This is a genomic window from Burkholderia sp. MSh2 (genome assembly GCF_000731655.1).
Classification (GTDB): Bacteria; Pseudomonadota; Gammaproteobacteria; order Burkholderiales; family Burkholderiaceae; genus Burkholderia; species Burkholderia paludis.
Genome location: NZ_JPGM01000016.1, coordinates 1 through 53,930, shown reverse-complemented (window position 1 = coordinate 53,930; position 53,930 = coordinate 1). Strand labels below are relative to the sequence as shown.

The following is a 53,930-nucleotide window of genomic DNA, read 5'->3' as shown; positions in this document are numbered from 1 at the left end:
CGGACATGTTTCAACGATGAGAAATTCGTCAATAAAGGATTGAAAATGTTGCCTGCGTGAATCGTGTGTCGCGCGATTTCTCGTGTGAAAGCCGGGGTCAATGAAAGTGAAAAATTGATGTGAACGACCGTGGCTGGATGATGCGTTTTCATTTGTTTTGATTGTTACGCGCGTAATCCGGATTTCTTCTTTTTAGCCGGTTTCGCTGTTCGATCGACATCTGATCGCGTCGGCATTTTCACGAATGAATCAAAATCGTTTGGGCCGTCGATGCGAACGCGTGCCGGTGGCGTATCGGCGGCGGTCGCGCCCGGTTCGCGCGGCCCGGCGGCGAGCGAATCGATTCTCATTCGTCGTGGCGGGACGGCGGGCCGCTTGCGCGGCGACCCGCGGTTCGCGGGCGGCCGGGCGCGCGCCGCCCGGCCTGCGAGACGGCGTCCATCTCAAGTTTGAAACACGCGTTCACGTGGCCGCCCGCGGCGTGCCCGCGCACCGGATTCGTCCGTCTAATCCGGCGCTTGCATTGCGGCGTGCGTGGATCGCAGCGGGCGTCGAAGCGTGAATGCGATACATTCCTGAAACAAAAAATGCCGTTCCCGACGGCGGGTGCCGGTGTAGCGGCCGTTTGCCGCGCGCAATCGGCGGTGGAATAACGCGTGGCACGCTGCTTGCGGTACTGGACGCACCGGCGAGCGGTCGACACGGCGTAACGAACAAGTGGACGACCAACTCGTCAATAAGCAGTCGGGGAAACGGCGATGAAGACTATAAGCAGTAGCTTGATCGGCGCATATTTTGCGCCCCCGTGGGGTAGTCGGAAACATCGGGGTATTGCTCGCGACGCGGTGCCTGCTTCGCGGGTCGCTCCGTACCGGTTTCTTGCCCGCCGCGCGCTTCGCGTGCTGGCGCGGCTGCCGCGCCTTGCGACAGGCGGGCGACAGCGGTACTCGCATTCATTCAGCTCACCCGGACGGATCGGGCTGTTCGTGCCAGACAGCCTGATGCCGCTTCCCCTTCGTCCGTACCGGACCGTCTCGGTCGCGCCCGGCCAATACCGGCGCCGGCCGGACTAGATCGATCTCCAGTCGGCCGGATCATCCGGAAGACCTTTCGTCGACAGCTCAGGGAGAAAACATGCCACCTGGCTGCAATGCGGGGCCGTCGCCGCGCCGATAAAGGGCGCATTTTGAGCGGCGCTGCATTTTGCGGTGGTCGATGTATTCGCGCATTTCGATTCCGGAACGGGAGGCCGTATATCGGCATGCCGTCCGGCGGGGTATCGGGTGTCGCGATCCGGATGGATGGGGGAATCTTTCCGGCTTGAATGCAAATAGTGTTTTCTGTTAAAGACCTAATCGTCTTAAAAATAATAGAAAACACTTACTAGAAAAATTTGGATTACTTAAAAATGCGAGCCTAAACTTCGGCTGGTCAAAATAACAAAAGAATGCAATTGAAATGGATGCAGGTTTCTTGTAATTGGATAGTGATCCTTATTTTTGAGGATTGCTCAAATCGGGAAGGTTGATGGCGTGCGATCTTCCTGATTCATTCTGTCCACGCCGTTATGGAGTCGACCATGAAGAAGCTTCTGATTGCAGCAGCAGTTCTGGCGGTTTCGGGTGCAGCGTTCGCAGGTAGCGGCACGGTGTCGAGCAGCAGTGCGTCGAGCGGCGGTTCGACGGCAGCTGGCGTTGTCGGGTTCGGCACGTTCGCCGCAACCGATTCGGGCGCGGCACTCGGCGCCGCAGGCGCAGTTGCCGGCGGTCCGGGGAGCGGCTCGATCTCGTACACGAGCCACACCCAATCGTCGTCGGTTGGCGGCTTCGGCTTCGGTGGCGCGCAAGCAGGCGGCACCAGCGGCGCGAATGCCGGCTCGATCGGCTGGACGACGCACCACTAAGCCGCGACGCGTAGCGTTCGTCATTGGCTGGCGGTACGGATGCCGGGTGTCGCCCGATGGGGGGCAAGCCCGGCTCCGCCACCGCCGAACTTCCTCACAGCAAGGAATTGCTATGAAAGCCAAAGTCATATTAGCGACAGCGCTTACCGTCTTATCGTCGGTTGCAATGGCAGCAGGTTCGTCCACGACCAACCAGACGCAATCCGTTGCGGCTGGTGTATCCGGGTCGGTGCTGGTCGGTTCCGGCAGCTATACCAGCAACTCGACGTCGACGGCAGGTGCAAGCGCAGGCAGTACCGTGACACCCGCTGGTTCCGCCGGCACGGCATCCGCTTATCACGACTCGACCTCGACGGCCAGCGGTTCAGGCACGAACGGGGGCGCATTCGCGGCAGGCGGCGGTATCGGTGCCGCAGGCTCGTACGGTGGAAACAGCAGCACGAGCGAAAACGCGAACGCGTTGTCGGGAGGAGTGAGCGCCACGATCGTACTCGGCGCGAACAAGTACACGGCCACCAGCGCGAACGACCAGGGTAATGCCAACGCGGGCGCCGCCGGGGTAACCGGTAGCGGTGGGTCTGGTTCGATCGCAGGCGCGGATCACACCAACTCGTCGACCGTGTGGAGTACCGGTTCGGCCGGCTCGCCGTCCGCATCGGGCGGAAGCCAGGCCAGTTCGAGTGCGACCGGCAGCAGTCATTAGTCAGGTGTGGGGGGACCAGTTTCCCTGCGACGCTGGTCTCTTTTCCCACATTGTTGTCACGTAAGGAGTTGGCATGAAGCAGAAACTGATTGCCGCCGCTCTGATGCTCGCGTCTCTGACGGCGTATGGCGTCGACCGTATTGCCGACGACGTGCAATCGAATTTGCAGACGTCAAACAGCCCTGACCAGACAACCAAACCGTCAGAACAACAAACGCTTTCTTCGGGCAGTGCCATCGGTGAACCGAACGCCCAGCAGTGGCAGGGCATGTCGGCGGCCTCGTGGTCTCAGCTGGGCAACGGCTGGAAGCAGTTCGGGGAAGCACGCAAAGCTGAAGGGATTCAGGGGAATTAATACGGTTGCCTGGGTGGGAGGTCAAACCTCGTCCGGAGAGTGAAATGAACAGCAACAGGATCAAGGTGGCATGTGCGGCGATGTTCGCGATGACCACGATCGGGGCTCAAGCGCAAACCGCCGATTCGACTTCGAATGCGCAGTCATCGACGTCGTCGACGGCGGTCAGCCAGGGCGGCGGTTCGAGCATGAGCTCGAACACGAACACGAACACCACGAGTTCGCGCGGCGGCAACGCCAACAGCTCCAGCGGGGTGCGCAGCAGCGGGAATTCGAGCGTGAACGTGAACGTGACGGTGCCTTCCAGCACGAGCGGCGGCTCGAACCTGACGCCACAGAGCGCGAGTTCGCTGCAGTCGGCCGGCGCGCCCGGCACCAGCGCATACAACACCCAGTCGGCGGAAAACGTCAACTATTCGGGCACCCAAACGATCAAGACGAACCCCGCGATCCAGGCGCCGGGCCTCACGACCACGCTGTCCGACACCTGCATGGGATCGGTGAGCGTCGGCGTGTCGTTCCCGGGGTTCGGCGCGACGGGCGGCACGACGCTGGTCGATCAGGCCTGCGTGCGTCGTCTCGATGCGCGTGAATTCCGTGCGATGGGCCTGACCGACGTCGCGCTGGCGCTGCTTTGCCAGAGCGACGCGAACCGGCGCGCGGTGGAAGCGACCGGGCATCTGTGCCCGGGCACGACCGCGCCGCTCGCCCGTTCGAACGTGGCGCCGAGCGCGGACGCGACGGTTGCGGACGATCTGAAGTACCGCGATCCGATCGTGCGCGACCGCATGGGATTGCCGCCGCTCGGTTCCGCCGCGCCGGCGCCCGCGCAGACCCGCCCGGTGGCGACGACCGCAGTGCAGGCGGCACCCGTGTCGGTGCCGGTGCCGGTACCTGTGCCGTCGATGGCGCCGGTTGCCGTGGCCCCGGCAGCGGCAGCGCCGGCTGTCGCCGCAGCCGCGCCGGCAGTCGCGGCGCCCGCGGTTGCCGCCGCAGCGCCGGCAGTGGCCGCAGCCGCACCGGCGGTGGCCGCGCCCACAGTGGCCGCCGCAGCGCCGGCCGCAGCCGCACCGGCCGTGGCAGCACCGGCAGTGGCTGCCGCAGCGCCTGCGGTTGCCGCACCCGCGCCCGCCGTGGCCGCAGCCGCACCGGCGGTCGCCGCTGCGCCCGCGGTGGTCGCCGCGCCTGCGGCTTCGGTCGCGCCGGAGGCCGCGATGGCCGCCGTGCCGGCTGCCGCCGTGATCGCCGCTCCGGTTGTCGCCGACAAGGCGTCGCAAGCGCCTGCCGCACCGGTCGCCGACACGAAGGCATCCGAGCCCGTGCAGCCTGTTGCCGACCAGACGCCCGCACCCGCGCCGGCGGTTGCCGATCAGGCGCCGCAACCCGCGCCGGCTGTCGTCGATGCGGGACCCGCGCCCGTTCAGCCCGTTGCCGACAAGGCGCCGGAACCGATGCCGGCCGCGTCCGACAACGCAGCGCAGGCCGCTGCCGCGCCGGCTGCCGACATGGCTCCGGCCGCGGCTGCCGTCGACGCGGCGCCTGCCGCCGACGCGAAGGCCGCGATGCCCGAACCGGCGGCCGATGCGAAGGCTGTCGAGCCGGCTCCGGTCGCCGCCGAAGCGCCCGCGCCGGAAGCCGTGCCGCCTGCCGCAGCCGCGGCGCCGGCCGACATGCCGGCCGATATGCCGGCGGCCGACGCGAAGGTGCCGGACGAGCCCGCGGCGCAGCCCGCCGAGATGCCGGCGCTGTCCGATCCGGCGCAGGGACTGCCGGCGGCCCCGGTCGACCAGCAAGCCGCTCCGGCTGCCCCGGTCGCACCGGCTCCGGCCGTCATGTCGACGAGCACGTCGTCGTAAGCACGCGGGTCGGTGCTCCCCCGTGCGGCCGCATGCCGGCCGCACGGGAGCCGCCCGAACCCGCTGCCCGACGGTCGTTTCCTGTTTGACGGGTGTTGGTCCCATCCCCGAGGTCAACACCTCTTTTTGCCTGACGAGGATGCAAGGAGGCCTCAATCATGAGGATCTTTTTGGTCGCTCTGCTGCTGTACAGCGCACAAGCCGCTGCGCAGGCGGTGTTTCAGAACCCTGCGGTGTTCGTCATCCTGGGCGAGCAGACCGCCGCGACGGCCGCGAGCCTCGACCAGGCGCTGACGACGCTCGGTCGTGCGGACAACACGGCATGTGCGCCGATGGTGATGATCGGCGATCCGCAGATGATCTACATGATGCCGGAGGAGGGCCACGCGCCATCGTGGCGATCGCCGGTGTACGGCCGCGGCGTGCCGTTCGAGGCGCAGAACGGGCCGGCGCCGACCGGCAAGACGATCGGCGCGATGCAGCATGCCGAGGACATGCAGTCGATGCCCTGGAGCGACGGCAGCGCGATCACGCAGAAGATCGCCGGCGAATCCAGCCTGACGGCGGCGGATCGGGTGAGCGGGTGGCAGCACAACGAGCTCAACACGATCGAGACCGCCCGCGCGGCGGAAGTGACGGTGAACGGCAAGACCTACCGGGCCTTTCGCGACGAGCTCGACCGATCCGCGAAGCCGGTCGTCGAGCCGCAGATCTACACGCAGCGCGTCGTTTTCTGCCGATAGCGGGACGTCGGTCCGGGGACGGCCCGGCGCCGCGCCGCGGGACCGCGAAGCCCCGCGATGCGCGATCCGGCCACGGCCGTTTCGACAATCAACCTACACGACGAGGCCATCGTGAACCATTGCTGCCAGATCAGGGTGTCGGGCCCGCAGGATCTCGAACGCGAGGCGGGCGCGGCGCCGTTCGTCGCCGTCCGGCGCAACCATGTCGTGCCGGCGCGGCCGCTCGTCTATCTGTCGCAGCAGCACGATGCCGCGCTCGTCGACTGTCTCGCGTCGCGCGGCTGGGACGTGTGGCGCGCGAAAACCGTTGCGGACGCACTGAATCTCGTCAGGGCGAACCGCCCGCATGCGGGCGTCGTCGATTTTGCCAGCTTCGGGTCGCCCGACGTCGCGTCGTTCGAGGCGCTGCTGCGCGACCCGCGCGTCGGCTGGGTCGCGCTCGCGGACGACGAGCGGCTGCGCGACCTCGCGATCGCGCGCCTGATCCGTCATTGCTGTTTCGACTTCGTGCGCAATGCGACGGCCTACACCACGATCGGCTATCTGGTCGGCCATGCCTACGGGATGCTGAAGCTGGCCGACGGCGCCCCGGCCGCCGATGCGGCGCCGCCCGGCGGCGCGATGATCGGCTCGTGCGAGGCGATGCGCCGGCTGTTCGCGACGATCCGCAAGGTCGCGAACACGGATGCCACCGTGTTCATCGCCGGCGAATCCGGCACCGGCAAGGAGCTGACGGCGGCGGCGATCCACCAGCAGTCGATGCGCGCCGAGGCGCCGTTCGTCGCGGTGAATTGCGCGGCCATTCCGTCGACGCTGCTGCAGGCGGAGCTGTTCGGCCACGAGCGCGGCGCGTTCACGGGCGCGCACCAGCGCAAGATCGGCCGGATCGAGGCCGCGCACGGCGGCACGCTGTTTCTCGACGAGATCGGCGACATGCCGTTCGAGAGCCAGGCGAGCCTGCTGCGTTTCCTGCAGGAAGGCCGGATCGAGCGGCTCGGCGGGCATGCGTCGATTCCGGTGGATGTGCGCATCGTGTCCGCGACCCACGTCGATCTCGAAGCCGCGATGCAGGCGGGGCGGTTCCGCGCCGACCTGTACTACCGCCTGTGCGTGCTGCGCATCGACGAGCCGCCGCTGCGCGTGCGCGGCCGCGACATCATGCTGCTCGCCGACCATGTGCTGCGGCGCTATCGCGGCGACAGCTCGCACCGGATTCGCGGCTTCCTGCCGTGCGCGGTCGAGGCGATCCACAACTATTCGTGGCCCGGCAACGTGCGCGAGCTGATCAACCGGATCCGCTTCGCGGTCGTGATGACGAACGGCCCGATGATCTCGGCCGCCGATCTCGAACTGCACCAGTACACGTCGGGGCAGCCGCCGACGCTCGCGGAAGCGCGCCGGCAGGCCGAGCGGCACGCGATCGAGGAAACGCTGCTGCGCCACCGCCACCAGCATGCGGATGTCGCGGCCGAGCTGGGCATCTCGCGCGCGACGCTGTATCGGCTGATGACCGCGCACGGGCTGCACGGCTGACCGGCCCGCGCCGCCGCTCAAGACCGCGCGGCGGCCGCCGTTAAGACAGGAAACGGCCCGTCCGGACCGCCGGCGCGATGCGACGCGACGCGCGCGGCCGGCACGCGGCGCATCCCGCTTATCCGAGGTTACCGTGGCAGAGTGCAGTCACTGCGGCAGGACGTTCCTGGCCGGCGGGCGGACGATCGACGGCCGCCGCTATTGCCGTCCGGCGTGCGCGCACGCGCATCCGATCGTCGTCGAGGCCGAGCGCGTGCCCGACGCGAAGGTCTGGGAATACGTGCACGACTGGCGTTACGGGCCGTGCCCGATCTGCCGTCGCGACGACCTCCCGGTCGATGTCCATGCGTCGCATCGCGTCGTGTCGCTGCTGTTCGTCACGCGCTGGGCGACGCAGCGCCACGTGTGCTGCCGGCGCTGCGGCCGCAGGAAGCAGGCGGTCGCGCTGCTGGCGTCGGCCGCGTTCGGCTGGTGGGGGCTGCCGTGGGGCGTCGTGCTGACGCCGATCCAGCTCGTGCGCAACGCGCTCGGGCTGGCCGCGCGCGACCCGGAGGTCGCGACGCGGCAGTTCGAGCAGCTCGTGCGGCGCAAGCTGGCGGCGCGCCGGTTGCGGCACGCGCGGCCGGGCGCCGGCGCCTGATCGGGCGGCCCGGCGCGCCGCGCGGCGGGCTCAGTCGGCCGGCCGCTCGAACCCCGATGCGACCCAGCGCCCGGCGCTGGCCTTGTTCAGCCTGAAGCCGGCCGACACCTTCGCGTCGGCCAGCGGCTCGCCGTACGGATCGAAGGCCTTGAGCTGCGCATACGGCTCGAACTCGTCCGGCACGATGTCGAGCGTCACCGACACATCCTGCCCGTTCTCGTCCTGGACGGTCACTTCCTTGTGCAGCATCGCGCGCCGCTGCTGCTCGTGCCGCATCAGCACCTCGGTCGCGGTCTTCACGAGCGTGCGGAACGCGTTCGCGTCCATCGGCTTCGGGTTCTTCTTGTCGCGGCCCATGGTCCACGGCCCGACGAGCGCGGGCTCGGCCTCGCCGTCCTTGATCATCTCGACGGCCCAGCCGTCGTCGTCTTCGTTCTTGATGATGCGGGCCGTCCAGCCGTTGTCGCGCCAGAGGCCGCTTTCGTGGATGGAGGTGTCGTCGGATTGCAGGTCGGATTCGGTCATGGGGAAAGCGCGGAGTACGGGCAGCCGGTGAACGGGCGGCGTGCGCGCGGCATCGGCGCGGCGTCGCCGCCGGCGAGCCCGGCGTGGCATGCAAAGGATGCGATTTTACCTGCTGGCCGGCCGCGTGGCCCGTGCCGCGCGCAACGCCGGCCATTCGGCCGATGGCGGCCGACGCCGGCCGCCCACCGCGTGAACCGGCGCAAATATCAAACTCGTATTACGTCCCCGACGCCCGATCCAGATGCCGTCCGATATCCCGCGTGCGCGTGGCTTCCTAGAATCGACCTTCGGGCTAAAAATATCCCGAACGTCCTTTCAACGCCAAGCCGGCCGCGCGCGCTCCGCGTCGCGCGGCCGGTGAACCACCTGGAACTGCGCATGAGGAAATTCAATGTTCGCATCGTCTTCGCGTACGACTGGCCGCTGACGCTGGCCGGCATCGAGCAGGTCGCGGGCGGCACCTGCGCGATCGAGCTCGTCGCGGTCTACCGCACCACGGCCGAACTCGTCGCGACGTTCGGCGGCGTCGATTGCGATGTCGTGCTGATCGACTACGCGATCCCCGGCGAGGGGCACATGGACGGCCTCGCGCTGCTCGACTGGCTGCGGCGCACACGTCCGGAAGTCGGGATCGTCGCGCTGGTCGCGAACGAGAATCCGCTGATCTTCCGGTCGATCCTCGCGCTCGGCGGCGTGAACGTGGTCAGCAAGTTCGACGAAGTCGGCCATATCGTCACGGCCATCCACGCGAGCTACAGCGGCGGGCGCTACCTGTCGCCGCGCGTGAGGCGCACGGTCGATGCATTCGACGAGCGCCGCGAGGCGCCGGTCAAGCTGTCGGCGCGCGAGATCGAGGTGATTCGCCTGTATCTGTCGGGCGTGCCGATCAAGACGATCGCGCAGCGCCTGAGCAAGGGCAAGCAGACGGTCAGCGCGCAGAAGATCAGCGCGATGAAGAAGCTCGGCGCGAACAACGACGTCGAGCTGATCCAGCGGGCGGCCGGGCTGGGGCTGGGGGGCGGGGCGGCCGCGCCGTCGTCCGGCGCGGCGGTGTGAGTCCGCGCGCGCCGCGCGGGTGCGATCAGGCCGGCAGCGCGAACCGCGTGACCGCGTCGCGCAGCGCTTCGGCCTGATCGCGCAGCGAATGCGCGGCGGCCGCGGCCTCTTCGACGAGCGCCGCGTTCTGCTGCGTGACCTGGTCCATCTCGCCCACCGCGCGATTGACCTGCTCGATTCCCGCGCTTTGCTCGCGCGACGCATGGCTGATCTCGTCGAGGATCTCGTTCACGCGCCGCACCGACTGCACGATCTCGGCCATCGTCTCGCCCGCGCGCGTGACGAGCGTCGCGCCGTGTCCGACCGTTTCGTTCGACGATTCGATCAGCGACTTGATCTCCTTCGCGGCCGTCGCCGAGCGCTGCGCGAGCGAGCGCACCTCGGCCGCGACCACCGCGAAGCCGCGGCCCTGTTCGCCCGCGCGCGCCGCCTCGACGGCGGCGTTCAGCGCGAGGATGTTGGTCTGGAACGCGATCCCGTCGATCACGCCGATGATGTCGCCGATCTTGTGCGAGCGGTCGGTGATTTCGTGCATCGTGCGCACGACGTCGTCGACCACCGCGCTGCCGCGCGTCGCGACCTGGGCGGCCTGGTCGGCGAGCGAGGCGGCCTGCGCCGCGCTGTCCGCGTTCTGCTTCACGTTCGCCGTCATCTGGTCCATGCTCGATGCGGTCTGCACGAGCGCGGCCGCCTGTTGCTCGGTGCGCTGCGACAGGTCCGTGTTGCCGGACGCGATCTCGCTCGCGCCGACGTTGATGTTCTCGGTGCCCGTCCGCACCCGCGACACCATGTCGATCAGCCCGCCCTGCATCGTGTGCAGCGCATGCAGCAGGCTGCCGTGATCGTCGTGCTTCACGGTCATGCGCGCGGTCAGGTCGCCCTGCGCGATGCGCTGCGCGGCGTCGAGCGCGGTCTCGAGCTCGCCGCCGAGGTTCGCGCGCACGCTTTTCAGCACCAGCACCATCACGGCGGTCGCGATCCCGCCGAGCACGGTGGTCATCGCGAGCCAGCGGCCGACGCTCGCGAGCACCGCCGAGTGCACGTCGTCCATGTACATGCCCGTCACGATGTACCAGTCCCACGGCGCGAAGCGCTGCACGGCGCTGGTTTTCTCCTGCGGCTTGTCGGCGCCCGGCTTCGGCCACAGATACTCGACGAAACCCTTGCCGCCTTCCTCGTTGCCGGCCTTCACGATCTCGACGAACAGGTGCTTGCCGTTCGGATCGGTGAAATTCGACACGTCCTTGCCGTTGAGTTCGCTCTTGATCGGATGCATCACGATCACGGGCTTCGAATCGTTGATGGAGATGTAGCCGTCGGCGCCGTGGCGCATCGCGGCGATCGCCTCGAGCGCCTTCTGCTTCGCATCGGCCTCCGGCAGCGCGTTCTGCTGCGACAGCTTGTAGTAGTGGTCGGTCACGCTTGCGGCCTGCGCGACCAGCGACGCGAGCTGGTCGCGGCGGTCCGAGATCATCGAGGTGCGGGTTTGCCATGCGCCGAGCCCGGCGATCACGAGCAGGCCGAGCCACAGGATGACGATCATCGAGGCGAGTTTCTGATTCAGGGAAAGGTTGCGCATGGTGTGTGGTCGGTCAGTCGAGGGATGCTCGCCGGGGCGGCGTGACGGGATAAGTGTCTTGACGGCGCGAAAGTTATCCCGCCGTAGGCGGGTTATCCCTAGGAACCGGTCCCTCGCAATGCCTTCGACGCCGACGCGGGTATCTATGCATATGCATAAAAAGGGTCGCTATACTGTCGCGTCGAATGTGCGCGCGCCGGATGCCGTGGGCGGCGGCGCGCCGCCGAATGAAACCGAAAGGAGGCAGCGATGCGGATTCTGGTGGTAGGGGCCGGTGCGGTTGGCGGGTACTTCGGCGGCCGGCTGGCCGCGGCGGGGCGCGACGTGACGTTTCTGGTGCGAGACGGCCGCGCGGCCGCGCTGGCGCGCGACGGGCTGCTGATCCGCAGCCCGCACGGCGACCTGACGCTCGCGAACGTGCAGACGGTGCGCGCCGGCGATGCGGGCGCCGGGGTGGCGCCGTTCGACCTCGTGCTGCTGAGCTGCAAGGCGTACAGCCTCGACGACGCGATTGCGTCGTTCGCGCCGTTCGTCGGGCCGCAGACGCTGATCCTGCCGATGCTCAACGGGATGCGCCATCTCGACGTGCTGCGCGAGCGGTTCGGCGCCACGCAGGTGCTGGGCGGGCTGTGCGTGATCGCGGCCACGCTCGATCGCGAGCAGCGCATCGTGCACCTGAACGACACGCACGGCGTGTCGTTCGGCGAGCTTGCGGGCGGCGAGTCGCCGCGCGTGCGCGCGGTGGCCGAGGCGCTTGGCGGCGCGGGCTTCGACACGACGCTCAGCGACGACATCGCCGCGCGGATGTGGGAGAAGTGGGTGTTCCTCGCGACGCTCGCCGCGAGCACGTCGCTGTTCCGCGGCTCGGTCGGCGACATCCTCGCCGCGCCGGACGGCCGCCGTCTGCTCGAAACGATGCTCGGCGAATGCAGCGCGATTGCCGAACACAACGGCCACCGGCCCGACCCGACGGCGATCGAGCGGATGCAGCGGATGGTGCTGACGCCGTCGCCGCTGACCGCATCGATGCTGCGCGACGTCGAGAACCATGCGCGCGTCGAAGCCGATCACGTGATCGGCGACCTGCTCGCGCGCCGCGATCCGCAGGCGGCCGATGCGCTGTCGCTGCTGCGGATTGCGTACAACCACCTGAAGGCGTACGAGGCGCGTACGGCGCGCGAGCACGCGGCCGCTTGAGCGCCGGTGCGGCCGCCCGGGCGGCGTGCGTGGCGCCCGGGAGCGCGCCGGTGCCGTTGGCGGCCGGCGCGCGCGAAGGGTGGCGGAACCGGGTGAACGTACCGCTAGACCGGGTCCTTGCTCGGCGGCCCGTCGGGCTGCTGCGGGTTGTCGTGATGATGGCCCGGCGACGGCGGCGATAGCGGATCGTTTTCCGGATCGCGGTTCGGGTCGGCCGGTGGTTCGGGCGTCGAGGGCGTGTGATCGGTCATGGGGCGCTCGCGGATTGCATGACGGCGGCGGCGCGGCAGGCGCGCCTCGTCTCCGTTATAGGCAATCGGGCATGCGTTTGCAGCCGGATTCTCGTGTTGGGCGCCGATCGTCGGTGAAATTCGCGGATTGATGCGGGCCAGGAGCCTCGGCATGCGATACGACGCCGGCCCGACCCGACCCGGTACGCTTGCGGTCAGCGCAAATCCGCCGGCGTATCGATGTCGCGCAGGATGCCGGGATCGTCCACGTCGAGCAGCCTGACCGGTGCGCCGGCGAACAGCGCACGGGCGCCCGTGTCGCCGTCGAGGGCGGCGAGCGCGTCGAAGTGGTGCGCGGCGAAGCCGACCGGATGGCCGCGCACGCCGCGATGGGCTGGCGCGATGATCGACGCGTCGGCGCCGTCGAGCGCGCGTGTGACGGCTTCGTAGGTGGAGGCCGCGATCCACGGCATATCGCCGAGTGCGACGAGCCAGCCGTTTGCTTCGGGTGTCGCGCGCACGCCGGCCGCGAGACTCGCGCCCATGCCGCGCAGGGCGTCGGGCGCATAGACCACGTGACAGCCGGCGTCGTTCAGCAGCATCGCGAGTTTCTCGGCGCCGGGACGCACGACGGCGATCACGCTGGCCGTGGCGGCCGCGAGATGGCGGGCGGCCGCGACCGCAACCGGGGTGCCGTCGGGAAGCAACGCGAGCAGCTTGCTGTGCACGCCGCTCGGGTCGAAGCGTTGGCCAAGGCCGCCGGCGAGCAGGACGCCGGTGGTGAGTGATGCGTAGGACATCGGCGCGGGGGGAGTGAGGCGATTGCCGGAATTGTGCGAGAGCGAGCGGGGATCGGCAAGTGCGGATGATACCGATGCGCGCCTGTCGGGCCGGCGTTGCGCCTATCGCGCACCTTCGTCGAGCATGCTTTCTTCCACCGCGCCGTAAATTGCGTGCGATTCATTCTGAATGACGGCCCAATAGCGGTCGCCGAACGACCAGTGCCACCATTCCGACGGGTAATTCGTGAAGCCGGCGCCCGTCAGCGCGGCGATCAGCGTGTGACGATGGCGCGCGGCCTTCCGGCTGATGAATGCGTTGTGCGTGTAGCACGCGCCGGACGATTCCCGATCGGTGGCGTCGAGCACGCAGCCCATGTCGAGTTCGGCGCCGTCGGCCGACATCAACGTCAGGTCGACGGCCGCGCCGGTCGGGTGGCCCGCGACGTCGGGCGGCGCGACGTAGTGGCTCGCCAGTTCGTACAGCGTATCGTCGGACGGCGGCGGGTGCAGCGTCGCGCGCAAATGCGCGAGATGGCCGGTGAAGTATTGGCGCTGAAGCGCGGGCGGGCGATAGCCTTCCTTGACGTACAGGCGCAGGCCCGAGGGCAGCGTGTGCGCGGCGGCGACCAGCCGTTCGGCGACGCCGCGCCGCACCTTCCGGAAATGCGGGCTCGCGTTTGCGGCGGCATCGGGCGTGAGGTCCACGGCGATGCGTTCGTCGAATGCGGCGAGATCGACGAACCCTTCATGCGACTCCATCACGGCGATTGACCGGACGGCTGGATCGGAGAGCGGTATCACGATGACGGGGACGCGTGGCAAGACGACGGGGTGACGGGCCACGTGCCGATGCTGCCGCGAGGCGGGGCGGCCGTGGTCGTTTGGTCAGACGAATCGCCACTGTGCCACGGTCCGGCGGAGGACGCGTGGCGGCCGGAGCGGCGGCGCTTACCAGAGCGTCTTGACGTGCGCGTATGCGCGGATTTTCTCGTCTCGCGTGACGAGCGACGCACCCAGCCGCCGCGCGGTGGCGACGATCATGCGGTCGGCCGGATCCTTGTGGAACGTGCCGGGCAGTGCGGTGGACTGCGTGGCGATGTCGGCGTCGACGGGCACGAAGCGCATGCCGTCGATTCGTGCGACGGTGGCGAGCCATGCGTCGACATCCATCGTCAGGGCGAGGCGCTCGTGCCGCACCAGCATCGCGATTTCCCACGCGGAGATCGCGGACGCGGCCAGTGCGCCTTCGCTCCGCGCGCGCTCGATCGCGCTTCGCGCCTTCTTGCTGAGCGAAGGGTCGCCCGCCACCCACCACACCAATGCATGAGTATCCAGCACGATCACCGCGACGCCTCCCAGTCATCTTCCGCAATCGGATCGAGAGGATTGTCGTAGCGCATGACCGAGCCGCGCAATATGTCCAACGGCTGAGCTTCGCGGGCGCGATAGGGGCGGATTTCGAGCGTCGGCTTGCCGTGATCGGTGACGATCAGGCTTTCGCCCGACGCCTCGACGAGCCGGAAGTATTCGAGTGCGCGAGCCTTGAATTCGGATTTCGAGACGGGAGCGTGCGGCATCATGATATGAGCATGGTCATTTGACGATGGTCATTTTAGGCACGGATTCCGACGTGGTGCAAGCGTCGGGAGGGATGGGCGACTGCGCGGCGAGTGTGGCCGCGATGCGCTACGCGTCCGCCCACTTCCTCAACAGGTTGTGATAAATCCCCGTCAACGAAATGACCATCGGGTCCTTCGCGCCTTTCTCGGCGGACAGCGCCTGAATCTGCGTATCGAGCTGGAACAGCAGCGTGCGATCGCCGTCGTCGCGCACCATGCTCTGGATCCAGAAGAACGACGCGACGCGTTCGCCGCGCGTGACGGGCGTCACGTGATGCAGGCTCGACGCCGGATAGAGCACGAGGTCGCCCGCCGGCAGCTTCGCGCGATGCATGCCGTACGTATCCTCGACACACAGTTCGCCGCCGTCGTACGCATCGGGTTCCTCGAGAAACAGCGTTGCCGACAGATCGCTGCGCACGCGGAAATCCGTGCCGCGCAGCAGCCGGATCGCGTTGTCGACGTGCGTGCCGAACGTCTCGCCGCCTTCGTAGCGGTTGAACAGCGGCGGAAACACCTTGAGCGGCAGCGCCGCCGAGAAGAACAGCGGATGGCGCGCGAGCGCGTCCTGGATCGCGTCGCCGACCGCGCGCGCGACGGGCGAGCCTTCCGGCAATTGCCGGTTGCGTTTCGCGAGCGCCGACTGCGCGCCGGACGTCGCATTGCCGTCGACCCATGCGGCCGCATCGAGCCGTTCGCGGCATTGCGCGACCTGCGCTTTCGTCAGTACGCCCGGGATATGAAGCATCATGATGCGGATTCCATGCCGTGCGGCTGCAGTTGCAGCGCCGCCGCACGCAATGCGTCGATCGGCGACGACGCGAGATACGCGTGCATCTTCGCGACGAACGCGGGGGTTGCGGTGGCCGGCACGCGTGCGAGCCAGGCCAGTGCTTCGTCGATGCGGCCGCGCTCGGCGAGCAGCCGCGCCAGGTTGAACTGGCCGCGGAAGTCGCCGGCAACGGCCGCGCGGCGATAGTGGTCGTACGCGGCGTCGCGGTCGACCGGCACGACCCAGCCGTCCTCGTAGAAGCCGCCGATCAGGTTGATCGATTTCGCATGGCCGAGCGCGGCCGCGCGGCGGAACCAGTCGAGCGCGTCCGGGCGGTTCTCGGCGACGCCGTTGCCGAGCGCGAGCGCCGTCGCATAGTTGTACATGCCCCAGTCGAGCCCGGCCTGCGCGGCGAGCCGGTACCAGTACACGGCGACCGGCGCGCACGCGGCCGTGCCCCAGCCGAACTCGTAGCAGCGGCCGAGCATGTTCATCGCCATCGGGTGGCCGGCCCGCGCCGCGTGCCGGAACCAGTTGAACGCGGCGGCCGGATCGCGCGCGACGCCGCGGCCGTCGAGCAGGTACTGCCCGTAGACGGCCTGCGCCTCGACGATGCCGTTGTCGGCGGCCGCCGCGACCCACGCGGCGGCACGCTCGGGCGGCCCGGCCAGGATGTCGGCGAACTCGCGCGGCGATACCTGCGCGAGCGCCTTCAGCGACACGGCCTCCATCGATCAGTAGCGCGCGTTCAGCGTGACGAACGCCGAGCGGCCCGGTGCGATCGACGCGTAGTGCGCCGGATACGCCTGGTCGAAGTAGGTGCGGTTGAACAGGTTGTTCACGTTCAGCTGCAGGTCGAGCTTCTTGTTGATCCGGTACTGCGCCATTGCATCGAAGCGCCAATAGGACGGCACCGCGTGCTGGTTCGCGGTGTCGCCGAACACCTGCGACATGTAGAACGCGCCGCCGCCGACGGTGAACTTCGGCGTCACGTCGTAGTTCGACCACATCGTGAAGCTGTGCTTCGGCGTGTTCGGGAACTGCTTGCCGTTGTTCGCGACGTCCTTGCCGTTGTCGCGCAGTTCGCTCTTCATGTACGTGTAGCCGCCGAACACTTGCCACTGCTTCGTGAGCTGGCCCGCGACGCCGAGCTCGAGACCCTGCACGCGCTTGTTGCCGACCATCGCGTACTGGTTGTTCGGCAGGGTCACGCGCGCGTTCGTCGTATCGATCTGGAACAGCGCGGCGGTGAGCGACAGCTTGTCGTTCAACACGTTCCACTTCGTGCCGACCTCGATGCTGCGGTTTTTCTCGGGCGACAACTGATCGGCGTTCGAACCGACGCCGCCGCGGCCCGGCGTGAGCGATTGCGTTTCGCTGCCTTCGCCGAGCAGCATGCCGGCCGGCGTCGACGACGTCGCGTACGACGCGTAGATGCTGCCGTTCTGCGCGGGCTTGAACACGAGGCCGGCCTGCCAGTTCACGAGCGTGTCGTCGCGCGTGGTGGTCTTGCCGCCGTTGGCCCGGGTGTCGGTGAAGCGGGTCGAGTAGTCGTCGACGCGTACGCCGCCGTTGACCTGCCAGCGCGGCGTGAGCTCGATCGTGTCGAAGCCGTAGATCGACTTCGTCACGGTGCGGGCATGCGAGTAATCGTTGTTGCGCTTGACCGAGCCGGCCCACGGGTCGCTGGGGTTCGGCGACCACAGGCTCGTGCAGTTGTAGCCTGACGCCGCGCCGATACCGTTCTGGCAGATCTTGCCGTTGCCCGCGGCGACGTTGTACGTGTCGCGTTTGCCCCATTCGCGCGACAGCTCGATGCCGGTCGTGAAATTGTGCTTGAGCGGGCCGGTGCGGAATTCGCCGAACAGCTCGGTCTGGTTCGCGATGCTGTTGATCGCGCTGTTGCGGGTGTTCGCGCGCCGCCAGACCTTGCCGTTGACCACGTTGCCCTGGCTGTCGTCGGGCTGCGTCCAGATGTAGTCCTGGGTGGATTCCGTGTAGCGCGTGGTGTTGCGGACCGTCAGCGACGGCGTGATGTCGTGCTCGATCCGGAGCGTGCTGATGTCCGACGTCGTCTTGCGGAAGTCGCGGTCGATCAGGCCGTAGAAGTTGTGACGGTCGACGGGCGCCGGGCCGTCGGTGGCGACGCCCTTCGGGAGATTGAAGCCGTAAAGGTACGGAATGCCGCCGTCAGGCAGGTCGTCCGTCGACAGGTGGTAGTAGCTCGCGGTCACGCGCGTCGGCGTGCCGAGGCCGAACGCGATCGACGGCGCGACGCCCCAGCGCTCGTTGTTGACCGCATCGCGGCCGGCCACGTCGTTGTTGTGGCTCATCAGGTTCAGGCGGAACGCGGCGTGTTCGGCGAACTGCCAGTTGCCGTCGGCCGTGAAGCGGCGATAGCGGTCGGTGCCGAGGCCCGCGCTCGCGGCGGCCGTGGTGCCGAGGTGCGGCGCCTTCGTGATCAGGTTGATGCTGCCGCCGGCGCCGCCGCGGCCGCCGAACGCGCCGTCGGAGCCCTTGGTGATCTCGACGCGCTCGGTGTTGAAGATTTCGCGCGTCGTGGCGCCCGTGTCGCGCATGCCGTCGATGAACATGCTGCCCTGCGTGTCGTAGCCGCGGATGAACGGGCGATCGCCGAGCGGGTTGCCGCCTTCGCCGGCGCCGAACGTGATGCCGGGCACGGTGCGCAGCGCCTCGGTCAGCGTCGACGCGCCGCTGTTCCGGATCAGTTCCTGCGGGATCACGGTGACGGATTTCGGAGTGTCGACGAGCGGCGCCGTGAATTTCGCGGAAGCGGAAAAGTCGGCCTTGTAGCTGTGCTCGCCCTTGCCCTGGACCTCGATCGGCGCGAGATGGCCTTCGGTGCCGGCCGGTGCCGGAGGCGGCGCGCCGTCGGCGAACGCGGGGCTCGCGGCGAGCACGCTGCACAGGGTGGTGAGTTTGCCGAGCTTCAGCTCGTCGGAACGGGACTTCATGTTGTGCTTCAACCTCGTGGTGTGGCCCCGGGGCGGTGTGTTGCCGAAATGTGCACGGCGCCGGGAATTATTACGATTTGTTTTCAGGCGGCATTCTATGTAATTTCAAGTTAAATGAGAAGCGTTCTTGTTTATATTTGTAAGGAAATTGTTGACGAAGGTGGTGGGCAGGGCGGAAGGGGCGAGCTGAATGGCCGAAGGCGACGCGCATTCCGGCCGGCGAGCGTGACGTGTTCGGGCGGGCTATCCTGCCTGGCGGTTGGCTTTGGCCGGGAACCCTCGGCGGAGGCCGGGCGAGAGGCCGGAGACGTCGATTTCGACGTCCGGCGCGACAGGATGTCCGCCGATTCGACGCACTTCGAATGACCCTTGCCGCACGAACGTCATTGCCGAACCGCTGCGGCGCGAGCCGAGGGCGGCCGTGATCGAGTGGCCCGATGCGTCGAACGTCGAAACGTCAAACATTGTTTCTGTCCACGACCGGTTCCGCGGAAACATGATCGGGCGTGGCGGTATCGCCTGGCGGATGTCGGCGAGAGCGGCTGCGGCGGGGTGTCGAGCGGCGTGTCGTGCGGTGCAGCCGATTCGATGGCGGATGCCGTCGACGGCGCTGCGGGAAATGCGTATCCGCGCTTTCGTGCGCGCGTCCAAGCTGCGGGCTTCGACGGTCTTATCGTCGGCGCGGCCCACGCGAACGGCCTGAGCGCCGCCGAACGACGGCGCGCGATTCGATGCGAGGGGGCGTCACGCGCCCGATCCGTGGCCGCGATGGCGCCCGGTTGCGACGCGCGTCGGTCACGCCGAAATTGAAAAACGCGCCGTGCAAGGCGGCGCGTTGCGTGTGTTTCGTGTCGGGCAGGTTCGCCCGCCGGGGCCGACGCGATGGCGGGCGGGCGCGGGCGATTCGATGCGACTCAGTCGACGCCGTGAAACACCGCATCCTCCGGCCCGAGGTACGCCGGCGGGCGCCACGTCGCGTCGCGCATCGAATGCTGGACGAGGTTCTCGACGCCGAGCAGCACCGCGAAGATCGCCATGCGCACCGGGATGCCGTTGTCGGTCTGCCGGAAGATCGCGAGGCGCGGGTCGCGGTTCAGGTCGACCGACAGGTCGTTCGCGCCGGGGCGGCTGTCGCGCGGCAGCGGGTGCATGATCAGCGTGTCGGGCTTGCAGACCGAGTCGACCAGCGCCTGGTTGATCTGGAAATCCGGCGTGTAGCCTTCGAACGATTCGTCGGTGAAGCGCTCCTTCTGGATCCGCGTCGCGTAGACGACGTCCGCGCCGCGCAGCCCGGCCGCGAGGTCGGTCGTCTGTTCGACCACGTGGCCGTTCGTCGCGATCTGGTCGACGATGTAGGCCGGCATTTCGAGTGTCGGCGGCGACACGAGCGTGAACTTCAGCCCGCGGTACAGCGCGAGCAGCTTGACGAGCGAGTGCACGGTGCGGCCGTACTTGAGATCGCCGACCAGCGCGATGTGCGCGCCGTCGACGATCTTGCCGAGCCGCGAGAACTCGCGCTGGATCGTATAGAGATCCAGCAGCGCCTGGCTTGGGTGCTCGCCGGGGCCGTCGCCGCCGTTGATCACGGGCAGGTTGGTCGCGCGCGCGAACTCGGCCACCGAGCCTTTCTCCGGGTGACGGATCACGAGTGCGTCGACGTAGCCGGCCATCACGCGGCTCGTGTCGTAGATCGATTCCCCTTTGGCCATCGACGAGAACGTGAAGCCCGTCGTGTCGCACACCGAGCCGCCGAGCCGGCAGAAGGCCGCGCCGAACGACACGCGGGTGCGCGTGCTGGCCTCGAAGAACAGGTTGCCGAGCACCGCGCCCTCCAGCACGCGCGAAATCTTGTGGCGCCGCGCGATCGGCTGCATCACGTCGGCCACGCGGAACAGCGCCTCGACCGATTCCCGCGAGAACTGGTCGACCGACAGCAGTTGCGGCTTGCCTTCGAACAGGAACTGCTTCGCGAGCCCCTGATTGTCTACGCTTTGCGTATAGATGCCGCCATCCGGTTCCGAGCGCTCGACGATTTCCGATACGAAGCGCTCGACGATCTCGGGCATCCCGCGCGATTCCTGCGAATCGTCGGGCAGCAGCCACGTATCCAGTGCTCGGCGGCTGACGCCGATGCGATTGGCGAACGCTTCGCGGGTCATGTTGAGGCGGCGCATGGCGTCGCGGAGGAAGGCTTGCTGGGGAACGGTCATTGGCGGCTCCTGGCAGAAAATATACGCGGTGCGTATATTAGTTCGTGCCACACTGAAGTCAAGGAAAATCTGCGCGAGCGCGCCATGCGGTGTCGCTGACACTCGGCGGCTGCGTACTGGCGCGCGGCGTTCGTCTCCGTATAATCAGGTCAGGCCCCGTGCCCTGCATCGCACGGGCGCCACGCCGCAAACGCTTCGCCCGTCGGGCTTGTCGATTCGAAGGAGAGTGAGAATGACGCGTACGATTGCTGCAATGCTGCTGGTGGTGACCGCCGCACTCGCCGGTTGCAATACGGTCGCCGGCATGGGGCAGGACATTTCGAAGGGTGGTCAGGCGATCAGCGATACGGCTGAAAAGGCCAAGTAAGCCGACCGGTTCCGGAATGCGAAAGACGCCGGGCCGTCCCGCGATCGCGGGGCGGCCCGGCGTCTTTTTTTGTCGGCCGGCGGCGCTACGCGTGTTCCACGAATGCGTAGCGGCCCGCGACCTTGCGCGGCGTGAACCAGCCGTAGTCGGGAAACATCCGGTTGCGCACGAACCAGACATAGCCCACCAGCAGGACCGTGACGACGAGGCTCGGCAGCGCGCTCGACGGATCGCGTCCGAGCGCGGCGACGGTCCTCGGCAGTTGCAGCAGCGCCAGCAGGATGAACGCGTGATAGGCGCCGACGCGATGGGTCGCGAAGCCCCAGATGAACAGCAGCGACAGCATCACGGTCAGCGTGAGCAACAGCACGGCGAGGCCGGCGCCGAGCGCGCCGGATACGCCGATGCCGTCGGCGGCCGTCGCATAGTCGTACGCGAGCATCAGGCTGTTCGCGAGCTGGACGATGCCGATCGCGACCAGGATCCGGACGTGCACCTTGTTCTTGCGGCAGCGTTCGGGATCGGGGCGAGACGCAATCAGGCCGGCGAGCACGCGCTCCTTGAGCCCCTGCCCGGACAGGTCGGCCAGCACGTCGGCCTTCCTCGTTCCCGCCGACATCAGCACCGCGATTCTCGTTCTGGCTTCTTTCCTGTTCATTGCGTGGCGTATGGTCGTCCGATGGGCGTCGAAGGTCCCGATCACGCGAATATTGCATCTCGCCGGGTGGCGTGCAACGGTTTTGCGGCGCGCGGACACATTCCTACAATGGCCGGCGCGGCTGCGGGATCGACGGGCCTCGCGGCGGGACGCCACGGCCGTCGTGGCAGCGATGGCGCGACGGGCGCGGGTCAGTCGGTAACGGTCGGCGCCGGGCGGGCCGGCGGTAGCGGCCGCGCGTCGTGTGCCGGGGCGGGTGGCCCGCGCCGCCGCGTCGCGCCGACCAGCATGCCCGCGACGACGAGCGCGATGCCGGCGACCCGCGTGCCGTTGAGCGTTTCACCGAACAGCGCGACGGCGAACAGGACGGCCGACACCGGCGCGACGGCCGTGAACAGCGCGGCCTCGGTGCCGCTCGTGCGCGCCGATCCCGCATACCAGCACAGGTAGCCGAGCACGGTCGGCACCAGCGCGTAGTAGACGATCGCCGACACGGCGCCGACGGTCCAGCCGGCCGCCACCGCGCGCCATTCGAGCGCGGCCGGCACGATGGCGAGCACGAAGCCGAGGCCCGACATCGCGGTGGACAGCGCAAGCGGCGGCAACGGCGCGGCCAGCCGCCGGTTGAGCAGGATGAAGACGGCTTCGCACGCGACGGCGGCCAGCACCAGCGCGTCCCCGGCAAGCGTCCGGAGCGACGGCATCGCCTGGCCGGGCGCGAACGTGACGAACAGTACGCCGGCCGTGGCGAGCGCGGCGGCTGCCCAGTCGCGCGGCGTCTGCCGTTCGCGCAGCACGACGGCCGCGATCAGCGTCGACATCGCGGGCAGCGTGCCGAGCATCACGCCCGCGTCGAGCGGCGACGACAGCTTCGTGCCGCTGATCAGCAGCACCGTATAGCCGACGCCGCCTGCCGCCGCCTGGACGACGAGCAGCGCCGCGTCGCGTCCGGACAGGCGCGGCCAGCGCATGCGCTGCATCCGCATCAGCGCGAGCAGCAGCGGTGTCGCGATCAGGAAACGCAGCGCCGTGGCCGTGAACGGCGGCAGGCCGCCGGCCGCGAGACGGCTCGCGATCACGGTGCTGCCGACGCCCGCCATCGCGGCGGCGAGATAGAGATAGCCGATCAGTCGTGTCTTCATGCGCCGCATCGTCGCGTACGGCGGCGGCGCGCGTCTTGAACGAAATTGCAGCGCGCGCGGGCGAGCGCGACAGGATGCGCGAGGGGCGGCATGCCGGCGCCGCGGGTATCGGCGGCCGCCGCTGCCGCCGAGATCCCGGCCGCGCGGGAAAGCTTGACGCCCGCCGGAATCGCGCGAAGCGGCGGCCGCGTCAAACGGCCTGCATGAACCGCCCCGGCGTGATCCCGAACTGGCGCGCGAATGCGCGCGTCAGGTGGCTCTGGTCGGCAAAGCCGGCTTCGGCCGCGGCATCGGCGATCGGCAGGCCGCCTGCGAGCAGCGCGCGCGCCAGCCGTGTGCGCGACTGGATCAGGTACGCGTGCGGCGTGATGCCGAGTTCGCGCGCAAATCCGCGCAGCAGCTGGAAGCGGCTCACGCCGCTCAGGCCGGCCAGCTCGGCGAGCGAAACGGGGGCGGCCGGCGCCGCGTCGAGCCGCTCGCGCGCGACGCGGATCGCCGGTGCGACGCCCGCCGGCGGCGGCGCGCGGTTCGCGTGTCGGGCGAGCAGCGCGGCGACGAGCATCACGAGCGCCTCGTCGCGGGCGAGCGGCAGGGCCTCCCCGGCGACGATCCGCGCATGCAGCCGGCCGACGGCGGCCGCGAGCCGCGCGTCGCGCACCGCCGGATGGGCAAGCTCGACGCCGCCGAGGCCTTCCTCCGCCGCGACGCCCGCGACCAGCGCGGGCGCGAGATACAGCATCCGCCAGCGCCGGCCCGTGCCGGCCTCGATCGGCGAGCCGTCGTGCATCTCGCCGGGGTTGACCATGATTGCGTCGCCGGCCAGCGCGTCGACCCGGCCGCGGCCACTCCAGGACCGGTGCGCGCCGCTGACGATCACGCCGACCCCGAATTCGTCATGCGCGTGGCGCGGAAACGCGCGGTCGGATTCGAGGCTGATCGCCTCGACGCCTTCGCCGGTCCGTCGGTAGTGGGTGACACGATGCATGTGCGCTCCTCGCGCCGGGCGCGGCGCGGATGACGTGCACTGTAGCGCGTTCCGGCGGCGCACGCCCTTCATCCTTTTGGCCGATACCGCGCGGCGCGCGCAGCCCGCACCATGTGCACATGAGCAGCGTACACGGCCCGCCGGGCCTGAAGCTGCGCGGGAGACGGCAGGTGGAACGACAGGATCCGGTATTCATTCAGGTGGGTGCGCTCGCGGACGGCTTCGCGCCGGAAGCGAACATCCTCACGTCCGTCGACGCGCTCGCCGGGCGCACGCTGGCGCTCGACGACGCATCGGGCGCGTGGCGCGTCTATACGTTCGGGCCGGGCGCGCTGCAGTGGCGCGATGCGGCGAGCGACGCGGGCGGCCGCGAGCCGTGCCGCGTGACGCGGCTGCGCGACGGGCTGTACTTCGTCGACTACATCGACACGGCGGCCCGTGCCACGTCGGTCAGCCTCGTGATCGACCTCGATCAAGGCACCTGGACGTCGGTCGTCGGCACGCTGCCGACCGAAGCCGACACGCGCATCGACGCATTCACGCGCGTCGCGCGCGGGCTGCCGCTGACGGCCGTCGACGCGGCGTTCCGGCACGGCACGCTCGGCGGCCACGGGGGGCCGGGGCCGTTGCACGCGCCGACGCGCGAGCTGATCGGCAAACGCACGATGTACCGCTACAGCCCGACCGAGTGTTACGAACACATCTACCTGAACGAGAATTTCTACGCGTGGCAGTGCCTGCAAGGCGTCGAAGGCGGGCTGGCCGACGTCGACCGCTGCCATTACTTCAGGATTGCAGAGGAGCTGTATCTGTTCGTGTGGCGTGAAAAAGTCGTGCCGACGCTCGGGGTCGTGCTGATCGACCTCGCACAGCGCAAGACCGACGGCAAGATCTTCGGCTATCAGGGCGGCGATTTCGGCACGCTGTCGAACTTTCCGATCGGCGCCCACGCTCAGGTACTGAACCAGACCGTGCACCCGCTCGGCGGCGAGGCGCAGCAATGAACACCGTGCTCGGCAGCGGCCGGCTGCGCGCGGATTTCAGCGGGCGCGTCGTGCTCGTCACGGGGGCCGCACAGGGAATCGGCGCGGCGATCGCGCGCCGTTTCGCGGAGTCCGACGCGTGCGTCGCGCTTGCCGACCTGAACGGCGAGGCCGCCGCCGCGCAGGCCGATGCGCTCGTCAGCGCGGGCGGCGAGGCGCGCGCGTACCGGGTGGATGCCGCCAGTCGCGACGAGCTGGCCGCGCTGGTCGAGGCGGTCGAGCGCGACGGCGGCCGGCTCGATGTCGTCGTCCACAATGCCGCGTATTTCCCGCTCACGCCGTTCGCGCAGATCGACGCGCCGACGCTCGAGCGGACGCTGTCGGTCAACCTGTCGGCGCTGTTCTGGCTCGCGCAGGCCGCATTGCCGGCTTTCGAGCGTGCGGGGGCCGGGCGGCTGCTCGTCACGTCGTCGGTGACGGGGCCGCGTGTCGCCTATCCGGGGCTCGCGCATTACGCGGCGTCGAAGGCCGGCGTGAACGGCTTCATTCGCGCGGCGGCGCTGGAGCTCGCGCGCCGCAACGTGACCGTCAACGGCGTCGAGCCGGGGATGATCCGCACGCCGGCGGCCGGCAATCTCGGCGACGCGTCGGTCGCGGCGCAGATCGCCCGCGACATTCCGCTCGCGCGGATGGGCGAGCCGGAGGACATCGCGAACGCGATGCTGTTCCTCGCGTCGGCCGATGCCGCCTACATCACGGGTCAGACGATCGTCGTCGATGGCGGCGCGACGTTGCCGGAGAGCGGGGTGGTACTGGGTGCGTAGATGAACACGGCGGCCGGCGCGCAGCAGGACGGCAGCGCGCATGCACGGAACCGGCCCGCCGTGTGCCGCGCGTTGCTCGACGCCGCCTGCACGGCGTCGCCGGGCGCGCTGCGTACGAAGACAACGGCCGGCATCGGTTGGCCCGTGGCCGTTTGCTGTCCGCCGCTTCAGCGGACGCGGCGTTCGCACGCCGGCCTCCCAAGAATGCCGGCCATTGGCACACCGGTTCGATCCGGAGGGCCCGCCGACGATGGGCACTCGCGTACGCGTCAGTCCGGCATGCCGTCGTGATCCCCGAGCGGCCGGTCGGGCCAGTCCACCCAGCGGTCCGCGCGGGTGAGCTCGTACGCCTCGTTGAGCGGGTAGCGAATGCGGTTGTCGTCGCGCGGGCGTTCGCCGATCACCATCAGCCTGACTTCGTCCTGCGTGTTGTTGATGAAGGTGTGACAGATGCCGGTGCCGGCCGGAAACGCGACCGATTCCCCTTCGGCAACCGGGTGCAGCACGCCGTCGATCCACACGTCGGGCTTGCCCTCCAGCACGTACACAAACTCCTGCTCGGTGCTTTCCGCATGCGGATAGGATGTGCGCCGGCCCGGAAGCAGCCGCACGTGATGAATGCCGATGCGCGTGATGCCGAGCGCGGCGGAAAGCGGCGCGTCCAGCGCCATGGGCTCGGTGTCGCCGCGATAGCAATGCGCTTCCGGCTCTTCGAGTTCGGTCCAGTGCCTGATGAAGTCGGGGCGGGTCATCGGTTGCGCTCCAGTTTGGGGGGATGTCGAGCGTGGCGGTTCGGGGCCGGCGCCGGTCGTGACCGGTATCGCCGCGGCTACAGCCAGCCGTTCCGGATGAACTCGACGACCGAATAGCGGCGGTGCTCGAGTTCGTGCCGGCGGACGGCGTCGACGATGCGCGACACGCCGTCCGCGTAGGGCGTCGCACCAACCACGCGCGATTCGAGCTGCAGGCTGCAGGCGCCGTCGTCGATACGGATCCGGTGAATCGCGTGGCGGCCGAGCTGGGCGTCGGCGACGGCGAATTCGCCGCGCTGCACGTCCGGGTCGCGCACGGAGCGGATGGCGTCCGGCCGTATGCCGAGCGACCGGCCGATGTCGACGGCCGTGCCGGGGACGGATGTCTTGCCGGCCTGATGCGATTCCGTCAGGCTGATCTCGCAGTCGCGAAACAGGTGGCCGCTCGTTTCCAGTATGCTCATGAACTTGAGCATCAGGATGTTCGTGTTCGGACAGAGCACCACCGGGAAATCGTACGATCCGGCTTCGAGGTCGGAACCGGTCGACAGCTCGACGAGCGGCGACGCGCTGGCCTCGCAGAACGCGATCGCGGCGGGGAGTTCGCGGCCGGAGCCGGCATGCACGACGATCGATCGGGCGTCGCCGGATTGCGCATCGTGTTGCGTGCTGTCCGACCACGGCATCACGCGGCACGTTGCCGGATCGAGCCGGTGCGCGTCGAGCAGTTCGCGCGCCAGCTTGCCGGTTCCTACGACGAGTACTTGCATGGAATTGACGGGTTGAGGTTCGGGATTCGGGGCGGGGAGGCCCGGGCTGACGTTGCGCGACGCGCAACTGCCGGGCGGCCCGGCGCGCCCGCGGCGCACCGTGCGCCGGACCGGTCTCGCGCATTATGCCCGGCCGGCCGCTGGCGCGTGTAGCGGGCCGCGCCGGCGGAGTCGATCGCGTCCGTCGCGTCGATAGCGCCGGCGGCGTCGATCGAGTCAGTCGCGTCAGTCGCGTCAGTCGCGTCAGTCGCGTCAGTCGCGTCGCGTCAGCTCGCCGACACCGTCGGCAGCCACGCGTTCGCCGTGTTCTGCGCGGCGAGCTGCTTCGCGATCGAGCGCGCGAGGCGGTCCGTCACCGACGCCACCGAATCGCGCTTCGCTTCCGATGCGCCGTGCAGGCCGGCGCCGACCGCCGCGGACGTCGCGAGGCGGCCGGCCACCGCGCCGACGCCGGCGGTTTCCACCATGCCGGGCAGGTGGCCGCTGTCCGCGCTGACGGCGAACGTGCCGAGCGCCTGCGGCGCCCCTTGGGCCGGCCGGAACAGCACGGTAACCGACGCGCCCACTTCGCTCTTGCCCGCGCCGAGCCCGATCAGGATGCGGCGGCGGCGGTTGCCGGCGTCGATCGTTTCGAACCGGCCCTCGATCACCAGCGCGTCGCGGCCGTCGGGTGCCGGGCCGCGCAGCGCGGGAATGCCTTGCGACCGGAGTTCGCGCACGAGCGCATCGGCAAGTTGCTCGCGGGTCTTCAGTGCGCTCTGCTGGCGCTGCGCGTCGGCGGACGAGCCGCTTGCGAGGGTCGCAAGCTTGTTGATCATGCCGCCGTCGACCTTGACATCGGTCGCGTCCACGTCGAACGGGGACACATAGACGACGTCCGCCCGAACCGGCGGTTGCGTGCGGGCCGCCGGCGCGGCGGAGGGGGCCGTGGTCGCGGTCGACGCGCAGCCGGTCAGCGCGAGCGCGCCGGCGATCAGCGCGGCGCTGGTCAGACGTTTGGCGTGGACAGCAAGGGTGTGAAGGGAAGTGAACATGTCGATCTCGGGTACCTGGATGAAGTTGCCGATACTGTCGCGGCATTCAGGAACGCGAACGATCGGAAGCGGGGCGTGATCGCTGGCGGGGAAGCGGTTTCATGCCGTTGCGCAACACGCAGGCGCAAGTATGCGGAGGTCGGGCGCGGCGCGCCACGCAAGAGTTATGTCGGCGCATGTCACGCGCCGATGTGTGCCGGTGTGTGCCGGTGTGCGCCGTTACGCCGGCCGCGACGCGCGGGCCGCCGCGGCCGCATCGAGCGGCAGCGCGACGACGGCTTCCAGCCCGCCGCCGTCGCGGTCGTGGAACGTCAGCGAACCGCCGTGCAGGCGGGCGATCCGCTCGACGATCGCGAGACCGAGGCCGGTGCCGCCGGCGTGCCCCCGCGCGTTCGCGCCCCGGCTGAACGGCGCCTTGAGCCGTTCGAGTTCGGCCGCGCCGATGCCGCTGCCCCGATCGCCGACCGCCGCATACGCGATGCCGTGCTCGATCCAGGTGCGCACGCCGAGGCCCGTTCGCCCATAGATGACCGCGTTCTGCATCAGGTTCATCAGCAGCCGCATCAGGCTGACCGGGCGGAACGCGAACGCGGGTACGTTGCCCTCGTCGAATTCGAAGTCGTGGCCGAGCCCCGCGAAATCCGCGACGAGCTGGCCGATCAGCGCATTCAGGTCGCCGGTTTGCGGCGTTTCGCGCTCGCCGCTGCCCGCATAGTCCATGAATTGCTGCAGGATCGTATCGATCTGGTCGAGGTAGTGTTCGGCCGATGCGGTGAGCGTGTCGTGCGTGCCGCGCGGCAGCGCCATGGCGATCGCGAGGCGCAGCTTGGTGAGCGGCGTGCGGATGTCGTGCGACACGCCGGCCAGCATCAGCGAGCGGGTCGCTTCGGCCTGTTGCAGCGCGTCGGCCATCCGGTTGAACGCGCGGCTCACGTCGGCGATTTCGGTCGGGCCGTCGGTGGGCAGCGGCGGCGGGCGCTCGCCCGCGCTGACGCGCTGCGCCGCGCGTGCCAGCGCGTCGAGCGGCCGGTTCAGGTGGAGCTGGATCAGGTAGCCGGTCAGCGCCGCGAGCAGCGCGAGCGCGGCCGACAGCACGAGGGCCGTCGTGATGCCGCTCGCCTGCGCGTCGGCGGCCATCGGCAGCGGCACCCAGACCGGCGAGCCGGCCGCATGCAGGCGGATCCACAGGCGTTCGTCGTCGCCCGACTGCCAGCGCGCCGGGAGGTCGGGCGGCAGGTGGCGTTCGAGCGCCTGCATGAACACGTCGCGCTGCCAGGTGCGGAAGAAGGCCGGCAGGCTCGGTGCGGACGGCGGTGCGACGGACGGCGCCGCCGCCTGGCCGCCGAACTGCGCGACCGCCGCGCGACTTTCGTCGGGCGGCATGCCGGCAAGCGTGCGGTCGAGCAATTGCACGTAGTCGGAAAAGATGATCGAGGCCCGCTCGATGCGCGGGCGCTGCACGTAGTGCAGCAGCACGAAGAGCGAGCAGGCGAGCGACAGCGCGACGAGCGCCACCAGCAGCGCGATGTTGCGCGCGAGCAGCGAGCGCGGCAGCGGGATGCGCATCATGGCTCGATGCCGGCCACCAGCATGTAGCCGATGCCCCAGACCGTCTTGATGAAGCGCGGCTTGCCGGGATCGTCCTCGACGATCTGGCGCAGCCGCAGGATCTGCACGTCGACGCTGCGGTCGAGCGCGGCATGGTCGCGGCCGCGCGCGCGGGCGAGCAGGTTCTCGCGGCTCACCGCGCGGTTCGGCGACGAGCCGAGCGCGTGCAATAGCAGCATCTGCGCCGAATGAATCTCGACGGGCGTGCCGTCGCGCATCAGCGTCTGCTGGCCGACGTCGAACGTGAACGCGCCGAAGCGCAGCCGCTGCGACGTGACCGTCGGCTCGCCGGCGGCCATCTTCTGCCGCCGCAGCAGCGCGCGGACGCGGGCCACGAGTTCGTCGGGGAGGAACGGCTTCGCGAGGTAGTCGTCGGCGCCCGTCTCGAGGCCGACGACCTTGTCCGCCGCGTCGCCTTTCGCGGTGAGCATCAGGATCGGCAGCGTCTGGCCTTCGGCGCGCAGGCGCCGGCACACGCTGAGGCCGTCCTCGGGCTCCATCATCAGGTCGAGCACCAGCAGGTCGTACGGTTCGCGCTGCAGCAGGCGGTCGAGGCGCTTGCCGTCGGCGACCGCGCGGACCTGGAAGCCGTGGCCGGTCAGGAAGCGTTGCAGCATGTTGCGCAGCTCGGCTTCGTCGTCGAGCACGACGATCCTGCAGGACTGTTCCATCGCGGTCTCCCGTGCGTGCGCGGCCGGACCTGCGTCCGGGTTCAACGGGCCGCCATGCGCTGGCGCATGAAACCGGCGATCTGCGCGAGCGTGACGTAGCCGTTGCGCTGCGTGTCGATCTCGTCGAAATGCTGCGCCACCATCGGCATGCCGGCGGCGGCCTGCTCGCGGGTGAGCCTGCCGTCGTGCGTCGTGTTCGCGTTGGCGAAGCGGGCCTGCAACTGCATCAGCGCATGTTCGGCGCGTGCGCCGCCGCTCGCCGCCGCGCCCGGCGGCACCTGCTGGGCCGACGCTGCTGCTGAGACGATACACAAAACGACGGCGGCAATCATCTTCTTGATGGACTTCATGGGGTTTCTCCTTGCGTGGCCGACGGTCTGCGCCGGCCGGGTGGTTGATGAAACGGATGGAAGGTGAAACGGGGAAGCGCGGGTCACGCCCAGTGCGCGGGCACCCAGACGCGGCCGGCCCGGTGGCCGGGCACCCAGACGACGGCGCGCGGCGGGTGGGCGACATACACGGCGCGCGGGGCGACGTACACGGCGCGCGGCAGCGGCGGGGCGAGGTACAGCACTTTCGGTGGCGGCGGTGCGACGTAGACGACACGCGGCGCGGGCGCGACCACGACCGTCTTCGGCGGCGCGACATGCACGACCTTCGGCGGCGGCGTGACCACGACGGCGGCCGGCGCGGGCGGCGGGGGGGCGACCACGATGGCGGCCGGGGCAGGCGCCGGCGCCGCGACCACGACCGCGGCGGGCGGCGGCGGAGCCGTTACAACCACGGCGGCCGGCGGGGGCGGCGCGATGGGCACGGGAACCGGAACCGGCCCGCCCGTCACGACAACCGCGCCGCCTGCCGCCGTGCCGCCGTGGATCACGGTCGTGCCGCCGGCCGACACCGTGCCGCCGTGTACGACCGTCGAGCCGCCCGACGTCGTCACGACGCCCGGCGCCACGCGCGTCGCGCTGCCGGCATGCGTGACGCTGTCGCCGTCGGGGCCCGTCACGGTGCCCGAGCGCGAGCAGGTCGAGCCGGCGCAGTTCGTCGAGGCCGTGTGGCTGGCCGTGTTGCCGCCCGAGCCCGTGATCGTGCCGCTCGACGTGTACTGGCCGGGGCCGTTGCGCGTCACGCTGCCCGACGTCGACGCGCTGCGTCCGTCCGAACCCGTCAGCGAGCCGGTATGCGAGCAGGTGCCGCCCGCGCAGCTCGTGTCGCCGCTGTGCTCGACCGAGCGCCCGTTCGGGCCGACGGCCGTGCCGCTGTTCGAGAACTGTCCCGGCGCGGTACGCGTGACGGTGCCCGTGTTGGTCGCCACGCCGCCGCCAGGGCCGATCACGCCGCCCGCATGCGAGCAACTGCCGCCGCCGCATGAGCCGGCGTGCGCGCCGCTGTAGACGCCGCGCGGCGTGTATGCGGTGCCGTGGCCGGCCCAGCCGGCGAAGGCCGGCGCGCAGGTGAGGGCGAGTGCGGCGGCAGTGAAGAGGAGGCGGGTTTTCATCGGGGGTCCTTGCGGTTCGTTTCGGTGCACGCAGTGGCGTGGCGACGGGACGAACTTTAGGTCGGTGGCGCGCGCCAGTCGCGTCATGAAAGATGTCGCGGTGTTACACGTCGGGCGCCATTTCGAAGTACGACGAATGAGTACGCGGGCCGCGCCGATCGCGCGCCTGCCGCGCGGGGCAAGACTGCCGGCGGGACGGTCGCGCGGCGCTGGATGTGTCACGCGTGAAGCAGGCGGATGTCGCGGCGACATGCGGCGACATATTTGCCGACCGATGATTCATCCGTGCGTCGCGTCTCGCGAAGCCGCGCGCATTGAACGCAGGCGGTGCGTCGCGTTTGGGCGGCTCCGCTGCTCCGCGACATCGAATCGCCCTTGCATGCCTTCCGACGAATCGACGCTTGCAAGGAAGCGACGGTGTTCATCTCCAGAGCGGGCGGGCCCTTTGCTTCAGGTCTGCGGACACAGGCGACCGTCTGCGCCGCGACATATCTGCTTGCAGGCCGGCCCGCCCGCAGCCCTGCCTCGGCCACGCGCCAGCCCGCACGCGCCCGCGACTGGCAAAGGCCGACCGAACGCAGGCCGCCACGACATGCGGCTACCTATTTCCTCCCGGCCTCGCGGGCCCGCAGCCCTGCCTCGGCCACGCGCCAGCCGCACGCCCCCGCGCCAGCCGCAGGCCGCCCGAAAGCCGGCCGCCACGACATGAGGCGACATATTTCCTTCCGGCCTCGCCGACCCGCAGCCCTGCCTCGGCCACACGCCAGCCCACACGCGCCCGCGCCCGCCACAGGCCCCCCGAACGCCGCCTGCCGCGACATACGGCGACATACTTCCCGCGTGGTCTTTCCGTTCCGCGCCCCCTACAGTGCGTTCCATTCGACGCGACGGCGGCCCGTGCCGCCCATGACGCGTCCGATTCAACCGAAGGAAAGACCCATCATGCTCACGACCACCGGAAAGCTCGCGTACTTCGTCACGCTCTTCATCGTCGCCGTCTCGCTCGTCGAGGCGGCCGTGCTCACCTGGCGCCGCGCCCGCGGGCCGGAACCGTTCGACTGGAACGAGGTGTGGCTGTCGCTCGCCGATCTCGCGGGCCGCAAGCTGCTCGCGCTGGTGCCGCTGTCGCTCGCCGCGCCCGTGTTCGATTTCGCGTGGTCGCACCGGCTCTTCACGATTCAGCTCCACAGCGTCGCGCTCGCGCTGCTCGTGTTCGTCGGCCAGGAGTTCTGCTACTACTGGTATCACCGCGCGTCGCACCGCGTGCGCTTCTTCTGGTCGACCCATGCGGTGCATCATTCGCCGAACCAGTTGACGCTGTCGTCCGCGTTCCGCCTCGGCTGGACCGGCAAGCTCGCCGGCGCCGCGATGTTCTTCACGCCGCTCGTGTGGCTCGGCGTGCGTCCGGAAGCGGTGCTCGCGATCCTGTCGTTCAACCTGCTGTACCAGTTCTGGCTGCACAATACCTGGATGCCGAAGCTCGGCTGGCTCGAATACGTGTTCAACACGCCGTCCGCGCATCGTGTGCACCATGCATCGAACCTCGACTATCTCGACGCGAACTACGGCGGCGTGCTGATCGTGTTCGACCGACTGTTCGGCACCTATGTCGCCGAGCGCGCCGACGAGCCGTGCCGTTACGGTCTCGTCACGCCGACCCGCTCGCGCAATCCGTTCGTCGTCGAGCTGGAACACTGGGCGAGCCTCGCCCGCGACGTCGCAACCGCTCGCGACGTGTGGACCGCGATCCGCTTCGTACTGCTGCCGCCGGGCTGGCGCCCGGACAACCGGGGCGAGACGACGGAGGAGTTGCGCCGCCGCCTCGTCGCCGTGCGCACGGATGCGTGAACGGCGCTACCCTGTGACGAATCGCCGGCCGCGGCCGGCACGCATCCTCAAGCCAACCTCGATCCAGGAGAACACTGACGATGGCACACGATCTGAATGGCAAAGCAGTCGCGATCACGGGCGGATTCGGCCATCTGGGCGTCGCGACGGCCGCGTGGCTGGGCGAGCGCGGCGCCCGCGTCGCGCTGATCGGCCGCGGCGCCGCTCCGCTCGCGCAGGCGCTGCCCGGCGTGCCGGCCGATGCGTTGCGCATCGGCGGCATCGATCTCGTCGATCCGCAGGCCGCCGCGCAGTCGCTCGACACCGTGCAGCGCGAATTCGGCCGAGTCGACGCGCTGCTGAACATCGCCGGCGCGTTCGTCTGGCAGACGATCGCCGACGGCGATGCCGCCACGTGGGACCGCATGTACGCGCTGAACGTGAAGACCGCGCTGAATGCCTCGAAGGCCGCGCTGCCGCACCTGCTGGCGAGCCCGGCCGGACGCATCGTCAACATCGGCGCGGGCGCGGCGTTCAGGGCGGGTGCCGGGATGGGCGCATACGCGGCCGCGAAGGCCGGCGTCGCGCGGCTCACCGAGGCGCTGGCGGCCGAACTGCTCGACCGCGGCGTGACGGTGAACGCGCTCCTGCCGAGCATCATCGATACGCCGCCGAACCGCGCCGACATGCCGGACGCGGATTTCACGCGCTGGGTGCGGCCGGAACAGATCGCGGCGACGATCGGGTTCCTGCTGTCGGCCGACGCGCAGGCCATCACCGGCGCGTCGATTCCGGTGACGGGCCGCGTGGCGTAGCGCGGCGGGCAGGGGCTCGCGTCGCGGCCGGCGATGCGTACAATGTCGCACCCGGAATGCGCGAGCCCAGCCCGAGACCATGAATCAACCCACCATCCTGATCGTCGAAGATGAAATGGCGATCGCGGACACGATCGTCTACGCCCTCGGCACCGACGGCATGCAGACCGTCCACTGCACGCTCGGTCAGGAAGCGCTCGACCGCCTGCGCGACACGCGCTTCGACCTCGTGGTGCTCGACGTCGGCCTGCCGGACCTGAGCGGCTTCGAGGTGTGCCGGCGGCTGCGCACGTTTTCCGACGTGCCGGTGATCTTCCTGACCGCACGGCACGACGAGATCGACCGCATCGTCGGGCTCGAGATCGGCGCGGACGACTACGTGGTCAAGCCGTTCTCGCCGCGCGAGCTGGCCGCACGGGTGCGCGTGATCCTGCGGCGCTTCCACCGCACGGCAGCGCAGGAACCTGCACCCGCGCCGGCACCCGCGCCCGTGCCGCCGGCCGCCGCCGTCGCGCCGGGTTTCACGCTGGATGCGGACGGCGCGCGCGTGTCGTGGCTCGGCCGTCCGCTGGACCTCACGCGCTACGAATTCGGCCTGCTCGCGCTGCTCGTCCGGCATCCGGGGCGCATCTATTCGCGCGAACAGCTGATGGATCTCGTGTGGCACGAGGCTTTCGATTCGGCCGACCGCACGGTCGACACGCACGTCAAGACGCTGCGCGCGAAACTGCGCGCGATCGATCCCGAGCGCGACCCGATCCGCACGCATCGCGGCATGGGTTATTCGCTGCAACCGTAACGACCGTCACCGCCCATGCACATCGGCCTGCGCATCTTCTTCGGCTTCTTCCTGATCGTCGGCCTTGCTGCGCTGATCACGCTGCGCGTGTTCGTGCAGGAGGTGAAGCCCGGCGTGCGCGAGGCGATGGAGGACACGCTCGTCGATACCGCGCAGGTGCTGGCGACGCTGGCCGCCGACGACATGGCGAACGGCCACATCGCTGACGGCGCGTTCGCGCGCCAGCTCGCCAGGCTGCATGAAAGCCCCGTCAGCGCGAACGTGTGGGGCATGCACAAGAACACGATCAGCTACCGCATCTACATCACCGACGCGCACGGCATCGTCCGCTACGACTCGTCCGGCAGCGCGGTGGGGCAGGACTATTCGCGCTGGAACGACGTGTACCGGACGCTGCGCGGCGAGTACGGCGCGCGCAGCACGCGCAGCGACCCGAACGACGACAGCAGCACGGTGATGCACGTCGCGGCGCCGATCCGGCACGGCAACGAGATCATCGGCGTGCTGACGATCGCGAAGCCGAACCAGACAGTCGCGCCGTTCATCGCGCGCAGCCAGCGCAAGATCATGCTGTACGGCGCGTTGCTGATGGGCTGCGCGATCCTGATCGGCGCCGCGTGCACGTGGTGGCTCGTGCTGGGCCTGCGGCGCCTGCAGCGCTATGCGCGCGCGATCGCGGCCGGCGAGCGCGCGACCATGCCGCTGCAGGGCGCGAACGAGCTGGCCGAGCTCGGGCGCGCGGTGGAAAGCATGCATCAGCGGCTGGAGGACAGGCAGTACGTCGAGACCTACATCCATACGCTCACGCACGAGATGAAGAGCCCGCTGGCCGCGATCAGCGGCGCGGCCGAACTGCTGCAGGAAGACATGCCGGTCGAGAACCGCCGGCGTTTCACCGGGAACATCCGCCGCCAGGCCGGCCGCCTCGAGCAGATGATCCGCAAGCTGCTCGCGCTCGCCGAAGTCGAACAGAAGCAGCGCTTGTCGGTGCGCGAACCGGTCGCGCTGCGGCCGGTGCTCGAACAGCTCGTCGACGATATCGAGCCGCGCGCGCGGCAGCGCGGCGTGAACCTGACGATCGACGCGCACGACGCGGCCGATCCGGCGCGCGTCGAGGGTGATCCGTTCCTGCTGCGCCAGGCGCTCGGCAACCTGCTCGACAACGCGCTGGATTTCGCGCCGCGCGGCAGCACGATCCGCATCGCGCTCGAACGGCAGCCGGCGGGCAGGGCGCACGTCGCGGTCGTGCGCGTCGACGACGACGGCCCCGGCGTGCCCGACTATGCGCTGGCGCGCGTGTTCGAGCGCTTCTATTCGCTGCCGCGTCCCGACGGGCAGGATCGCAGCACGGGCCTCGGGCTGTGTTTCGTCCGCGAGGTCGCGATGCTGCATCGCGGCCAGGTCGCGCTCGCGAACCGCGCCGAAGGCGGCGCATGCGCGACGCTCACGCTGCCGGCGGCGGGCTGACCGCGCTTCACGTTCGCCACACATTCGCTTCACGCCGGCTTCAGGCGCCCTTCACCCGAGCCGCTCATGCTGACCGTACCTTCCACTCCGGTACATGCCAGCAATGAATCGAGTCCTGTTGTTCAAGTCCATGATCACCGCGTTTCTTGCGCTGGCGATCCTGATCCCGCTGCAGATGGTCCAGGGCATCGTGCGCGAACGCGCCGACTATCGACAGAATGCGCTGCAGAGCATCTGGGCGAGCTATGCGGGGCCGCAGGCGGTGACGGGGCCGGTGCTCGTCGTGCGCTACACCGAAGTCACGCGCGTGCGCGACGATTCGCCGGCCGGCGGCAAGACGAAGACGAGCCTGAGAAGCGAGGCAAAGCGCCTGCTGGTGTTTCCGAAGACGCTGAACGTCGACGGCACGCTGTCGGTCAACGTGCGCTATCGCGGCATCCACAAGGCGCTGGTCTACGGGCTCGACAGCCGCATGACGGGCACGCTGCCGCTGCCGGACCTGAGCAAGCTGCCGCAGGCCGAGGGCCACGTGAGTTTCAGGATCGACAGCGCGTATGTCTCGCTCGGGATCGGCGACCTGCGTGGCCTGAAGGCGCAACCCGACCTGCGCATCGCCGGCCGGCGCTTCGACGTGGAGCAGAGCACGCGGCTGGAAAGCCTGCGCCAGGGCGTGCATGCCGACGTCGATCTCGCCGCGCTGACGGACGCCCGGGCCGGCGCGACGGCGGTGCCGTTCAGCATCGGCCTGTCGCTGGCGGGCGCGGAATCGCTCGCGTTCGCGCCGGTGGCCGACCAGAACGATTTCTCGCTGAAATCGACGTGGCCGCATCCGAGCTTCGGCGGCGAGTTCCTGCCGGCCGAACGCACGGTCGATGCGCGCGGCTTCGTCAGCAACTGGCACGTGACGTCGTTCAACACGAAGGCGCGCGAGCAGGTTGCGTCCGGTAACGGCGACAGCGTGATCGAGACGGCGTCGGTGTCGGTGATCGAACCGGTGAACGTGTACCTGCAGACCGAACGCGCGACCAAGTACGGCGCGCTGTTCGTGATGCTCACGTTCGCGAGCTTCTTCATGTACGAACTCGTGAAGCGGCTGCGCATTCACCCGATCCAGTACACGCTGGTCGGCCTGTCGCTCGCGCTGTTCTTCCTGCTGCTGCTGAGCCTGTCCGAGCACATCGCGTTCGGCCTTGCGTATCTCGCCGCGAGCGGCGCGTGCATCGGGCTGCTCGGGTTCTACCTGTCGTTCGTGCTGCACAGCGTGAAGCGCGGCGCGATGTTCGCGGCGCTGCTCGCGATGCTGTATGCGGCGCTCTACGGGCTGCTGCTGTCGGAGGACAACGCGCTGATGCTCGGTTCGCTGATGCTGTTCGCGATCCTCGCCGGCATCATGACGCTGACGCGCCGCGTCGACTGGTATTCGCTCGGCGCCGCGTGGCAGCCGCTCGCCGACAAAGCGGGCGCGACGAAACCGGGCACGCCGACGCAGTGAGCGCACGGGCCGGGAACGGGTGCGCCGGCCTGGGGCATCCCGGCCGGCGCGTCATGACGCGCGGCATGACGCACATCACGCAGGCGATGCGGGCCGGCGAAACCGGGCCAGCGGAATCTCGGCGACGGCCGTGATCTCGATCAGCAGGTCGGGATGGTAGAGACGCTCGACCTGGACGGTCGTCGTCACGGGATGGGGCGCGGCGAAGTACGCGCGGCGGATGTCGCCGGTCTGCATGAATGCGTCGATGTCGGTCGCATGGTGGACGAGCGAGATCACGTCCTGCATCTGTCCGCCCAGCGCGGCGAGCACGTCGCGGATGTTGTCGAGCGCCTGGCGCACCTGGGCGCGCATGTCGCCCAGGCCGACGACTTGCCCGTCGCGGTCGAGCGCGACTTGCCCCTTCAGATGCACGATCTGCCCGTCGCCCTGGATCACGGCCATCGAGAACGCGCCGAACGGCGCCCAGACTTCCGGTGGATTCACTGCTTCGGCCATGTCGCGGCTCCTGGCGATCGGTGACGGCGTGCGGCGGTACGGCTGGCGGTGCGACGGGCACGCGGCTGCGTGCCGGCCGGAAGCGCAGCGCAACGGCCGCGCAACGTCGACAGGGCCGCCGGGTTCGCCGACAATTGCGCCATTATGGCGCAACGCACGGGGCCGCGTGAGCGACGCCGCGGCGGCAATCACGACGACACTACATGGACGATATCCGGATCATCAGGGATCTCGCGGCGCTTCACGGCACCGCGTACATCGAACTCATGGGCGGCCCGTATGCGCGCAAGTGCTGGAACGAGGGATCGCTGTTTTTCGAAGAGGAAGTCTTCGGCCTGATCGAACCGGCGATTGCCCGACAGATTCCCGACTACGATCATGCGGCGTTCAACGGCATCGGCATGCCGGACTGGCTCCGGATCGTCGCCGAGCTGAACGACACGCGCGGGATGCTGGGCGCCGCCGCGCAGCGCACGGCGGCGCTCGACCGGCTCGGCTACGTGTTCCGCGATTCGCGGCGGGATTTCGTCGCGCGGCTGGACGCCGGCTGCACCGAGCTGGCGGACATGATCGCGGGGATCGACGCCTGGACGAGCGAGACCCGGACCCGCCACGACCAGGTGACGATACTGGGGATATGACGCGGCGCGGAGAGGCGCGCGCGGCACGCACGCCGCGCGGCATCCGCTTATACTGGGCGCGTTTCGTCATTCGACCGTCGCCGTGCCCAACGTTGCCTCCCCGGAATCGTCCGTCGACGATCCCCGTCCGACTCCGCCCATCCAACCCGAACTGGAAGACTGCTGCAACAGCGGCTGCTCGCCGTGCGTCTTCGACCTGTACGACGAGGCGCTGGCGCGCTATCGCGTCGAGCTGGCCGAATGGGAGGCGCGGCAGGCGCAACGCGGGTAAGCGCGCCGGGCACGTCGTGAGCAGTCGACCGTGCCCGCGCCGTTCCTGCTTCGGCGGCCGCGCCGGCGGGGCGCCGTTGCCATGTTGCGTCAGGCGGTTGCCTGCCGCCGGCGATGCAGCGGCCCGAGCGCCGTCGACAGCACGATGCAGGCCAGCAGCACGACCGTCAGCGCGAACATCGACGTCCTGAACGCCTGCACGTAATCGGGCGCCGCCGGATGCGCGCCGAGCCGCGCGAGGAATACGCCGCCGATCGTGGCGGCGCCGACCGCCGCGCCGATCTGCAGCATCGCGCTCACCATGCCGGATGCGACGCCCGCGCGCGCCGCATCGACTTCCGCGAGCACGATCCGCACGACCGACGGCAGCACGAGCCCTTGCCCGATGCCGATCGCGGCGATGCCTGCGTAGAAGCCGGGCCCCGGCGCGCTGTCGCGGGCGAGCGCGGCGGCGGCGGTCACGCCGGCCGCGAGCATCGCGAAGCCGAGCGTCAGCACGCGATGGCCGCCGAACCGGCCGACGAGGCGCGGCATCAGCAGCGGGCTGGCGAGAAAGCCGAGCCCGAGCGGCAGGATCGCGAATCCCGACGCGAGCGGCGACCAGTTCAGGCAGCCCTGCAGATAGATCCCGTAGCTCAGGAAGAACGCGCTCAGCATGTAGAACAGGAACGCGAGCAGGAGCCCGAGCGCGACGACCGGATTGCGGAACAGCCGCACGTCGAGCAGCGGATCGCCGCCGCCGGCGAGCCGGCGCGTCTCGACCGCGAGCAGCGCGCCGAGCATCGGCAGCGCGCCGGCGAGGCACGCGACCATCCACAGCGGCCAGCCGGCCTCGCGGCCGTGTGTGAGCGGGTACACGAGCATCAGCAGGAACAGCGACAGCAGCACCGTGCCCGGCACGTCGATGCGCTGGCCGCGCGGCGGCCGGTTTTCGGGGATGAAGCGCCAGCTGCCGAGCAGCGCAAGGATGCCGATCGGCAGATTGACGAGGAAGATCGCGCGCCAGCCGAGCCCGAACGGATGCAGGCTGATCAGCGCGCCGCCGCCGAGCTGGCCGATCACGGCCGCGAGCCCGAACGCGAAACCGTAGAAGCCCATCACGCGCACCTGTTCCTGCGGGCTGAACACGCTGCGGATCGTCGCGAGCACCTGCGGCGCGAGCGTCGCGGCGAACAGGCCCTGCAGCACGCGGCCGCCGACGAGGACGGCTCCGCTGTCGGCGAGCCCGCACAGCGTCGACGCAAGCACGAAGCCGGCCATCCCGATCATGAACATGCGCTTGCGGCCGTACAGGTCGCCGAGGCGGCCGCCGGTGATCTGCGCGACGGCGTTCGCGCACGCGTACGCCGACACGACCATCTGCAACTCCGCCGGACGCGCGCCGATGCCGTCGCGGATCGCCGGCAGCGCGAGATTCACGATGAAGTAGTCGAGCGGCGGCAGAATCGCGCCGATCAGCAGCACCACCAGCGCCCAGCCGTGGTGGCTGCGCGGCGTCGCCGCGGCGGCCGCGCCGGCCGGCGCGCAGGGGGCAAGGGTGTCGTGTGTCATGGAAGTCGGTCCCGAAGAATGAGGGCTGCATCCCGGCCGGCGCGGCGCCGGAAGCGCCGGTTCGGCCGGGAGCAGGCGATTGACCGACATTCTGGGTGGTCGCAAGGAATCGGAAAAGCGGGAAAGAGTGGTAGCATCCATCGGGTAAATCGATGGATGGGGGTGGACGATGCGCGGTTTCGACCTGGATCAGTTGCGTACCTTCGCGGCGGTCGCCGACGCCGGCAGCCTCACGGCCGCCGCGCCGCAGTTGCACCTGTCGCAGTCGACGGTCAGCGAGCAGGTGCGCAAGCTCGAATTGCGCGCGGGCGTGCCGCTGTTCGTGCGCAGCAAGCGCGGCGTCGAGCCGACGCCGGCCGGTTCGCGGCTGCTGCAGCACGCCCGGCGCATCGTCGCGCTGAACGAGGCGGCCTTCGACGAGATGCGTGGGCAGGCGATCAGGGGCGAGCTGCGCGTCGCGATCACCGATTACTACCGGACGAACGAAGTCGCGGGCCTGCTCGCGCGGTTGCGGGAGTGCTACCCGCAACTGAGCCTGCATGTGAGCGCGATGAAGAGCGCGGACATCGAGGCCGCGCATGCGCGGGGGCAGGTCGATCTCGGCGTGGTGATGAACCTGTCGAGCGGGCCGTTCCGGCCCGCGTCGGCCGATACGCGCTGGGTGCTGAGGCGCGAGCCGCTGTCCTGGATCGCATCGCCGGCGCTTGCCGAGCAGTTGCCCGAGCCGTTGCCGCTCGTGCTGCTGCCGGACGACTGCATGATGCATCAGATCGCGGTGCGCTCGCTCGACGAGCAGCACCGGCCGTACCGGCTCGTGCACAGCGCATCGGGTGTCGCGGGGCTGCAGTCGATGCTCGCGGCGGGGCTCGGCGTCGGCTGCCTGTGCGCGTCGGCGATCGGCGAGGGCATGATGCGGCTGGGCGCGAAATACCGGCTGCCGCCGCTGCCCGATGCGGTGTTTTCGCTGACGCCGCCGATGCCGGGCGAACGCGACACCGTCACCCAGGCGCGTGAGGTGCTGTCGAGGCAATTGCTGATGTGAAGCGGTTTCGAGCCGGATGACGGTTCAGGCGTGCCGGTCTGAAATGCGAAAGCCCGCACGTCTGGTCCGGCAGGCCGGACATCAGCCGCACGCTTTCTTCTCAATGCGCGAGGCGGTGGCAGGGGCTGGAGGACTGCCGGATTGGGCGTTAATTGCAGTCTGCCACCCGTGTCATCGTGTCTACCCACTCGTATCTTCCTCACTGGATTGACGGGCTACCCCTGCATACAGGGAGGCGAAGTCTGACCCAAGGTCACAATTCCCCGGGGACGATTGCCGAATAAAAAATACCAGGTTGCCGAATTGGATTAATCGCTCGAGTGCGACACTGATCTACTCCCACACTTGAATCGACTGGACGTGGCGTACGTCGGGCGCATCGACGCAACGGCCCGCACGGTCATTGGCTGCGACCTGATCGACGTCGATCGATTGGAGGCCGCGATCTCAGTCGCATCATGTTGTCGAGCGATACGGGTCCGAAGATTGTTCGAATCCGGATGTCCCGTGTCCGTTGTGCTTGTCGTGCCAACTGGCGCGATGCAGTGAGTTGCCGATCAACTGCCGGTGCACACCGATTGACGTGGACGGATTTCGAGCCGGAGCACGGTTTGCTTGTGAAGCTATTGTGATGATTCCACATTCGCCCCTCCATTCTGTCGCTACCTTGTCTCGACAATATTGAGATTAATGGGGGCGGCGACATGGTAGTGTCGTGCGATGTGACTATTACGGATTTGTCAAATTTTTGGCGTTGTTGTGTCTGGAGGCACCATGTCGGATATGTTTGTCAGGATCGACGGGATTTCCGGTGAATCGCAGGATGAGTTTCATCGGGACGAGATTCAAATAGATGGATGGAGATGGAAGATATCTCAGCAGTCGTCGATGCTTTCCGGGGCGGGTGGTGGGGCTGGAAAAGCAACAATTAACGATCTTGAATTTATTCATCAAATTGATCGGGCAAGTCCTAACCTTATGCGCTACTGTCTGACGGGGCGGCATATTCCCAAGGTCGTGCTGACGGCCAGGAAGTCTGGTGGAATCCCATTGGATTTCCTGAAAATCACAATGGAAGATGTTGTGATCACGGAGGTTCAGCCGATTGTCGCTGAAAGCAGCTATTGTGAGCATGTGAGCCTTTCATTTTCGCGAGTCAAGCAAGAATATACTTTGCAAGGCGGCTTGGGTGGAAGCGCAGGGACCGTAACGGCAAGCTTTGACATCAAAGAGAATCGAGATCGATGAGGCGGCGAAATCATTTTGCGTTGTTGATTGGAGGCGTCCTCGCCGTAGTAACGGCCTACTGTGTAATCTCGAATATTCGTTTCCTCTCGACCTCGGAAGTCACTGCCGGACAGGTGGCTCATTTCGGATTCGGTAAACATCATCCAGTGATCGTATTCGATGTGCAGGATGGACGGCATTACGAAACTTCAGTGAGCTCATGGTGGAGCTTGGAGATCGGTCAATCCACGCAGGTGCGTTACTACCGCGACGACCCGGAAGGGTCGGTGACGATTGATACCTTTGCGGATCACTGGGATTACATATTGCTATTGGCGTTTCTGGCGATAGTCGCTTTGATCGCGGGATTTAGAGGTGTTCGGTTTAGAGAGGATCTTGGGAAATGATTTTAAGAAGGAGCCGATGGAAATTCAATACAAGTGCCGGCTCCGGGGTTGGTTATGGTCCATTCAATTCCGAGGTCGGTATGTTTGCGATTAGTGATGTTCAAGGCGAATCGCATCGATATGTTTACGCTGGATTCGGAATTGGAAGATCGGTTGCTTTGGCTTCACTTGTAAAATTTTCAAAATTATCTCTTCCGCGAATAGTGATAAAGAATGATTCCTTGAGCGGCACGGGGGCTACCACCGAATTTACAAGCACTGGCAAACTTTTCCTGACGGATTCGTTCAAGGGCGTAGACCTGACGGACCCCAAGAATCTCGAAGGAGGGACGGTCTACTTCCAAGGGGCCGGAGGTTACCTATTTGGCGGTGCGGGCTCGTTAATGCTGCTCGGCCTCAATCGATCCCTGCTCATGATGGGCATTGCAAAGCCGGACTTCATTGGAATGGCGATCAGAAGTGCGCCAGCGGCGCTGTGGGTGGCCGGCTTTAATGAAGGGCTGCAAGATGCGGTGGGATATTCGTACATGTTTGGCCACCTTGATTACAAGGGCTTGTACAGCGCTGAATAAGGCAATCGTTGCGTCGACCGCGCACGCGTTCTGCTCAGGCAGCTATGGATTGTCCGAACCGGAGGGCGGGGGCAGTGACGCAGGCGAGAGAGGTGCTGTTGTGCCCCTTCGTGGCGCACCACCGTCACACTTGTTCGCCGTCGACGTACTCAAGCAACCCCCGCACCAGCGCATCGAACACCGCCCGGCAGCGCGGGCTCGTGCGCAGGTCCTCGTGCATCACGACCCAGGTTTCCAGCTGCATCGCGGGGCCGTCCGGCAGCACGCGCACGAGCCGCGCGTCGCGTCGCGCGAGCCCCGTCTGGCAGAAGCCGATCCCGTAGCCGGCGCGGATCATCGCGAGCTGCGCGAGGTTGCTGTCGGTGCGCAGCGCGAATGCGTCGCGCTTCCACTGCGGCAGGCCGCGCCCCGCCGAGCGGATGAACGGCGTGACCGTGTCGAAGCCGATCAGCGCGTGATGCGCGAGTTCGTCGAGCGTCGCGGGCGTACCGTTGCGCGCCAGGTAGTCGTCGCGCGCATACATCGCGACATCGATTTCGCCGATGCGCCGCGCAACGAGCGCCTCCTGCGCGGGCGGCGCCATCCGGACCGCGATGTCGGCCTCGCGCTTGAGCACGTCCTGGATGCGGTCGGTCGGCACCAGCTCGATGACGAGCCCCGGATGGCTGCGCCGCAATTGCGCGAGAATCGGCGGGAGCACTTCGACGGCGATCACGTCGCTGGCCGAGATTCGCACGATGCCGCGCACGCCGGCGCCGTGGCTCGCGGCCGCGCGCTCGAACGCGGCGGCCGCGCTGCGCAGCGCCTCCGCATGGCCGCGCAGCGCGAGCGCCGCCTCGGTCGGCAGCAGGCCCGACGGCGAGCGCGTGAACAGCGTCTGACCGAACGCGGCCTCGAGCGCCGCGACGTGCCGGCCGGCCGTCGGCTGCGTGATGCCAAGCGCACGCGCCGCGCCGGACAGCGACCCCTCTGTCAGCACGGCGAGGAAGGTGCGGTAGCGTTCCCAGTTCAGGTCTGTGGTCATGCATAAATGTATAGCCGATCAACCAGGTTCGGCAATTCCTTGTTAGCTGCCGGCGCGCCAGAATGCGCATCACGACGGTTCATTCAGGGAGAGCGGCAATGGCAACGAACGCAGGCGGGACGCAACGACAGGCGCTCGTGCTCGGCGCGAGCGGCGGGATTGGCGGCGAAGTCGCACGGCAGTTGCGCGATGCCGGCTGGCAGGTGCGCGCGCTGAAGCGCGGGCTCGATGCCGGGGAGGTGGAGCGCGACGGCATCGCATGGCTGCGCGGCGACGCGATGGATCGCGACGCGGTGATCCGCGCCGCGCGCGGTTGCAGCGTGATCGTGCACGCCGTCAATCCGCCCGGCTACCGGAACTGGGCCGGGCAGGTGCTGCCGATGATCGACAACACCATCGCGGCGGCGCAGGCGGAGCAGGCGACCGTCGTGCTGCCGGGCACGGTCTACAACTACGGCGCCGATGCGTTTCCGGTGCTGCGCGAGGACGCGCCGCAGCATCCGTGGACGCGCAAGGGCGCGATCCGTGTCGAGCTCGAGCGCCGGCTGCAGGACGCGGCCGCGGACGGCGTCCGCACGATCATCGTGCGCGCCGGCGATTTCTTCGGGCCGAAAGTCGTCGGCAACAGCTGGTTCGCGCAAGGGTTCGTGAAGGCCGGGCGGCCGGTCAGGGTCGTCAGCCTGCCGGGGCGGCGCGGCGTCGGGCATCAATGGTCGTACGTGCCGGACGCCGCGCGAACGATGGTCGAGCTGATCGAGCGGCGCGCCGCGCTGGAACCGTTCGCGCGCTTTCACCTGGGCGGACATTGGGACGCCGACGGCACGCAGATGGCGGAAGCCGTGCGCCGCGTCGCGCAGCGGCACGGGCTGCGGCCGGCGGTGCGCAAGTTCCCGTGGTGGTTCGTGTGGGCCGCGGCGCCGTTCGTCACGACGCTGCGCGAAATGCTCGAGATGCGCTACCTGTGGCGCGAGCCGATCCGGCTCGACAACGCGCGGGTGACCGCGCTGCTCGGCCGCGAGCCGGTGACGCCGCTCGATACGGCGGTGGAAACGACGCTGGCGGGGCTGGGGTGTCTGAAGTAAGCAACGGCGGTCGCGGCGGCCGCCGCGTTCTGCTATGATCCGCGCTTCCTTCCTTGACGCTGCTGCGGGAAGGTACCCACGACCGCCGGAATGCCGGAGGTCGCGTCGTACCTTTTTCTTTTCCAGCAGCGATGTCCATATTTCCCCGCTTGAAGAAAGCCTTGCAACGGCAAGGCATCCATGTCGACCGTCAGGCCGGCATTTACCACCTGCGCAATGAACGGTCGCAGGCGTCCGTCCTGTTGCCCGATGCGCTCCCGCTCGAGGAGAAGGCCGTCCGGCAATTGCTCGCGTTCGCGGCCGTCCGTTCGCCGGACGGCCATCACGGCGTCTGCAAGGCCTGCGCGACGCCCGATTTTCATCCGGGCGGGGTCGCGCCGGTCGGCTCGATCGTCGCGACCGACGATGCGTTCGTGATTCCCGCCGCGATCGGCACCGATATCAATTGCGGGATGCGTCTCGTCACCACGGGCCTCACGCGGTCGGCGCTCGCGCCGTTCGAGACGGCGCTCGTCGAGCGGCTCACGCGCGCGATTCTCGCGGATCGGCGCGACGTGCCGGTCGCCGGCGACGCGTTCCGTGCGCTGTTCGATGCGGGCCCGGCGGCATTCGTCGATCGCGTCGCGCGGCAGGGGCTCTGGCAGCACGTCGACCGCGATCGGCTCATCGACGAACTGTCCGCATGCATCGGCCTCGACCGGTTCGACGGCAGCGCGAAATACGCGCCTGACGCACACGTCGGGTCGCGCGAGGTATTCCGCGATCCTTGCCTCGGGACCCCGGGGTCCGGCAATCATTTCGTCGAACTGCAGGTTGTCGACGCCGTGTTCGACCGGCACGCGGCCTACCGCGCGGGACTCGCGAAGGACGATGTCGTCGTGATGATCCACAGCGGCTCGCGCGATGTCGGCTTCTACGTCGGGCGCCGCTGGATGGACCGGGCGCGCGCGGCTTGGCCGGCGGGTGTCCGGCATCCGGAAAGCGGGCTGTACGGCCTGTCCGGCGAGCTTGCGCACGAATACCTGGTCGCGATGGGCACGGCCGCGCGCTATGCGTGGCTGAACCGCGTCGTGCTCGCGGAGATGGTGCGGCAGGAGCTGGCGGAGCTCACCGGCGAGACCCGCTCGGCGCTCGTGGTCGACGTGCCGCACAACGTCGTGCTGCGCGAGAACGGGATGAACGTCCATCGCAAGGGCGCGACGCCCGCGCGCGACGGCGATCTCGCGCTGATTCCCGGATCGATGGGCGACGCGTCGTTTCTCGCGGTCGGGCTCGGCCATCCCGACTGGCTGTGGTCATGCAGCCACGGGGCCGGCCGCAGCGTGCGCCGGCAGGCGGTGCGGCGGATGCGTACGGAGCAGGCGCCCGGTACGTGGCGATGCGTGACGCTGCGCGACGAACGCCGGATCGAGGAAGCGCCGGAGGCCTACAAGCCGATCGGGCCGGTGATCGATGCGCAGGAGCAGGCGGGCCTGATCCGCAGCGCGGTCAGGCTGAAGCCGTGGATCACGTTCAAGGCGTGAAGGGCGGCGGCGTGCGGGTCGACCGCCGCCGCCATCTTTCGCGCCGCGACCGTGTCGGGCGTCGGCGGCCGTGCGCGGGCCGGCGCGGGCGTCATCGCGAGGTGAACAACCCGTGGAACCACAATTCTCCACAAAGCCGCGCGCGTCCGATGCGCATCATGACAGTCGATACTCATAACGCGAAAACGGGGGGCGCGATGTCGTGCTTCGGATGGAAGGCGTGGATGGCAGGGGCCATCGTGTTCACGTTGAGCGGGTGCACCGACCTGGTCGGTGTCCTCTATTGCGAGAACTCGCAGGTCAATTTTCCGGACTACCACTGCTTCCAGCCGTACCGGTAGGCTCAGGCGCTGCGGTGCAATGCCGCCGCGCCCGCGGGCCGTGCGAGGTGCGCCGGCCGCTATGCCACGACAGGCAGCACCTCGACCGCATACCGGTGCCTCAGGCTGCGTCCGAGCACCGGATCGTGCAATTCCATCTCGAACGCATCGCCGTCGCGCATCGCCGCGATTGCGCCATGCACGGCAACCGTGCCACCGTACATCGCGCAGCGCGCGGGCATCGTGCGGCGGTCGTCGAACCGTTGCCACAGCGCGTCCGGCGCGAGCAGGCCGCTCACCGCGCCGTGCTGGTACGCCGTCCGTGCGCCGTCGCGCGCGATCAGCCACGCACGCATTTCCAGCGCATCCCAGTGAGCGGCGACATCGGCATGACGCCACGCGTCGCGGCCGAGCGGTTTCGCGCACACCTGCTTCGACACCGCGACGCCGTATGCCTCGACTTCGCGATCGGTATGATCGGAGCCGACGGTCACGAGCGTGCCGGCCGGGGTGTCGATCAGCACGCATTCGATCTCGCCGCCCGAGCGCGCGCCGAGCACGCCGATCGCCGGCGCTTGCGTGAGCAGCGCGGCCGATACGCGATAGAAGCAGGGCGTGGTCGACGGCGGTGCGACGCCGAGCGCCGCGAGTTCGTCGATATGCGCGCGGATGGCCGCCGGGTCGCGGCCGGCCCAGCCGGCGATCACGACGCGTTCGATCTCGACGTCGAGCGCGGCCGGCGAGCCTTGCAGGGGAATCACGTTGAACGACAGAGTAGGCATGCGGGTATCCATATGGAGTGCGATTGAATGAACCGGCGCGGCGGCACTGCTCAATCCTCGAGCGGCCGGTGCGCGGTTTCGCGCGCGGCGAGCAGTGCGATCGACGTGACGACGAGCGCGGCGCTCACGTACAGCGACACGGCCGTCGTCGCGCCCGTCTGCCGGTACAGCGCGGTGATCGCCAGCGGCGCGAAGCCGCCGCCGACGATGCCGGCGAGCGTGTAGGCGAGCGACGCGCCCGCATAGCGCACGCGGGTCGGGAACTGCTCGGTCACGAACGCGCCCTGCGGGCCGTACATCACCGCGTGGATCACGAGGCCGATCGCAACCGCCGCGACGATCGTGGCGGGGCGCGCCGAATCGAGCATCGCGAAGAACACGAACGCCCACACGATGCCGGCCAGCGCGCCGGCGAGATACACGGGCCGGCGGCCGAAGCGGTCCGACAGCGCGCCGAAGAACGGCACCGCGAGCGCGTTGCAGGCTGTGCCGACCATCACGGCCGTCAGCGCGACGGGGCGCGACAGGTGCAGCACGGTCGTCACGTAGGTGAGCGTGAACACGACGATCAGCGCGTACAGCACGTCCGAACCGATCCGCGAGCCGCCCGCGATCAGCAGGCGCCTGCCGTGGTACTTCAGCACGTCGGCGACGGGGACCTCGGCGGTCGCATGCGATTCGGCGAGCGCCTCGAACTGCGGCGTCTCGTCGACGCCGCGCCGCAGCCAGAAGCCGAACACGACCAGCAGCGCGCTGGCCGCGAACGGCAGGCGCCAGCCCCACGACAGGAAATCGGCGGACGTGGTCGACAGCGTCACGAGCGCGATGCAGCCGGTGCCGAGCAGCGTGCCGAACGACGGGCCGATCTGCGTCCACGACGCGGACAGCCCGCGCCGCTTCTGGTCGCCGTGCTCCACCGACAGCAGCACCGCGCCGGCCCATTCGCCGCCGAGCGCGACGCCCTGCACGAAGCGCAGCGCGACGAGCAGGACCGGGCTCAGGATGCCGGCCTGCGCATAGGTCGGCAGCGCGCCCATCAGCGCGGTCGTCACGCCCATCAGGACGAGCGTGAGCATCAGCACCGCGCGGCGGCCGATGCGGTCGCCGAGGTTGCCGAACACGAAGCCGCCGAGCGGGCGCGACACGTAGCCGACCGCATAGGTCGAGAACGCGAGGAGGGTGCCGGCCAGCGGATCGACCGACGGGAAGAACAGATGGTTGAAGACGAGCGCGGCGAGCGTGTTGTAGATCGTGAAGTCGTACCACTCGAGCGACGTGCCGATCATGCTCGCGGTCGCGAGTCGGCTGTTGCGGACGCGGCGGGGCGCGCGGGCGGCGGGCTGGGCGAGCGTGTTCATGGTGTCGGGCTGGTCGTGACGGAAGACGGTGGAAGGCACGGGGCCGATGGGGCGGCGCGCATTGCGCAGGCGGTGCGGCGGGCGGGTCGATCAGGCCGGCTGAACGGCGGCAGCGGCAGTCGCGTCGGCCGGCCCGGTTGCGGCGCCGCCGCGCGCGACGTGCAGCGGCGCGACGGCGCGCCACAGCAGGTCGAAGGTGCGCACGTCGTCATGCCCGGCGAGCGAGGCGGCCACGCGGCGCGTCGCGTCCGCGTCGCTGCCTTCGATCAGTACGAGCGCATCGGCGGCCGGCCGCGCGGCCACGGCGGCGCCGATCGGCGCGGACAGGTCGGGCGCGGTGCGGAAGAGTCGCGCGGCGTGAATGCCCGGTTCGTGCAGTGCGTCGTCGAAGCCCGCGCGCAGTACCGCGGCGTCGATGCGGTCCGGCGGCAGCACGAACAGCGCGAGATGGACGCCTTCGCCGTCGCCGGCCTCGATCGTCAGTTCGCCGACGCGCCGCTGCGTGCCAGTCATGCGCTCGAAGTTCGCGAGCGACCATGCGGTCTGCTGCGTGAATGCGCGCCGGTACGCGTCGCCGCGGAACACGTCGAGCGTGTCCGTCACGTACAGCGCGAGATATTTGCGCGGGCCGCGATCGGTCGCGCGAAAGCGGCGCGCGTGCGTGAAGCCGGGAATCGCGACGCGTTCCTGCATGTGCTCGCGGTCGTACCACGCGTTGAAATCGGCTTCGTGCGCGGGGTCGATATCGGTCCAGACGCAGAGCTGGCCGTGTGGAAGGGAAAGGCGGGTCATCGCGGGGTTCCTCGTGACGGGGGCGGTGTCAGGAACCGCAGTGTCACGAAGACGGGCCGCGCCCGTCCAACAAGAAAACAAATTCGCGGTGAACAGGTTTTCTTATGAGCGGCGCGGGCGGCGTTTCGCGGCGGGGCGCGCGGGGGTGGCGCGCGGTGCGGCTTGCGCGGTGCGCTCCGGCGTTGCCGGCGCTTTCTTTTTCGCGTGGGCGCGGGTTGCCTTGCCGGAGGGCCGGGCGGCGGCGCCGGATGCGGCTGACGGAGCCGGCTTCGCGACGCTCGCGGCGGCGGCCGTCGCTCGCGCGACTTCGCTTGCCAGCTCCGCGATGCGCGCGGCCACCGGCAGGCCCTGGCTGCGATACGTCGCGACGAGCGGCAGCGCGGGGAATTCGGGAGCGACGTCGAGCAGTTCGAGCGCGCCTTCGTGCAGCTCGCGCCCGATGATCGCGGGCGGCAGCGCGGCCACGCCGAAGCCGTCGGCGACGAGGCGGATCATCGCGGCGACCGACGTGATGCAGTTGATGCTGGCCGGCCGCTCGACGGCCGCGAACAGCCGCTCGATCGTGGCGTGCGGCCCCGAGTGGCGCGAGAAGCTGATGATCGGGAATTCGGCGAGGCGCGCGACGTCGAGCGGCCGGCCGCCGAGCCCGAGGCGCGGGCTCGCCGCCCAGCGCACCGGGAATTCGCATAGCGGCAGGTTCGTGAAGTCGGGGCCCGGCACCGGGTCGGTCTGCAGGATCAGGTCGACGCCGTCGGTGCTGAGCAGGCGGATCAGGTGCAGCGTGGTGTCGCTCGTGATTTCGACGTCGAGGCGCGGGTAGCGTTCGCGCAGTTGCGCCATCAGCGCGGGGAACCAGCTGTGCACGATCGATTCGATCACGCCGATCCGGATCAGGCCCGCGTCGCTCGCCGCGTCGATGTCGCGCCGCATTTCGCCGTCGAGCCGCACGATCCGCTCCGCATAGGCCAGCATGCGCCGCCCCGCGGGCGTGAGCGTGGCCGAACGCGTGTTGCGGTCGAACAGGCGGACGTCGAACGCTTCCTCGAGCGACGCGATGCGGCTCGACACGGCGGCCTGCGTCGTGTGCAGTTTCTCGGCCGTGAGCCGGAAGTTTTCCAGCTTCGCGAGCCAGACGAAGGTTTCAAGGAACCGGATGTTCATCGAGATCCGAACGGTGAGGCCGTGCCGGGCGGCGGGATCGGTCGATGGTAGCGGATTTTCGCCGGCGGGAAATGCGCGCGTGCCGGCGGGCGGCAGGACGGGGCGGCACGCGTGAGCGTGGGAACGTCATGCCGCCGGCCACGCGGCGACGCGCGGTCGGCGCGCCCGTGTGCGTCCGTGTGCACCCGTGTGCGCCCGTCGCGTCAGGGCGTGTCAGGGCGCGTCGAACGCGAGCGTCGGCACGTCGACGACCGTCGCGCCGCCATCCGCGACCAGCGTCGCGCCGGTCACGAACGACGCGTCCGGCGACGCGAGAAACGCGCAGACGGCCGCGATTTCGTCCGGGTCGGCCGCGCGCCGCAGCGGCACGTCGGCGCTCACGCGCGCATAGGCGCCGTCGAGCGTGTCGCCGTGCGCCGACATCAGCGGCGCCATTTCCGCATCGGCCATCGGCGTGCGGACCCAGCCCGGGCAGACCGCGTTCGCCCGCACGCCGTGCGGCCCGTAGTCGCGCGCGAGCGAGCGCGCGAGCCCGAGCAGCGCGTGCTTGCCGACCGTGTAGCCGCACACGCCGGGCCCGGCCGCGAGCGCGGCGATCGACGCGACCAGCACGATGCTGCCGCGCTGCGCGATCAGGTCCGGCAGGCACGCGCGCGCGCTGACGAACGCGGTGTCGAGGTTCGCGTGCATCGCGTCGCGCCATTGCGCGTCGTCGGTTTCGTCCGCGCGGCCGAGCCCGTGGCCGCCCGCGCACGCGACGAGCGTGTCGACGCGCCCGAAGCGTGCGGCGACGGCCGGCAGGAAACGGGCCCAGTCGGCGGTGCTCGCGGCATCGCCGGCCAGCGCGAGGCCGCCGGTTTCGGCGGCCAGCGCGTCGAGCGGCGCCGGGCGCCGTCCGATCAGCACGACGCGGTCGCCGCGGCTGGCGAAGCGGCGCGCGCAGGCGGCGCCGATACCGGTGCCGGCGCCGGTGATCGCGATCGTGCGGGGTGGCGGGTGCGTCATGTCGTTCTCCGGAAAGGTGGTGTTCCCGGTCACTTTAGGCGGCGCGGGCGGGCGCCGGTATCAGCCGAAAGGATGAACGCGGGCGGCCGAAGGCAGCCCGCGACGATGCCGCGCCGCACGACGGGACGCTCGTGCGATCGCGGTTCCGGCGACGAGGCGGGCGTATGTCGCCTGCTGCCCGCTGCCCGCTGCCTGCTGCCTGCTGCCTGCTGCCTGCTTCCTGCTGCCTGCTTCCTGCTTCCTGCTTCCTGCTGCCTGCTGCCTGCTGCCTGCTGCCTGCTGCCCGCTGCCCACCGCCCACC

60 protein-coding genes (1 of these 60 running past the window's edge) are annotated in these 53,930 nt (G+C 69.0%); 27 read left to right on the top strand and 33 right to left on the bottom strand.

The genetic code is table 11. The features are described from left to right. Window positions 1-60: the 3' end of a hypothetical protein gene (locus GQ57_RS43685; RefSeq protein ID WP_235215052.1), read on the top strand. Its footprint begins 273 nt before the window's first position; the window shows 60 of its 333 coding nt (coding positions 274-333); its start codon lies off the left edge, out of view; it ends in the stop codon at window positions 58-60. Between the two features lie 104 nt (window positions 61-164). Here the strand turns inward: GQ57_RS43685 and GQ57_RS41585 are convergent, their stop codons facing one another. After that, window positions 165-350 (bottom strand): hypothetical protein, encoded by a 186-nt coding sequence (locus tag GQ57_RS41585; RefSeq protein WP_152601790.1) that lies wholly within the window; start codon window positions 348-350, stop codon window positions 165-167. Between the two features lie 1,229 nt (window positions 351-1,579). Here GQ57_RS41585 and GQ57_RS12260 point away from each other — a divergent pair. The 3 genes from GQ57_RS12260 (at window position 1,580) to GQ57_RS12250 (ending at window position 2,961) form a co-directional block, all read left to right on the top strand. Continuing rightward, on the top strand, window positions 1,580-1,903 hold the full coding sequence (locus tag GQ57_RS12260; protein ID WP_031400179.1) for a hypothetical protein: 324 nt from the start codon (window positions 1,580-1,582) through the stop codon (window positions 1,901-1,903). Between the two features lie 112 nt (window positions 1,904-2,015). Continuing rightward, window positions 2,016-2,606 carry a hypothetical protein gene (locus GQ57_RS39235; protein ID WP_075122969.1) on the top strand — a complete coding sequence of 197 codons (591 nt, stop codon included), beginning with the start codon at window positions 2,016-2,018 and terminating at the stop codon, window positions 2,604-2,606. 73 nt (window positions 2,607-2,679) lie between these two features. Next, entirely contained in the window at window positions 2,680-2,961 is a 282-nt protein-coding gene (locus tag GQ57_RS12250) for a hypothetical protein (RefSeq protein ID WP_031400177.1), read from the top strand. A 106-nt stretch (window positions 2,962-3,067) separates the two neighbouring features. Here GQ57_RS12250 and GQ57_RS43680 read toward each other — a convergent pair whose 3' ends face one another. After that, window positions 3,068-3,271, bottom strand: coding sequence for a hypothetical protein (locus tag GQ57_RS43680; protein ID WP_160257520.1), 204 nt, complete (start codon window positions 3,269-3,271; stop codon window positions 3,068-3,070). On the opposite strand from GQ57_RS43680, the gene GQ57_RS43045 reads away from it, so the two are divergent. From GQ57_RS43045 to GQ57_RS12230, 4 genes are all read left to right on the top strand, one after another. Next, on the top strand, window positions 3,258-4,817 hold the full coding sequence (locus GQ57_RS43045; protein ID WP_160257519.1) for a chemotaxis protein CheA: 1,560 nt from the start codon (window positions 3,258-3,260) through the stop codon (window positions 4,815-4,817). The genes GQ57_RS43680 and GQ57_RS43045 overlap by 14 nt on opposite strands. A 158-nt stretch (window positions 4,818-4,975) precedes the next feature. Further along, window positions 4,976-5,560 (top strand): hypothetical protein, encoded by a 585-nt coding sequence (locus GQ57_RS12240; RefSeq protein WP_031400175.1) that lies wholly within the window; start codon window positions 4,976-4,978, stop codon window positions 5,558-5,560. Window positions 5,561-5,671: 111 nt separating this feature from the next. After that, a complete protein-coding gene (locus tag GQ57_RS12235; protein ID WP_031400174.1) occupies window positions 5,672-7,093 on the top strand; it encodes a sigma-54 dependent transcriptional regulator in 1,422 nt (473 codons plus the stop codon). A gap of 133 nt (window positions 7,094-7,226) precedes the next feature. Beyond that, window positions 7,227-7,733 (top strand): hypothetical protein, encoded by a 507-nt coding sequence (locus GQ57_RS12230; protein ID WP_031400173.1) that lies wholly within the window; start codon window positions 7,227-7,229, stop codon window positions 7,731-7,733. A 30-nt stretch (window positions 7,734-7,763) separates the two neighbouring features. Here the strand turns inward: GQ57_RS12230 and GQ57_RS12225 are convergent, their stop codons facing one another. Continuing rightward, window positions 7,764-8,258, bottom strand: a complete 495-nt coding sequence (locus tag GQ57_RS12225) for a hypothetical protein (protein ID WP_034197987.1) — start codon at window positions 8,256-8,258, stop codon at window positions 7,764-7,766. 378 nt (window positions 8,259-8,636) lie between these two features. On the opposite strand from GQ57_RS12225, the gene GQ57_RS12220 reads away from it, so the two are divergent. Continuing rightward, window positions 8,637-9,314: a response regulator transcription factor gene (locus tag GQ57_RS12220; RefSeq protein ID WP_031400171.1), complete on the top strand. Its 678-nt coding sequence runs from the start codon at window positions 8,637-8,639 to the stop codon at window positions 9,312-9,314. 25 nt (window positions 9,315-9,339) lie between these two features. Here GQ57_RS12220 and GQ57_RS12215 read toward each other — a convergent pair whose 3' ends face one another. After that, window positions 9,340-10,893, bottom strand: a complete 1,554-nt coding sequence (locus GQ57_RS12215; protein WP_034197986.1) for a methyl-accepting chemotaxis protein — start codon at window positions 10,891-10,893, stop codon at window positions 9,340-9,342. 249 nt (window positions 10,894-11,142) lie between these two features. On the opposite strand from GQ57_RS12215, the gene panE reads away from it, so the two are divergent. Next, on the top strand, window positions 11,143-12,090 hold the full coding sequence (panE, locus tag GQ57_RS12210; protein WP_034197985.1) for a 2-dehydropantoate 2-reductase: 948 nt from the start codon (window positions 11,143-11,145) through the stop codon (window positions 12,088-12,090). Between the two features lie 104 nt (window positions 12,091-12,194). On the opposite strand, the gene GQ57_RS43315 is transcribed toward panE, so the two are convergent. The 10 genes from GQ57_RS43315 to GQ57_RS12165 form a co-directional block, all read right to left on the bottom strand. Continuing rightward, window positions 12,195-12,341 carry a hypothetical protein gene (locus GQ57_RS43315; protein ID WP_174923098.1) on the bottom strand — a complete coding sequence of 49 codons (147 nt, stop codon included), beginning with the start codon at window positions 12,339-12,341 and terminating at the stop codon, window positions 12,195-12,197. A gap of 194 nt (window positions 12,342-12,535) precedes the next feature. Further along, window positions 12,536-13,120: a nucleotidyltransferase family protein gene (locus tag GQ57_RS12205; RefSeq protein WP_034197984.1), complete on the bottom strand. Its 585-nt coding sequence runs from the start codon at window positions 13,118-13,120 to the stop codon at window positions 12,536-12,538. A gap of 102 nt (window positions 13,121-13,222) precedes the next feature. After that, complete coding sequence (locus GQ57_RS12200; protein ID WP_052001270.1) at window positions 13,223-13,861, bottom strand: M15 family metallopeptidase; 639 nt, start codon at window positions 13,859-13,861, stop codon at window positions 13,223-13,225. A 189-nt stretch (window positions 13,862-14,050) separates the two neighbouring features. Continuing rightward, the gene (locus GQ57_RS12195) at window positions 14,051-14,446 is read right to left on the bottom strand and encodes a type II toxin-antitoxin system VapC family toxin (protein ID WP_034197982.1); all 396 of its coding nucleotides are present in this window, start codon (window positions 14,444-14,446) and stop codon (window positions 14,051-14,053) included. After that, on the bottom strand, window positions 14,443-14,682 hold the full coding sequence (locus GQ57_RS12190) for a type II toxin-antitoxin system Phd/YefM family antitoxin (RefSeq protein ID WP_010089452.1): 240 nt from the start codon (window positions 14,680-14,682) through the stop codon (window positions 14,443-14,445). The genes GQ57_RS12195 and GQ57_RS12190 overlap by 4 nt, the downstream gene beginning before the upstream one ends. Before the next feature lie 106 nt (window positions 14,683-14,788). Further along, window positions 14,789-15,472, bottom strand: coding sequence for a Fe2+-dependent dioxygenase (locus tag GQ57_RS12185; protein ID WP_034197981.1), 684 nt, complete (start codon window positions 15,470-15,472; stop codon window positions 14,789-14,791). Continuing rightward, window positions 15,469-16,224 (bottom strand): tetratricopeptide repeat protein, encoded by a 756-nt coding sequence (locus tag GQ57_RS12180; protein ID WP_034197980.1) that lies wholly within the window; start codon window positions 16,222-16,224, stop codon window positions 15,469-15,471. The genes GQ57_RS12185 and GQ57_RS12180 overlap by 4 nt, the downstream gene beginning before the upstream one ends. Window positions 16,225-16,227: 3 nt before the next feature. Beyond that, complete coding sequence (locus GQ57_RS12175; protein WP_031400163.1) at window positions 16,228-18,468, bottom strand: TonB-dependent receptor; 2,241 nt, start codon at window positions 18,466-18,468, stop codon at window positions 16,228-16,230. Window positions 18,469-18,711: 243 nt separating this feature from the next. Then, window positions 18,712-19,158 (bottom strand): hypothetical protein, encoded by a 447-nt coding sequence (locus GQ57_RS43040; RefSeq protein WP_160257518.1) that lies wholly within the window; start codon window positions 19,156-19,158, stop codon window positions 18,712-18,714. 224 nt (window positions 19,159-19,382) lie between these two features. After that, the gene (locus GQ57_RS12165) at window positions 19,383-20,678 is read right to left on the bottom strand and encodes an aspartate carbamoyltransferase (RefSeq protein ID WP_031400161.1); all 1,296 of its coding nucleotides are present in this window, start codon (window positions 20,676-20,678) and stop codon (window positions 19,383-19,385) included. Between the two features lie 232 nt (window positions 20,679-20,910). Here GQ57_RS12165 and GQ57_RS12160 point away from each other — a divergent pair, with 232 nt between their 5' ends. Continuing rightward, entirely contained in the window at window positions 20,911-21,045 is a 135-nt protein-coding gene (locus GQ57_RS12160; protein WP_009688930.1) for an entericidin A/B family lipoprotein, read from the top strand. An 85-nt stretch (window positions 21,046-21,130) separates the two neighbouring features. On the opposite strand, the gene GQ57_RS12155 is transcribed toward GQ57_RS12160, so the two are convergent. The 3 genes from GQ57_RS12155 to GQ57_RS12140 form a co-directional block, all read right to left on the bottom strand. Continuing rightward, window positions 21,131-21,703, bottom strand: a complete 573-nt coding sequence (locus GQ57_RS12155; protein WP_031400160.1) for a hypothetical protein — start codon at window positions 21,701-21,703, stop codon at window positions 21,131-21,133. 191 nt (window positions 21,704-21,894) lie between these two features. Then, complete coding sequence (locus tag GQ57_RS12150; RefSeq protein ID WP_034198025.1) at window positions 21,895-22,845, bottom strand: DMT family transporter; 951 nt, start codon at window positions 22,843-22,845, stop codon at window positions 21,895-21,897. 190 nt (window positions 22,846-23,035) lie between these two features. Further along, window positions 23,036-23,830 (bottom strand): AraC family transcriptional regulator, encoded by a 795-nt coding sequence (locus GQ57_RS12140; RefSeq protein ID WP_031400157.1) that lies wholly within the window; start codon window positions 23,828-23,830, stop codon window positions 23,036-23,038. 170 nt (window positions 23,831-24,000) lie between these two features. Between GQ57_RS12140 and GQ57_RS12135 the strand changes: the two genes are divergently transcribed. Next, window positions 24,001-24,834, top strand: coding sequence for a molybdenum cofactor biosynthesis F family protein (locus tag GQ57_RS12135; RefSeq protein ID WP_031400156.1), 834 nt, complete (start codon window positions 24,001-24,003; stop codon window positions 24,832-24,834). Further along, on the top strand, window positions 24,831-25,637 hold the full coding sequence (locus GQ57_RS12130) for an SDR family oxidoreductase (RefSeq protein ID WP_034197977.1): 807 nt from the start codon (window positions 24,831-24,833) through the stop codon (window positions 25,635-25,637). The genes GQ57_RS12135 and GQ57_RS12130 overlap by 4 nt, the downstream gene beginning before the upstream one ends. 269 nt (window positions 25,638-25,906) lie before the next feature. On the opposite strand, the gene GQ57_RS12125 is transcribed toward GQ57_RS12130, so the two are convergent. The 7 genes from GQ57_RS12125 to GQ57_RS12095 form a co-directional block, all read right to left on the bottom strand. Continuing rightward, complete coding sequence (locus GQ57_RS12125; protein WP_031400154.1) at window positions 25,907-26,389, bottom strand: cupin domain-containing protein; 483 nt, start codon at window positions 26,387-26,389, stop codon at window positions 25,907-25,909. Window positions 26,390-26,466: 77 nt separating this feature from the next. Then, window positions 26,467-27,159, bottom strand: coding sequence for a dihydrodipicolinate reductase (locus tag GQ57_RS12120; RefSeq protein WP_034197976.1), 693 nt, complete (start codon window positions 27,157-27,159; stop codon window positions 26,467-26,469). Between the two features lie 266 nt (window positions 27,160-27,425). Next, window positions 27,426-28,193, bottom strand: a complete 768-nt coding sequence (locus GQ57_RS12115) for a DUF4410 domain-containing protein (RefSeq protein WP_031400152.1) — start codon at window positions 28,191-28,193, stop codon at window positions 27,426-27,428. A 219-nt stretch (window positions 28,194-28,412) separates the two neighbouring features. Beyond that, window positions 28,413-29,759, bottom strand: coding sequence for an ATP-binding protein (locus tag GQ57_RS12110; protein WP_034198024.1), 1,347 nt, complete (start codon window positions 29,757-29,759; stop codon window positions 28,413-28,415). Further along, on the bottom strand, window positions 29,759-30,472 hold the full coding sequence (locus GQ57_RS12105) for a response regulator (protein WP_034198023.1): 714 nt from the start codon (window positions 30,470-30,472) through the stop codon (window positions 29,759-29,761). The genes GQ57_RS12110 and GQ57_RS12105 overlap by 1 nt, the downstream gene beginning before the upstream one ends. A gap of 41 nt (window positions 30,473-30,513) precedes the next feature. Then, window positions 30,514-30,822: an EF-hand domain-containing protein gene (locus GQ57_RS12100; protein ID WP_407638594.1), complete on the bottom strand. Its 309-nt coding sequence runs from the start codon at window positions 30,820-30,822 to the stop codon at window positions 30,514-30,516. An 83-nt stretch (window positions 30,823-30,905) separates the two neighbouring features. Beyond that, window positions 30,906-31,973: a hypothetical protein gene (locus GQ57_RS12095; RefSeq protein ID WP_034197975.1), complete on the bottom strand. Its 1,068-nt coding sequence runs from the start codon at window positions 31,971-31,973 to the stop codon at window positions 30,906-30,908. Window positions 31,974-32,915: 942 nt separating this feature from the next. Between GQ57_RS12095 and GQ57_RS12090 the strand changes: the two genes are divergently transcribed. The 5 genes from GQ57_RS12090 (at window position 32,916) to creD (ending at window position 38,373) form a co-directional block, all read left to right on the top strand. Next, the gene (locus GQ57_RS12090; protein ID WP_031403414.1) at window positions 32,916-33,821 is read left to right on the top strand and encodes a sterol desaturase family protein; all 906 of its coding nucleotides are present in this window, start codon (window positions 32,916-32,918) and stop codon (window positions 33,819-33,821) included. Between the two features lie 80 nt (window positions 33,822-33,901). Further along, window positions 33,902-34,615, top strand: coding sequence for an SDR family NAD(P)-dependent oxidoreductase (locus tag GQ57_RS12085; protein WP_034197974.1), 714 nt, complete (start codon window positions 33,902-33,904; stop codon window positions 34,613-34,615). A 79-nt stretch (window positions 34,616-34,694) separates the two neighbouring features. Then, the gene (gene creB, locus GQ57_RS12080) at window positions 34,695-35,414 is read left to right on the top strand and encodes a two-component system response regulator CreB (RefSeq protein WP_031403416.1); all 720 of its coding nucleotides are present in this window, start codon (window positions 34,695-34,697) and stop codon (window positions 35,412-35,414) included. Between the two features lie 15 nt (window positions 35,415-35,429). Then, window positions 35,430-36,881 carry a two-component system sensor histidine kinase CreC gene (creC, locus tag GQ57_RS12075; RefSeq protein WP_031403417.1) on the top strand — a complete coding sequence of 484 codons (1,452 nt, stop codon included), beginning with the start codon at window positions 35,430-35,432 and terminating at the stop codon, window positions 36,879-36,881. 103 nt (window positions 36,882-36,984) lie between these two features. Then, window positions 36,985-38,373 (top strand): cell envelope integrity protein CreD, encoded by a 1,389-nt coding sequence (gene creD, locus GQ57_RS12070; RefSeq protein WP_034197973.1) that lies wholly within the window; start codon window positions 36,985-36,987, stop codon window positions 38,371-38,373. Window positions 38,374-38,448: 75 nt separating this feature from the next. Here creD and GQ57_RS12065 read toward each other — a convergent pair whose 3' ends face one another. After that, complete coding sequence (locus GQ57_RS12065) at window positions 38,449-38,871, bottom strand: RidA family protein (protein WP_034197972.1); 423 nt, start codon at window positions 38,869-38,871, stop codon at window positions 38,449-38,451. Window positions 38,872-39,074: 203 nt separating this feature from the next. Between GQ57_RS12065 and GQ57_RS12060 the strand changes: the two genes are divergently transcribed. Both GQ57_RS12060 and GQ57_RS12055 read left to right on the top strand, forming a co-directional pair. Then, window positions 39,075-39,512: a hypothetical protein gene (locus tag GQ57_RS12060; RefSeq protein WP_034197971.1), complete on the top strand. Its 438-nt coding sequence runs from the start codon at window positions 39,075-39,077 to the stop codon at window positions 39,510-39,512. A gap of 82 nt (window positions 39,513-39,594) precedes the next feature. Further along, the gene (locus GQ57_RS12055) at window positions 39,595-39,783 is read left to right on the top strand and encodes an oxidoreductase-like domain-containing protein (RefSeq protein ID WP_034197970.1); all 189 of its coding nucleotides are present in this window, start codon (window positions 39,595-39,597) and stop codon (window positions 39,781-39,783) included. 89 nt (window positions 39,784-39,872) lie between these two features. Here GQ57_RS12055 and GQ57_RS12050 read toward each other — a convergent pair whose 3' ends face one another. Then, the gene (locus GQ57_RS12050) at window positions 39,873-41,333 is read right to left on the bottom strand and encodes an MFS transporter (RefSeq protein WP_031403422.1); all 1,461 of its coding nucleotides are present in this window, start codon (window positions 41,331-41,333) and stop codon (window positions 39,873-39,875) included. A gap of 169 nt (window positions 41,334-41,502) precedes the next feature. On the opposite strand from GQ57_RS12050, the gene GQ57_RS12045 reads away from it, so the two are divergent. The 4 genes from GQ57_RS12045 to GQ57_RS12035 all read left to right on the top strand — a co-directional run bounded on the left by GQ57_RS12045 (window position 41,503) and on the right by GQ57_RS12035 (window position 44,581). Continuing rightward, on the top strand, window positions 41,503-42,375 hold the full coding sequence (locus GQ57_RS12045) for a LysR family transcriptional regulator (protein ID WP_031403423.1): 873 nt from the start codon (window positions 41,503-41,505) through the stop codon (window positions 42,373-42,375). Between the two features lie 774 nt (window positions 42,376-43,149). Further along, on the top strand, window positions 43,150-43,623 hold the full coding sequence (locus GQ57_RS39230) for an Hcp family type VI secretion system effector (RefSeq protein ID WP_081896645.1): 474 nt from the start codon (window positions 43,150-43,152) through the stop codon (window positions 43,621-43,623). Then, on the top strand, window positions 43,620-44,009 hold the full coding sequence (locus tag GQ57_RS39225) for a DUF3592 domain-containing protein (RefSeq protein WP_081895030.1): 390 nt from the start codon (window positions 43,620-43,622) through the stop codon (window positions 44,007-44,009). Before GQ57_RS39230 ends, GQ57_RS39225 begins: the two co-directional genes overlap by 4 nt. 80 nt (window positions 44,010-44,089) lie before the next feature. Next, window positions 44,090-44,581 (top strand): hypothetical protein, encoded by a 492-nt coding sequence (locus GQ57_RS12035; protein WP_152603239.1) that lies wholly within the window; start codon window positions 44,090-44,092, stop codon window positions 44,579-44,581. Window positions 44,582-44,705: 124 nt separating this feature from the next. Here the strand turns inward: GQ57_RS12035 and GQ57_RS12030 are convergent, their stop codons facing one another. After that, window positions 44,706-45,605: a LysR family transcriptional regulator gene (locus GQ57_RS12030; RefSeq protein WP_031403425.1), complete on the bottom strand. Its 900-nt coding sequence runs from the start codon at window positions 45,603-45,605 to the stop codon at window positions 44,706-44,708. Between the two features lie 98 nt (window positions 45,606-45,703). Between GQ57_RS12030 and GQ57_RS12025 the strand changes: the two genes are divergently transcribed. The 3 genes from GQ57_RS12025 (at window position 45,704) to GQ57_RS12015 (ending at window position 48,551) form a co-directional block, all read left to right on the top strand. Continuing rightward, window positions 45,704-46,687, top strand: a complete 984-nt coding sequence (locus tag GQ57_RS12025; RefSeq protein WP_034197967.1) for an NAD-dependent epimerase/dehydratase family protein — start codon at window positions 45,704-45,706, stop codon at window positions 46,685-46,687. 131 nt (window positions 46,688-46,818) lie between these two features. Continuing rightward, entirely contained in the window at window positions 46,819-48,210 is a 1,392-nt protein-coding gene (locus GQ57_RS12020) for an RtcB family protein (protein WP_031403427.1), read from the top strand. Window positions 48,211-48,368: 158 nt separating this feature from the next. Beyond that, complete coding sequence (locus GQ57_RS12015) at window positions 48,369-48,551, top strand: hypothetical protein (protein ID WP_152601983.1); 183 nt, start codon at window positions 48,369-48,371, stop codon at window positions 48,549-48,551. Window positions 48,552-48,610: 59 nt separating this feature from the next. Here the strand turns inward: GQ57_RS12015 and GQ57_RS12010 are convergent, their stop codons facing one another. From GQ57_RS12010 to GQ57_RS43675, 6 genes are all read right to left on the bottom strand, one after another. Next, window positions 48,611-49,312 carry a DUF2848 domain-containing protein gene (locus GQ57_RS12010; protein ID WP_034198022.1) on the bottom strand — a complete coding sequence of 234 codons (702 nt, stop codon included), beginning with the start codon at window positions 49,310-49,312 and terminating at the stop codon, window positions 48,611-48,613. A 50-nt stretch (window positions 49,313-49,362) separates the two neighbouring features. Beyond that, a complete protein-coding gene (locus GQ57_RS12005; RefSeq protein WP_034197965.1) occupies window positions 49,363-50,670 on the bottom strand; it encodes an MFS transporter in 1,308 nt (435 codons plus the stop codon). A 90-nt stretch (window positions 50,671-50,760) separates the two neighbouring features. Beyond that, window positions 50,761-51,462, bottom strand: coding sequence for a DUF4286 family protein (locus tag GQ57_RS12000; RefSeq protein ID WP_034197964.1), 702 nt, complete (start codon window positions 51,460-51,462; stop codon window positions 50,761-50,763). A 102-nt stretch (window positions 51,463-51,564) separates the two neighbouring features. Beyond that, complete coding sequence (locus GQ57_RS11995) at window positions 51,565-52,623, bottom strand: LysR family transcriptional regulator (protein WP_031403431.1); 1,059 nt, start codon at window positions 52,621-52,623, stop codon at window positions 51,565-51,567. 213 nt (window positions 52,624-52,836) lie between these two features. Beyond that, entirely contained in the window at window positions 52,837-53,628 is a 792-nt protein-coding gene (locus tag GQ57_RS11990; RefSeq protein ID WP_034198021.1) for an SDR family NAD(P)-dependent oxidoreductase, read from the bottom strand. Between the two features lie 60 nt (window positions 53,629-53,688). After that, the coding region (locus tag GQ57_RS43675; RefSeq protein WP_442856729.1) for a hypothetical protein at window positions 53,689-53,930 on the bottom strand (242 nt) is incomplete at its 5' end.

Excerpts from the sequence above, each read along its gene's own strand:
- GQ57_RS12190 (WP_010089452.1), bottom strand. The coding sequence starts at position 14,682 with ATGATGCCGCACGCTCCCGTCTCGAAATCCGAATTCAAGGCTCGCGCA.
- GQ57_RS12120 (WP_034197976.1), bottom strand. The coding sequence starts at position 27,159 with ATGCAAGTACTCGTCGTAGGAACCGGCAAGCTGGCGCGCGAACTGCTC.
- GQ57_RS12015 (WP_152601983.1), top strand. The coding sequence starts at position 48,369 with ATGACAGTCGATACTCATAACGCGAAAACGGGGGGCGCGATGTCGTGC.
- GQ57_RS12100 (WP_407638594.1), bottom strand. The coding sequence starts at position 30,822 with ATGAAGTCCATCAAGAAGATGATTGCCGCCGTCGTTTTGTGTATCGTC.
- GQ57_RS12185 (WP_034197981.1), bottom strand. The coding sequence starts at position 15,472 with ATGATGCTTCATATCCCGGGCGTACTGACGAAAGCGCAGGTCGCGCAA.
- GQ57_RS12000 (WP_034197964.1), bottom strand. The coding sequence starts at position 51,462 with ATGACCCGCCTTTCCCTTCCACACGGCCAGCTCTGCGTCTGGACCGAT.
- GQ57_RS12085 (WP_034197974.1), top strand. The coding sequence starts at position 33,902 with ATGGCACACGATCTGAATGGCAAAGCAGTCGCGATCACGGGCGGATTC.
- GQ57_RS39225 (WP_081895030.1), top strand. The coding sequence starts at position 43,620 with ATGAGGCGGCGAAATCATTTTGCGTTGTTGATTGGAGGCGTCCTCGCC.
- GQ57_RS12160 (WP_009688930.1), top strand. The coding sequence starts at position 20,911 with ATGACGCGTACGATTGCTGCAATGCTGCTGGTGGTGACCGCCGCACTC.
- GQ57_RS11995 (WP_031403431.1), bottom strand. The coding sequence starts at position 52,623 with ATGAACATCCGGTTCCTTGAAACCTTCGTCTGGCTCGCGAAGCTGGAA.
- GQ57_RS12180 (WP_034197980.1), bottom strand. The coding sequence starts at position 16,224 with ATGGAGGCCGTGTCGCTGAAGGCGCTCGCGCAGGTATCGCCGCGCGAG.
- creD (WP_034197973.1), top strand. The coding sequence starts at position 36,985 with ATGAATCGAGTCCTGTTGTTCAAGTCCATGATCACCGCGTTTCTTGCG.
- GQ57_RS12175 (WP_031400163.1), bottom strand. The coding sequence starts at position 18,468 with ATGAAGTCCCGTTCCGACGAGCTGAAGCTCGGCAAACTCACCACCCTG.
- GQ57_RS12095 (WP_034197975.1), bottom strand. The coding sequence starts at position 31,973 with ATGAAAACCCGCCTCCTCTTCACTGCCGCCGCACTCGCCCTCACCTGC.
- GQ57_RS12010 (WP_034198022.1), bottom strand. The coding sequence starts at position 49,312 with ATGCCTACTCTGTCGTTCAACGTGATTCCCCTGCAAGGCTCGCCGGCC.
- GQ57_RS12240 (WP_031400175.1), top strand. The coding sequence starts at position 4,976 with ATGAGGATCTTTTTGGTCGCTCTGCTGCTGTACAGCGCACAAGCCGCT.
- GQ57_RS12110 (WP_034198024.1), bottom strand. The coding sequence starts at position 29,759 with ATGCGCATCCCGCTGCCGCGCTCGCTGCTCGCGCGCAACATCGCGCTG.
- GQ57_RS12150 (WP_034198025.1), bottom strand. The coding sequence starts at position 22,845 with ATGAAGACACGACTGATCGGCTATCTCTATCTCGCCGCCGCGATGGCG.
- GQ57_RS12220 (WP_031400171.1), top strand. The coding sequence starts at position 8,637 with ATGAGGAAATTCAATGTTCGCATCGTCTTCGCGTACGACTGGCCGCTG.
- GQ57_RS12060 (WP_034197971.1), top strand. The coding sequence starts at position 39,075 with ATGGACGATATCCGGATCATCAGGGATCTCGCGGCGCTTCACGGCACC.
- GQ57_RS39230 (WP_081896645.1), top strand. The coding sequence starts at position 43,150 with ATGTCGGATATGTTTGTCAGGATCGACGGGATTTCCGGTGAATCGCAG.
- GQ57_RS12035 (WP_152603239.1), top strand. The coding sequence starts at position 44,090 with ATGTTTGCGATTAGTGATGTTCAAGGCGAATCGCATCGATATGTTTAC.
- GQ57_RS12025 (WP_034197967.1), top strand. The coding sequence starts at position 45,704 with ATGGCAACGAACGCAGGCGGGACGCAACGACAGGCGCTCGTGCTCGGC.
- GQ57_RS11990 (WP_034198021.1), bottom strand. The coding sequence starts at position 53,628 with ATGACGCACCCGCCACCCCGCACGATCGCGATCACCGGCGCCGGCACC.
- GQ57_RS41585 (WP_152601790.1), bottom strand. The coding sequence starts at position 350 with ATGAGAATCGATTCGCTCGCCGCCGGGCCGCGCGAACCGGGCGCGACC.
- GQ57_RS43315 (WP_174923098.1), bottom strand. The coding sequence starts at position 12,341 with ATGACCGATCACACGCCCTCGACGCCCGAACCACCGGCCGACCCGAAC.
- GQ57_RS12215 (WP_034197986.1), bottom strand. The coding sequence starts at position 10,893 with ATGCGCAACCTTTCCCTGAATCAGAAACTCGCCTCGATGATCGTCATC.
- GQ57_RS12125 (WP_031400154.1), bottom strand. The coding sequence starts at position 26,389 with ATGACCCGCCCCGACTTCATCAGGCACTGGACCGAACTCGAAGAGCCG.
- GQ57_RS12165 (WP_031400161.1), bottom strand. The coding sequence starts at position 20,678 with ATGACCGTTCCCCAGCAAGCCTTCCTCCGCGACGCCATGCGCCGCCTC.
- GQ57_RS12130 (WP_034197977.1), top strand. The coding sequence starts at position 24,831 with ATGAACACCGTGCTCGGCAGCGGCCGGCTGCGCGCGGATTTCAGCGGG.
- GQ57_RS12030 (WP_031403425.1), bottom strand. The coding sequence starts at position 45,605 with ATGACCACAGACCTGAACTGGGAACGCTACCGCACCTTCCTCGCCGTG.
- GQ57_RS12065 (WP_034197972.1), bottom strand. The coding sequence starts at position 38,871 with ATGGCCGAAGCAGTGAATCCACCGGAAGTCTGGGCGCCGTTCGGCGCG.
- GQ57_RS12050 (WP_031403422.1), bottom strand. The coding sequence starts at position 41,333 with ATGACACACGACACCCTTGCCCCCTGCGCGCCGGCCGGCGCGGCCGCC.
- GQ57_RS12250 (WP_031400177.1), top strand. The coding sequence starts at position 2,680 with ATGAAGCAGAAACTGATTGCCGCCGCTCTGATGCTCGCGTCTCTGACG.
- GQ57_RS39235 (WP_075122969.1), top strand. The coding sequence starts at position 2,016 with ATGAAAGCCAAAGTCATATTAGCGACAGCGCTTACCGTCTTATCGTCG.
- GQ57_RS12045 (WP_031403423.1), top strand. The coding sequence starts at position 41,503 with ATGCGCGGTTTCGACCTGGATCAGTTGCGTACCTTCGCGGCGGTCGCC.
- GQ57_RS12115 (WP_031400152.1), bottom strand. The coding sequence starts at position 28,193 with ATGTTCACTTCCCTTCACACCCTTGCTGTCCACGCCAAACGTCTGACC.
- GQ57_RS12090 (WP_031403414.1), top strand. The coding sequence starts at position 32,916 with ATGCTCACGACCACCGGAAAGCTCGCGTACTTCGTCACGCTCTTCATC.
- GQ57_RS12205 (WP_034197984.1), bottom strand. The coding sequence starts at position 13,120 with ATGTCCTACGCATCACTCACCACCGGCGTCCTGCTCGCCGGCGGCCTT.
- GQ57_RS12225 (WP_034197987.1), bottom strand. The coding sequence starts at position 8,258 with ATGACCGAATCCGACCTGCAATCCGACGACACCTCCATCCACGAAAGC.
- GQ57_RS12200 (WP_052001270.1), bottom strand. The coding sequence starts at position 13,861 with ATGGAGTCGCATGAAGGGTTCGTCGATCTCGCCGCATTCGACGAACGC.
- creB (WP_031403416.1), top strand. The coding sequence starts at position 34,695 with ATGAATCAACCCACCATCCTGATCGTCGAAGATGAAATGGCGATCGCG.
- panE (WP_034197985.1), top strand. The coding sequence starts at position 11,143 with ATGCGGATTCTGGTGGTAGGGGCCGGTGCGGTTGGCGGGTACTTCGGC.
- GQ57_RS12105 (WP_034198023.1), bottom strand. The coding sequence starts at position 30,472 with ATGGAACAGTCCTGCAGGATCGTCGTGCTCGACGACGAAGCCGAGCTG.
- GQ57_RS12020 (WP_031403427.1), top strand. The coding sequence starts at position 46,819 with ATGTCCATATTTCCCCGCTTGAAGAAAGCCTTGCAACGGCAAGGCATC.
- GQ57_RS12140 (WP_031400157.1), bottom strand. The coding sequence starts at position 23,830 with ATGCATCGTGTCACCCACTACCGACGGACCGGCGAAGGCGTCGAGGCG.
- GQ57_RS12155 (WP_031400160.1), bottom strand. The coding sequence starts at position 21,703 with ATGAACAGGAAAGAAGCCAGAACGAGAATCGCGGTGCTGATGTCGGCG.
- GQ57_RS12260 (WP_031400179.1), top strand. The coding sequence starts at position 1,580 with ATGAAGAAGCTTCTGATTGCAGCAGCAGTTCTGGCGGTTTCGGGTGCA.
- GQ57_RS12005 (WP_034197965.1), bottom strand. The coding sequence starts at position 50,670 with ATGAACACGCTCGCCCAGCCCGCCGCCCGCGCGCCCCGCCGCGTCCGC.
- creC (WP_031403417.1), top strand. The coding sequence starts at position 35,430 with ATGCACATCGGCCTGCGCATCTTCTTCGGCTTCTTCCTGATCGTCGGC.